This is a genomic window from Nonomuraea sp. B10E15, from assembly GCF_039871615.1.
Classification (GTDB): domain Bacteria; phylum Actinomycetota; class Actinomycetes; order Streptosporangiales; family Streptosporangiaceae; genus Nonomuraea.
The window spans coordinates 284611-341033 of record NZ_JBDPMB010000002.1 but is presented as its reverse complement, the minus strand read 5'-3'; the positions used below and the strand labels follow the sequence as shown (position 1 = coordinate 341033).

The following is a 56423-nucleotide window of genomic DNA, read 5'->3' as shown; positions in this document are numbered from 1 at the left end:
CTCCGGCTCGACGGACTCCCACTTCATCGCGTTCTCGGCGGTGACGTGGTTGAACTGGTGGTTGAGCACCTTGCGGTAGTCGGCCTCGTCGCGCAGGGCGGCGATGTCGACGGCGGTGCCGATCCTGATGCCGTGCTGGTGGGCCAGCTCCCGCAGGTCACGCGGCTGGCGCGGGCCGGCGTACGCGGGAGCGGGCAGGGCGAGCATGAGCGCCAGGGCGATGATGAGGGGCTTCACCGGCGACCTCCGATGCGAAGCGTGCGGGGGCGACCGCGTTTCCGAAATTTTCTGACATACGTCGATAATTTCTGCGGTCGCGGGAAACGTAAGCGCTCCGCAGCCCTTCGTCAACACCCTGGTCCACGCCGGGACACCGCACCTTTCACCCCATACGGCGAAATGTTGATCTTTGCGGTGATACTGATGAGGCGCGAGGTTAGAGCGTTGCTGTCTGTTCTTAATGGTGCACCGATGCTACGGTTTGTCCCCAGCTTGCTACGCGATCAGTCGCGAGGCGGCAACACAGCGTTCCCCCCGCGGGAACGCCTGGTTAGACACGCTCGCCTGGCCGTCACGGCCTTGAGGACCACCGATGTCAGCACTTGCCTCTTCCCCCGCTCCGCGAACGTTCACCCCGCGGCACCGCGCCGCCCTCGCGTTACTCGGGGGACTGGTCGTCACGGTGCCGGCCTGGCTCTGGGTGCTCTCGTTGGCCCCTTCCGGCGCCACCGGACTTGTGGCGGCCGTCGGCGGAGTGGCGGCGGCCCTGCTGTCCTGCGCCGCCGCCGCGCTCGCTCACCAGCAGGCGGCCACCCGCGCGCTCCGCGAGCAGGCGGACCGGGACGGCCGGCGGGTCGCCCTGCTGGAGCGGGAGGCCCTGCGGCTGGCCGAGAAGACCCTGCCGGAGCTCGGCGGCCAGGTACGCGAGGGCGTGCCCACGGTCGACGCGCTCGCCAAGGTGACGCAACCGTCCGACGACCTGCTCCAGCGGCTGGTCAAGGCCGCCGGCCACGAACTCGACCTGCTCGCCCGCGAGGCCGCCGCCGCCCGGGCGGCGGGCGCGTCGCTGGAGGCCGAGGTCGTCAGGCTGGCCGACGAGGCGCTGCCCGAGCTGGTCAAACGCGTCCAGTCGGGCCACCAGCCGGTGGACGACGCCCTGAAGGAGGTGCGCCAGCCGGTGCACGGCCCGCTGCGCGGGCTGCTGAGCGAGGCGGCGCGGCAGATCGGCGAGGGCGAGCGCAAGGGCACGGCGGCGATGCGTGCCTGCGCCGGCGCCGCCGCCCGCGTCCAGGCCCAGGCGACCAGCCTGCTGGCCCGGCTGCGCGAACTGGAGGAGCGGTACGGCGACCAGGAGGACGTCTTCGCCGACCTGCTCGACCTGGACCACCGGGTCTCCCAGACGGGCCGGCTGGCCGACAACATCGCCCTGCTGAGCGGCGGCCGTTCCGGACGCAGGTGGACCAGGCCGATCACGATGGAGAGCGTGCTGCGCGGCGCCATGGGCCGCATCGGCGCCTACCGGCGCGTCCGGCTCCACTCGACCAGCACGGTCGCGGTCGCCGGGTACGCCGCCGAGGGCGTGATGCACGCGCTGGCCGAGCTGATGGACAACGCGGCCGCCTTCTCCGCCCACGGCACCGAGGTCCACGTCTACGTCGAGGAAGAGGACAACGGCGTCGTGGTCACCATCGAGGACAGCGGCCTCGGCATGCGCTCCCGGGAGCGGCACCGCGCGGCCAAGCTGGTGTCCGAGCCGCTCGACCTGCGGATGTTGTCGGGCACCAGGCTGGGCCTGGCCGTGGTGGGCCGCCTGGTCGACAAGTATGGACTGATGGTCAGCTTCCGGCCCTCGGCCAGAGGCGGCACCGGCGTCGTGGTGCTGATCCCGCGCCGCCTGATCACCCGGCCGCGCCCGGACGACGAGCCGCCCGCCGTGGCCACCGCGCCCGCCGTGCCCGCCCCCGCGCCGCCGGCGCCCGATCCGGAGGAGGAGACCCAGGGGCCGCTGCCCAAGCGGCGCCGCGGCCAGACCCTCGCCGAGGCGACCAGGGACAGGCCCGCCCCGGCCGCCGAGCGCGTACGCGACGGCGGCGACCCGGCCGCCAGGTTCGCCGCGTTCCGCCAGGCCGGCGGGCGCGGGCCCGCCGCGTGCCCCGACTCCTGACCGGCTTTTCGATTCACAGATAGGAGGCAGGGGCCGACGTGCGGGACGCGCGCCCCATTCTTTCCCGATGAACTCTACGGACGCCTTGACGACCACGGACAGCAGTCTCGACTGGCTGCTGGAGAACCTCAGGGAGAAGACCCCGGGCATCGCCCACGTGCTGGTCCTGACCAGGGACGGGCTCAAGCTCTGCCACACCTCCGGGCTCGACCGGGACCGTGCCGACCAGCTCTCCGCGCTGGCCTCCGGGATCCAGAGCCTGTCCGTGAGCGCGTCGGCCGAGTTCGGCACCGCCATCGGGTCCGGGCAGGCGATGGTGGAGTTCCCCGGCGGCCTGCTGCTGATCGTGCCCGCGGGCGCGGGCGCCCATCTGGCCGTGATCGCCGCGGAGGACGCCGACGTCGGCCTGGTCGGCCACAACATGAACGAGCTGGTCGAGCAGATCGGCACCTACCTCAGCGCGGCGCCGCGGCCGGCGGCCGGCGGTTCCAGATGAGGCAGCGGCCCGTCGACGACGAGGCTCCGGACCGGCTCTACATGGTCACCGGGGGACGCACCCGCGCCGACGAGAGCACCTTCGACTCGGTGTCGCTCATCGTCAGCGAGTGCGAGCCCGCCCCCGGCATGCAGTCGGAGCACGCGAAGATCCTCCGGCTGACGCGGCGGCCCACGGCGGTGGTGGAGCTCTCCGCGCAACTGCGGCTGCCGGTCAGCGTGGTGAAGATCCTGCTGTGCGATCTGCTGGACACGGGCCGGATCACCGTACGCCATCCGTCCGCGCTGCGGTCGGCCCGGCCGAGTCCTGAGCTGCTGGAGGAGGTGCTGGTTGCCCTCCAGAACATCTGAGCGCGCACCGCTGCGCGCGACCGCGGCGGACGCGCTGAAGATCGTGATCGTGGGCGGCCTGGGAGTGGGCAAGACGACCATGGTCGGCGCGGTGAGCGAGATCCGCCCGCTCAGCACCGAGGAGGTCATGACCGAGGCGGGCGCCGGCATCGACGACACCCGCCGGGTGCGCGGCAAGACCACCACCACGGTGGCCTTCGACTTCGGCCGGATCACGCTGACGGAGAGCAAGGTGCTCTACCTGTTCGGGGCGCCCGGCCAGCAGCGCTTCTGGTACGTCTGGGACCAGCTCTTCTCGGGCAGCCTCGGCGCGGTCGTCCTGGTGGACACCCGCAGGCTGCAGGACTCGTGGTATTCCATCGACCGGCTCGAACACCACCGCATGCCCTTCGTCGTGGCCGTCAACCGGTTCACGGAAGGGCCGGGCGTGGACGCCGTACGCGATGCCCTGTCGCTGCCGCCCTCGGTGCCGCTCGTCGACTGCGACGCCCGGCTCCGGCACTCCTGCAAGGACGTGCTGGTCACGCTCCTGCGCCACCTCACCACCTGGTACGCCCCCGCCCAGGAGACCCTGTCATGACGGAGAAGGCCGCGCTGTCCGGCTATCCCGACCACGCCGACGCCGTGCCGCTCCACGGGCCGGCCCTCGACGAGGACCCGGACGAGCTCTACCGGCGGCTCCGGCGCGAGCACGGCACCGTGGTGCCGGTGCTGCTCGACGACGGCGTACCCGCGTGGTTCGTGATCGGCTACCGCGAGCTGCACCACGTGTTCGGCATGCCGCACCTGTTCGGCCGCGACTCCAGGCGCTGGAACGTGTGGGACCACGTGCCCCCTGACGGGCCCCTGACGGCGACCTTCCGCTGGCAGCCGACGGTGTTGTTCACCGAGGGCGCGGAGCGGCAGCGGCGTACGGGCGCGATCGGCGACGCCATGGACGGCGTCGACCGCACGGAGCTGGCCATGCTGGCGGAGCAGGTGTCCGACCAGCTGATCGACGGCTTCGCCGGCGACGGCAGGGCCGACCTGGTCACCCAGTACGCCAGACGGATCCCGGCCCAGGTCATCGCCCGGCTCATGGGGATGCCCGAGGCCGACATGGACGACGTGGTCACGAACGTCAATGTGGTGCTCGACGCCACCAGCGAGACCTACGCGGCCTACACCTGGCTCCGCGACAGGATGAGCACGCTCATGGCCGCCAAGCGGGAGGTTCCCGGCGACGACATCGCCTCGCGGCTGATCGCGCACCCGGCGGGGCTCGGCGACGAGGAGGCGGACATGGATCTCGGGGTGATGCTCGTCGTGGCCAACACCCCGACCGCGGGCTGGATCAGCAACACGCTCCGCCTCATGCTGGTCAACGACCGGTTCTCGATCACCTTGCAGGGCGGCCGCAGCAGCGTCGGGCAGGCCATGAACGAGGTGTTGTGGCGGGATCCGCCCCTGCGCAACGCGCCGGGACGCTGGGCGACCCAGGACTGCGAGCTGGGCGGGCGCCGCATCCGCAAGGGCGACCTGCTGGTGCTCGGCCTGGCCGCCGCCAACGCCGACCCGCAGGTGCAGCCGGCGGACGAGTCCGATCCCGGCGCGAACCGGGCCCACATGTCCTTCGGGCACGGCGAGTACAGCTGCCCCTATCCCGCGCCGGAGCTCGGCGAGGTCATCGCCGAGACCGCGGTCGAGGTGCTCCTCGACCGGCTGCCCGACGTGGATCTCGCGGTCCCGCCGGACGCGCTGCGCTGGCGGCGGTCGATGTGGATGCGGAACCTGGAGACGTTGCCGGTGCACTTCAGCCCGACCGCTCCCCGGCAGGGCTCCTGGGACGGGGTGTAACGCCGGAGGGGTCATACCGGGCGAATCCCGACTCAATTGGGATATTGACGAAAAATCCTTACATGGTACTCATAGATCGAGTCGGAAAGTTTCAGTACCTCCTCAAGGTTCGTCCGGAGCCCACCCCCTAGGAGGACGCGCATGGCGCGTAACCCGTCCACCGACCCTCCCGCCGACTTACTCGGCCCCGTCCAAGGCGAAGTCTCCTGGTTCTGCTGCGGAACCGCATGGGGACCGTGCAGCAGCACAGGAAAGGGCGCCTGCGGCACCTGCAACTCGGGAAGCCTGCAGCACGCCTGGCCGAACGCCTCCGACGCCTGCTGGTCGATCACCCGTCCCGACAGGTGCGGCGTCAGCCTCTCCCGCAGGACCTGCGGATTCCGGCACCGCACCACGTCCCTGTGCGGTGGCGCCAGCGTCGTCACCGCGATCGCCGACTGCGGCCCGCAGACCGACCTGTTCTGCGGCGAGCGCAGCTGCTGCGGCTCGACCTGCGCGAACAACCGGCTGATCGACCTCACCCCGGCGGCCTACAGCCGCATCGCCAGCCTGTCCACCGGCCTGCGGCCGTGCGAGATCGCGACCGGGTGAGGGGGCGACGATGAGAAGCAGAAGAGACCTGCTCAAGTCCGCCGTGCTCGGCGGCGGCGCCGGCGTGGTCGCCGCCACAGCGCTGGGCTCGCTCGGCCCCGAGGCCGCCTTCGCGACCACGTCAGGCCCCGACCTCGAACCCGGCGCCCCCGACCCCGACTTCGCCGAGGGCCGCATCCGTTCGATCAAGGACAACACGCTCCTCGTCCTGGGCTCGAACGCGGTGTTCCACCGCATCAGGGTCGTCGACGGCACGAGCCTGTGGAAGCTGGGCCCCGTACCGTTCGACCAGGCCAAGCCCGGTGACGGCCTTTACGCCCGCGGCGTGCGCATGCCGGACGGCGAGCTCGCCGCCGAATCGGTGTGGCTGAACATCGTCAACATCAAGGGCCACATCACGAACATCAAGGACCAGACCCTCCACCTCGACCACCACGGCAAGGAAGTGCTCTGCCACGTCGTGGCCGGGAAGTCGGTCGCCATCCGGTCCGACGCGCCGCCGTCCTCGGACCTGTCGATGCTGAAAGTGAGCCAGCACGTGCAGATCCTGGGCGCCTGGCGGCCGGACACGAACGAGGTCGACATCGCCACCGTCTTCTCCCCGCACTAGGAGCGTCCACATGCACGGGATCGCCGCGTCGCAGCCGTACGTGATCGCCCTCTTCCTGGTCTGGGCGGGCCTGATGAAACTGCTCAGCCGGCGGATGCGGGCAGGGGCGGGGCACACCGCCCTGGCCCGGCTGGTCGGCCCGGCGCGCGCGGTCCCCGCGTTCCGGCTCGTGGCGCTCGCAGAACTCGCGGTGGCCGCCGCGCTCCTGCTCCCACCCCTCCTTCCGCTGGAGGCCGCGGCCGCCGCGGCGCTCTGCGCCGGCTTCCTCGCGTACCTGACCTACGCGCACGTCGCCGCGCCCACCGCGTCGTGCGGGTGCCTCGGCACCCACTCCCGCCCCGTGGACCTGCGCGCCTTCGCCCGCGCGGCGTTCCTGCTCGTCGCGAGCCTGCTCGCGCTCCCCGCCGACCCCGGCCCGCCGCTCGCGGCGCTCGCCCTCGCGGAGGTCGCCGTCCTGCTGGCCCTCTCGGCGGAGCTGGACCGCCACTGGCTCGTCCCCTCGCGGCGCCTCCTGGTACGGCTGCGCCGCCCCCTCGCCGCTCCCCCTCCGGCACAGGTCCCGCTGGCGACCTCGCTGCACCTGCTCTACCGCAGCCCCGCGTACTGCTCGGCGTCCGCGCAGCTCACCACGGACGTCCAGGACACCTGGGACGAGGACGGCCTGCGCTTCGTCGTCTACGGGGCACGGGAGCGGACGGCGGTCTTCGCCGTCCCCCTCACCGGCGACGATCCCTCGGCCGTCCGGGTCAGCCTGGTCCGCGAGCCGACGGGCGTCTGACCGGGGGCCATCGGGCACGCATTGCCGGGGCAGGTGGTACAGAAGGGATGAATACCCCCACAATGGGGTGATGGGATTTCCTCCGCAGCCTCAGGAACCACAGCCCGGCTACGGTCCCCCGCCCGGCCAGGGCGGCTACGGGCCTCCTCCGAGCCAGGGCGGCTACGGATCTCCTCAGGGCGGCGGCTACGACCCGCCGACGGTCCCGGCCTCGCCGTACGGCCCGCCCGGCTACTCCGGCCCGATCCCGTACGGTTCCCCGCCCGAGCAGCCCAACAAGGTGCTGATCGTCAGCGTGGTCGCGGCCGTGGCGGTGATCCTGCTGGCCGGCGGCGCGTACAGCGTGTACGCGTACACGGGTGCCCCGGACCCGGTCCCCACCGTCGCCCTGCAGACCCCTTCCCCGTCGCAGTCGGACGCTCCGTCGAGTTCGGCGTCCGGCGAGCCCACGTCCAGCCCTCCATCCGAGCCCAGCGCCGATCCCACGTCGGAACCCTCAGCACAGCCGAGCACCAACCCCGGCGAGCCGAACCGCCCCGAGCCCGGGGCGCCGATCACGCACGACGAGTTCCCCCACTGGAAGTTCCGCCTGGACGGCGTGAGCTTCACCGCCGACAAGACGGGCGGCTGGACGTACGACAGCTGCGACACGCTGGACGGGCAGGGCGAGCTGGCCAGGAACCAGTGCGAGCGCGCCGTCGAGCTCGCCTACTCGGCCTACTCGGGGCACCTCAAGGCGGTCCAGGTCATCATGTCGTTCCCGAACGAGGCTGCCGCCAAGACCGCCGCGACGCGCCTGGCCAAGCTGCCCGCCAAGGCCGTGAAGTGGCGCCGCGACCAGGTGCTCGACGACTTCGTCTACGGAAAGATCCGCTCAGGAGCGGTCGAGAAGTACGTCGTCGTCACGGCCGTCACCGCCGACAGGACGGCCCGTGCCAAGGCCACGAAGTTCCACCACTACCTCCAGGCGGACCACAAGAACTACTTCCTCTTCCGCGACCTGTGAGCCCCCGGGCCGAGCCGGTGGACGGCGGCGCACGGCGGCCGTCCTGAGTCCCGAGACCGCGGGTCCCGAGTCCCCCGAACCTCGGGGACACACACGATGCCCCCCGGTCAGCAGCGGCGGCGCACGCCGATAGCGTCTGCATCATGTTCGACTCCCACCAGGCCTCGGGGCTTCGATGATCGGCGCCATCGCGGACGACTTCACCGGTGCGACCGACGTCGCGGTGGCCCTGCGCCGCCGTGGCATCCCCACCGTGCTGTTCTTCGGGCTTCCGCCGGAGGCGGCGGAACCACCCGGGCACGACGCGGTCGTGATCGCGCTGAAGACCCGGACCGCCCCCAGGGCGGACGCGGTCGCGCAGTCGCTCGCCGCGCTCGGCCGGCTGCGCTCGCGCGGCGTCCGCCAGGTCTACGTCAAATACTGCTCCACGTTCGACTCCACGGCCGAGGGGAACATCGGGCCGGTCCTCGACGCCCTGGCCGGCGCCATGGACGTGCCCCTGGTCGCCATGACGCCCAGCTCGCCCGAGCATGGGCGCACGCAGTACAACGGCTACCTCTTCGTCGGTGACGTGCTGCTCGCCGAGTCGCACATGCGGCACCATCCCCTGACCCCGATGACCGACTCGTACCTGCCGCGCCTGATGGAGGGCCAGAGCGCGCACCGGGCGGGCGTCGTGACGCTGGCGCAGGTCCGGGCCGGGGCGATGGGGCGGCGGCTGGCCGAGCTGCGGGCGGAGGGCGTGCGCTACGCCCTCGTCGACGCCGTGGACGACGCCGACCTCGTGACCGCGGGGCGGGCGCTGGCGGGCGCGCCGCTGGTCGCGGGCGCGGCCGGGCTCGCCGGCGGGCTCGCCGCGGCGCACGCGCGGTCCGGGCACGACGACCCGCCCGCCCCGGCGCCGCAGGGTGCCGCGGCGGTGCTGGCGGGCAGCTGCTCGGCCCGTACGCTGGAGCAGGTCGCCGCCATGATCGAGGCGGGCAGGCCGGCCTACCGGCTGGACGCGCTGGCCGACCAGGACCCCGGGTCGCTCGCCCGGGACGCGCTCGCCTGGTACGACACGCTGGACGTCGAGGCCGGAGCGCCCCTCGTCTACGCATCGGCCGAACCCTCGGTGTTGCGCCGCGTGCAGGAGATCGTGGGCGCGGAGCGGTCGGCCGCGATCCTGGAGTCGGCGCTGGGCCGCGTCGCGCAGGGGCTGGTCGAGCGGGGTGTCACCCGCGTGGTCTCGGCCGGCGGCGAGACCTCGGGGGCCATCGTGAGCGCGCTCGGCGTGCCGGGCGGGCTGATCGGCGTGGAGGCGGCGCGGGGCGTGCCCTGGATCCACACGGCCTCCGGTCTCGCGCTCCTGCTCAAGTCAGGCAACTTCGGCGACGCCGGCCTGCTGGTGGACGCCTCACGATAACCCGCAGGCCCGAACCGCCGGCCGAGCCCTCACAATGACCCCGGCGAGCCCGAGCGCCGACCGGACCCTCACAACGACTCCGCGAGCCCGAACCCGCCGACCGGGCCCTCACGAAGACCCGGTCGAGTGGGAGGGCCGGGCGGCGGCGCGGGGCGTATCCCTGGTCTGGCCACGCACTCAGTCGAGCAGCCCCCGGTGGCGGGCCGCCGCGGCGGCCTGGGTGCGGGTGGACACCTCCAGCTTGGCCAGGATGTTGGAGACGTGCACGCTCACGGTCTTCTGCGCGATGAACAGCCGCTCGGCGATCTCCCGGTTGGTGAGCCCCTCCGCGACCAGGCGGAGCACCTCGGACTCGCGGGCCGTGAGCCCTCCGCCGCCGGCCCCGTGGCCACCGCCGGAACGGCCCCCGCGCCCCGCACCGCCGGAACGGCCCCCGCGCTCCGCGTCTCCGAAGCGGGCCCTGCGGCCGAAGTCGTGCAGCGCGTTCTCCAGCGGCGCGGCACGCAGCTTGCCCGCCGTCTCCCTGGCGAGATCCCACTCCGCCTGGGCCTCCTCGCGGTCGCCGGCGGCGAGCAGCGCCTCGGCCAGCCGCCAGCGGGCACGGGCCGTCTCGTAGACGAACCCGTAGTCGAAGGTCTCCACCACCTGCCGCCACAGCTCCACGTCGAGCCGGCCGTGCGCGCGGTGCCACTCGGCCTCCACGCGCAGGCCCCAGGCCCGGCCCTCGGGACCGAGATGGTTGCCTTCGCCGGTGGGGCCGGCCTCGATGGCGTCGCGGGCGCGGCGGCGCAGGGCGTCGGCGCCGTCGGTGCTGCCGAGCTCCGCCAGCGCCCACAGCCCGATGGCGGCCAGCCGGATGTTGCCCGCTTCGCCGTCGGTCAGCCGGGCCATGACCGCGTGCACGTGGTCGAGCGCGGCCTGGGGGTCGCCGTTCCACAGGGCGTGCTCGGCGGCCAGCCCCCGGGACATGTAGGCGGCCAGGTCGTCGGACCAGAACGGCCGCAACCACCCCAGCCGGCTCTCCACCGCCGGCAGGCCGCGCCCCACCTCGACGAACAGCGCGAAGGACGACAGGATGGCCTCGGGCAGCGTGCCCACCCGGGCGGGGAAGCCGCCCGCGACCGTCTCCGCCTCGTCCCACTCGCCCGCGACGTAGTGGATGAGGAAGCGCAGGAAGCGCAGGTCGGTGCCGTAGGTGCTCCACTTGAGGCCGGTCTCGAACGCCATGCGGATGCCCTCGTCGGTCACCTCCGCCGCGTGGTCGAGCAGGCCGCCTTCGTAGTGGATGCGGGCGTGGTGAAAGCGGGCGCGCAGGTCCATCGCCAGGTCGCCGGAGCCTTCGGCGGCGGCGATGTTGACCAGCTCGTGGGCCCTGCCGGCGTCACCTCGGTATTCGACGTAGGTGGCCAGCGTGAGCAGCGCCCCGACCTCGGCGTCTCTGGCCCCGGACGCGCGGGCGACGTCGAGCGCGCGGGCGGTGAGTCCCTCGATCTCGTGGTGGCGCGGGCTCCAGAGCAGCGTGCGGGCCTGGGTGGCCAGGGCGCGGGCGAGCTCGGGCCGGTCGCGCGCCGTCTCGACCGCGCGCTCCGCCGCCGCGATCGCGGCCTGCTGGTCGTCGACCTCGTAGAGGTAGTAGGCGAGCCGCTCCAGCACCTCGGACGTCGGTGGCAGGGCCCTGAGCTGGATGATCGCCCGGTGGTTGTCGCCGCTGCCGGCCGCCGTGACGGCGCTGCGGAACGCCAGCCCTTCCCGGCTCTCCCCGGCGAGCCCGGCCGCCCCGTCGACCCGCTCCCACAGGCTGAGCGCCCGCTCGTAGTGCTCGTGGGCCTCGGCGGGCGCGCCGAGGAGCGCGGCCTGGCGGCCCGCCTCGACGGAGGCCGCCAGCGCCCCGGCCAGGTCGTGACCGGCGAGATGGTGGTGGGCCAGCTCGGCGGGAGAGGACAGCAGCCGGGCGAAGGCGGCGTGCAGCCTGGTGCGCTCGCCGGGCAGCAGGTCGGTGTAGACGGCCTCCTGCAGCAGCGCGTGGCGGAAGGCGTAGCCGTAGCCGTCGACCCTGAGCAGCCCGCGCGAGACGATCTCCCGCACCGCCTCCTCGAACTCCGCCAGCGGCAGCCCTGACACCTCCCGCAGCAGCTCGTCCTCCACCCTGCGCACCGCCACGGCGGCGGCCCGCAACACGCGCTGCCCGGCCTCCGACAGCACCTCGACCCTGGTCATCAGCAGGCTGGCGAGCTCGTCGGGCAGCTCGTCACCCTCGGCCATGGCCGCGAAGAGCTCCTCCGCGTAGAACGGGTTGCCGTCGGCCCTGGACACGATGAGCCCGAGCTCCCGGACGCCCACCTCACCCATCGTGGCGACATAGTCAGACATGTCGCCCTCGCTCAGCGGCCCCAGCTCGACGTGCGTCACCGTCGGGAGCCGCTTCAGCTCCGCCAGCACCGAGCGCAGCGGATGGCGGCGGTGGAGATCGTCGGTGCGATAGGTGCCGACGACGCAGACGCGCTCGGTCTGCACCATGCGGCTGAGGAAGACCAGCAGGTCACGGGTGGACCGGTCGGCCCAGTGCAGGTCCTCGATCACGAACAGCACCGGCTGCACGTCGGCCAGCAGCCCGAGCAGCGACCCGAACAACCGCTGCTGGGTGAGGCCCGCCGACTGCGCGCTCTCCGTGCCGGGGAGCAGCTGGCCCAGCATCGGATGGGCGGCGGCGGCCTCGCGCACCTTCGGCTCCGCGCCGCGCAGCGCGTCGGCCAGCGGCAGGTAGGGCAGCGCGTCGCCCAGCTCGGCGCACTGGCCGGCCAGCACGTGGAAACCCCATTCACGGGCCTCGGCGACCAGCTCGGTGACAAGCCGGGTCTTGCCGATGCCGGCGTCACCGCCGACGAGGGCGACGCCCGCCATGCCGTCGGCGGCCGACCGCACCACCCGCACGAGCCTGGCCAGCTCGGCAGAGCGCCCGACGAGGAGACCTTTCACGCCAGAAACGATGCCACGCCCCTCCGACACTTTATTGGTCCGGGGAAACGGCCTCCGATTGGCCCTGATCTCCCTACCAAAAGCGTTTACGCTGCTCTTTCGTGATTCCTCCAACAACGTACGCCCTCTTCGTGACCGCCTCGCTCGCCCTGATCCTCATCCCGGGGCCGAACCATCTCTACATCACCGCCAGAGGCCTCGCCCAGGGCCGGGCGGCCGGCCTGGCCAGCGCGCTCGGCGTGGAGATCGGCACACTCGTGCACATCGCGGCGGCCGCCGCGGGCCTGTCGTACGTGATCTCGCAGTCGGCGACGCTCTTCGCGATCGTCAAGTGGGCGGGCGTCGCCTACCTCGTATACCTGGGCATCCGCGCGTTCATGGGCAAGGACGCCGAGACCGGGACACCGCTTCGGCAGCCGCTGCGCAAGGTGTTCCTCGAAGGCGTGCTGGTCAACGTGCTCAACCCCAAGGTGGCGCTGTTCTTCCTGGCGTTCCTGCCGCAGTTCGTCGACCCGGGCGCGGGCTCCCCGACCGTGCAGGTGGTGGTGTTCGGGCTCACGGCGCTGCTCCTGGGGCTGGTGTCGGACGTCGTGTACGCGTTCGCCGCCGGCGCGCTGGGCCGCCGCCTGCGCCGCAGGGCCAGGGCGCTGCGGTACGTCAGCGGCGTCGTCTACCTCGGTCTGGGAGTGGCCACCGCGTTCGCCGGAAGAAGATGATCCGTGCCGGTGCCGAAGCCGCGCCGCGGGACGGGTACGGCGGTTCAGAGAGCCAGCGCGGCCGGGATGCGGTCGAGCACGGGGTGGGGCGCGAGCCCGTACGCGTAGAAGTCGACCGCGAGCGCCCCCGCCGCCTTGGCGCCGCGGGCCTTGGCCACCAGCCGGTCGGCCGAGTCGCTGTCGGGATGCCCCGGCCGCAGCACGGCACGCACCTCACGATCCTTGCCCACGGACCGCAGGTAGGCTGCCACGTCGTCGGCCACCCTGGCCGCGTCGCGCGCGTAGGCCAGCACCCCGAAGGCGGGCACCAGGTCGCCGAGCGCCACCAGGTCGACGCCGAGCTGCCAGGCGTCATGGGCGGCAAGCCCCGGCGTGGGCAGCCCGTCGGCGTAACCCTTGACCGCGCCCGTGGAGTCGATGAACACCAGCTTGGAGCCCTCGTCCGCGACGGCGGAGGCCACCTCGGACACGAGCGTGGTCACGGTCTCCGACCGGGCCCTGGCGTAGGCCACGACCTCCGGCCCCGCGTACGCGGTCAGCGCCGCCCTGGTCACCTCGCCCTGCGCGGCCGGGTCGCCGTCGAGCACGCCGCCCACGATCCGCGCGCACTCGTCGCGCGCCACGTCGGCGTTCACGCCCAGGTCGGTGGCCCTGCGCATGCAGTAGTCGCAGAAGCAGAGCCCGAACAGGTAGGTGTCCATCGGCCCGAGCGGCACGAACGAGCGCTGCGGTCTGAGCGGCCTGAAGTGCAGCGACTCGGCCACCACGCTGTCGACTCCGAGCCTGGCCACCGCCCTGGCCAGCGCGACCGCGTATTCGCGCACGTCGGGGTGGGCGGGGCACAGGTCGGCGAGCGAGCCACGGTCGCCGAAGCAGTCGCGGACGGTCACGTCCGGATGTCTCTCGCCGAGCGTGGCGTTGCGCAGGAAGACCGTCCATCCGTGGAGCTTCATGGAGCGCTGCGCACAGGCCTCCCGAAGCCCGTCGAAAGCATCCTGGTAGCCCGGCACGGGAGCGAGCCGGAGCCCGGCGAACAGGTCGGGTGGCGGGGTGAAGTGGGCGCCGTCGTGGCGGACGGTCAGCCGGGACAGTCCGTGCGGGGTGACGTCGCGTGAGGCGTGGTGCACGGCGCCGACGGTGACGCCGCGCACGCCGTACGCGCTGATGTTGTCGAGCACCCGCTCGACGCCCTCGCCGCGCAGGTCCTCGACGAAGGCGTATACCGAACTGTCCACAAACAGACCTTAAGCGCTCTTGTGCGCGACGAAGTCGATCTCCACCAGGATGTCCAGCAGCTCGGACCCCACGGTGGTGCGTACGGGGAAGGGCGGGTTGAAGTACGACTTGTACACCTCGTTGTACGCGGCGAAGTCGCGCTTGAGGTGCTGCAGGTGGACCGTGGCCTTGACCACGTCGTCGAAGCCGAGGCCGTGCGCGGCGAGGATGGCGCCGAGGTTGCGCATGACCCGGTGGGTCTGGGTGGCGACGCCGTCGCCGTCGACCTCGCCGGTCTGCGGGTCGATCGGCCCCATGCCGGAGGTGTAGACGAAGTCGCCCACCACGAGCCCCTGGGAGTAGGCGCCGATCGGGGCGGCGCCCTCGGTGGTCCTGAGCTCCTTCTTCACGATTTCTCCCTAGAAGTTGGTGTGTATCGTGCCCACGACACGGTAGTCCTGGTCCACCAGAGGCAGCTCGCGCCACTTGTCGAACGCGGTGCACGGGTGCGAGATGCCGAAGGCCAGCAGGTCGCCGACCTCCAGCCCGTCGCCGCGCACCAGGGCGTGCTGGTCCTGCATCCTGGTGACGGTGACGCCCGCGCGCCGCGGGACGGGCAGCCCCTCGTCGTACGGCGCGTCCCGCTTGCCCATGCCGACGACCGCCAGCCCCGGCTCGGGCGTGGAGAGCACGTGCGCCCACACCTCCAGCGCCGGCCGCAGCTCGCCCTGGATGCGGGTGAACGGCGTGCGCTCGCGGTAGTAGCCGTCGTCGTGGGTGACGTAGGCGCCGCTGCGCAGCAGGATGCGGGCCTGGGTGGCGACGAGCTCGCGCCCGATCACGTCGAACCACTGGCTGCCGCCCACGGTCAGGATCGGGTCGCGGACGCGGAGGTAGGCGAGCGCCTCCTGCAACGAGTCCAGATATTTCCGCACATCGTCGGCGGTCTTGAGCGCGCCCTCGTACCCCGCGATCCCCGCCGGCTCGACCCCGGGCGTCTCCTGCGCGCAGGCCACCACCGCCAGCAGGTCGTCCAGCGAACGGCACCCGGCACGCCCGCCCTCGTGCCCCAGCTCCACCAGCACCCGGAACGGCCGCGACCCCGCGTGGCGGGCCAGGATGCCGATGCCGGCCACGGAGTCGGCGAAGCTCAGGAACTCGAACGCGGGATCGCGCTCCAGCTCGCCGGCCGCCCAGGCCAGCCCCGCCGGGTCGACGACCTGGTTGGCGACCATGATCCGGCTCGCCCCGAACCCCCTGGCCGCCTCGGCCTGGCGCGGCGTGGCGACGGTCAGACCCCAGGCGCCCGCTCCGAGCTGGAGCGCGGCGATCTCTGCGGACATGTGCGTCTTGACGTGCGGCGCGAGCTCCATGCCGTGGTCGCGGGCGAAGGCCGCCATCGTCGCCACGTTGTGCTCGAGCGCGTCCTGGCGCACCACCATCAGCGGGAAACCGAGCACTCCGTCGAAGATCGACCGCCCGAGCGTCTCCTGCACAAGCTCCCTTTCCCTCAGCGTCCGACGCCATCCTGACATCCCTGACATCCCGGGCATCCCGGCATCACGGCTTGAGCGCCCGCCCAGATGTGGCGCCGGTCAGCTCTCCCCCGGCCAGCACGCGCACCCCCGACACGAGCACGTCGTCCACGCCGGACGCGAGCGTGCGCGGAGCGGCGTACGTCGCCAGGTCGGCCACCGTGTCAGGGTCGAACACCACCACGTCGGCCGCGAACCCGCCCCGCACCAGCCCTCGGTCGGCCAGCCCGAACCGCCGGGCCGGATGCGCAGCCAGATGCACCGCGGCCTGCTCCCACGTCCAGTCGCCGAGCTCCCTGACATGCCGGCCAAGGAACCGGGCGAAGGCGCCGAACCCACGCGGATGCGGATGACCACCCACATAGATCCCGTCGGAGCCGCCGGTCTGGGACGGATGGCGCAACATCCGGCGTACGGACTCCTCGCCCTCGGGGCCCTCGTCGGGGCGGGCGGACACCACGCCCGCCTCCAGCCGCGTCTCCGTCAGGAGGCGGCGGCAGAACGCGGCCGGGTCCAGCCCCGCCCGCTCGGCCGCCGCCACCATGGTCAGGCCCTCCGCCCACTCCAGCCCGGGCGCGTGCGAGACGGTCAGCCTCGGCCAGGTGCCGGCCAGCGTCGGCCACCAGTCGTCCAGCCCGTCCGAGGCGATCATCTCCAGGGCGCGGTCGGTCTCGGCGCCGGGCACGGACGGCGGCAGCACGACCATGGCCAGGATCGTGTTGCCGCGCAGGTAGGGGTAGGTGTCGAAGGTCAGGTCGACGCCCTCGCCGAGCGCCTGCTCGACCAGCGGCAGCAGCACGCCGGCGGGGCCGTGCAGATGGGAGACGTGCACGGCGGCGCCGGAGCGCCGGGCGATGTCCACGACCTCCGCCATGCCGACCCCGGCCTGCGGACCGTAGGCGCGCATGTGGGTGACGTAGGGGAGCCCGCCGAGCGGGGCGCACAGCGCGGCCAGCTCCTCGGCGGAGGCGTAGCGGCCCGGCAGGTATTCGAGCCCGCTCGACAGGCCCGCCGCGCCCTCGGAGAGCCCGCGCTCGACGTGCCGCACCATCGCCGCGAGGTCTCCCGCCGAAGCGGGAGCGGGCGACGGGCCCATGACGTCGTAGCGGATGGTGCCGTGCGGCAGGAGGTAGGCGGTGTTCAGCGCCACCGCCCGGTCGTAGCCGTCGAGCAGCTCTCCCACGGTCAGCGGCCCGTCCTGAGGAGCCCGGCCGGGCAGAGCCCCGCCCCGCGGCGCCCCGTCGGACAGCGCCCCGTCGGACAGCGGCCCGTTGACGGCGGCGAAATAGCGGGCGGCGTAGGCGACGGTCGCGGCCGAGCCGGGCGCGAAGGACAGGCCGTCCTGCCCGAGCACGAACGTGGTCACCCCCTGCCGGAGCGCCGCCCGCTGCACGACCGGGTCGAACACGGCCGCGTCACCGTGGGCGTGGCAGTCCACGAAGCCGGGCGCGACGAACCGGCCCGTCGCGTCGATCACGGTCTCGGCCTGCGCATCGCCCAACCTGCCGACCGCCGCGATCCTGTCGCCGGAGACCGCCACGTCCGCCCGGAACGGCGGGGCGCCCGTGCCGTCGAGCACCCTGCCGCCGCTGATGACTACGTCGAACCTCACCCAAGGATTCAATCAGAGCCGCGGTACGGCTTCTGGCCGCACTCCACGGACTCGTTGACCGGATGTTCGGCCAGCAGGTCGCGGGCCTGCGAGCGGGCGAGGTTCCAGCCGTTCCACGGATCGGGACGGTCCAGCCCGTTGGCCTCGACCACGTCGGCGAGCACGCAACTGCGCTGCGGCTCGGGCAGCCGGTCCAGGGCCGGCACCGCCTCCGCGCCGAGATCGCCCAGGTAGTCGGAGTCCAGCTGGGTGCCGCCGCGCACCTCCACCTGCGAGTACGCGACCCGCAGGTCGGGGTTCACCACCGCGAACGCGCCCAGGCCGAGCGCGGTGACCAGCACGACCGTACGCGGCAGCCAGCCGGAGCCGCGCCCCGCGAACCGTACCGCCCCGGCCAGCAGCACCAGCGCGAACAACGATCCCAGCCACCAGACCGCGGCCTGCACCGACAACCGCAGCCTGGACAGGCCGTAGGCGTCGGTGTAGAGGTTCATGCGGTGCAGCGCCGAGACCAGCACCACCATCGTCAGCCCGCACAACATCGCGAGCAGCCCCGCCAGCACCCAGCGCTCGCGCCGCTCCGCCTTCAGCAGCCCGCCCGCCACGGCCACGATGCCCAGCACGAACACGCTGACCACGACCAGCTGGAAGAAGCCCTGCCTGGCGTACTCGGCGTAGGTGAGCCCCGCCGTCCTCAGCACCCGGGCATCGCCCCCGAACAGCGCCGTGATCTGCACCGCCACGAACGACGCGAACAGCAGGTTCACCGCCGTGAGCGGCACCAGCCAGATGCTCCTGCTCACCTTGAACTTCTTCTGCGGCCCCACGGGATCGTTCACCGGCCGCAGCGCGACCAGCACCACGGCGGCCAGCAGCACGGCGAAGAGCACGAAAAGGAAGATCCGCAGCGGCGCGGACTCCACCCAGTCCGGCGTGGTGGTCAGCCGCTCCAGATAGCTGGCGAACACCGCGTCCGCCGAGGCGAACAGCAGGCCGAAAACCGCCAGCAGCACCGCCGTGATGGCCAGGGCGGCCAGCGTGGGCATCACGCGCCGCCTGGCCGTCAGCTTCTTCAGCGGCCCGGCCAGGAACCAGTGCACGGGACCCAGCGCGAGCACCACGGACACGCCGCCCCTGATCACGCCCAGCCAGCCCGCGCCCGCCCCGGAGACCGCCAGCGCGCCCAGCCCGGCCCCCGCCACGAGCAGGATCGCGACCAGCCAGTCGGCGTCGCGCACCGCCGCCATGGCGATCAGGAAGTACGCCAGCACCCCGAACGCCACCGTCCACGGCGTCATCCGGCGCGTCACAGCCGGGAACGCCGCCGCGCCCAGCACCAGCGCCACCAGCACGAACCCCAGGCCCACCTGGGCGTCCGGCAACGCCACCGCCGCGAACACCCCGGCCCCCACCGCGGCGGGCAACAACCAGCGGGGCGCGTCGGGCAGGTCGGGCTTGGGGAACAGCGGCGGCGGCACGTACGGCGGCGGCCCCACCGGCCCGCCCCCAGGCCCCACCTGAACGCCCGGGCCCGCGTAGGCGACCGGCCCCAAGGGGACCCCCGGTCCGGCCTGGCCGCCCGCGGGACGTGCCGGTCCGGACGCCGCGCCGCCGTGACCGGCCATCGCCCCCGCCTGCCAGCCCGCGCCTCCCGCCTGCCCGCGGTAGGGACCCACCTGGTACGCCACCGCAGCTGTGCGCCGCGCTGACCCCGCCCCCATGGCCACGCCCACGGCGCCCATGACGGCGACGCTCACGACGAGCGTGACCAGGGCGAATCCGGCTCCGACCGCGATACCGGCGAACGCGGCGGCGAACAGCCCCACCGCGAACCCGGCCAGCACCCCGATGACCCCGCCGCCGATCATCCTGGCGTAGCTCGCGCCGACGGGCGGCGACCCGCCGGGCACGGTCGCGTCCACGGCTCTCCCCCCAGCCGTCGCCACGACGCCACCGGCCGCATGACCCGCCGAGGCCGCCGCAACGGGACCGGCGTCCGCCGCGGGAGCGCCCTCGACACCACGGCCGGCCTCCGGTGCGCGCCGTGTCGTGGCGCCTTCGGCAGGCGCCGGATCCCCGCTGCCACCCGGGGACGAAGGTCCGGTCGCGACGCTCATCACGGCGCCGGCGGGAGCGGCCTGAGTACCCGGAGATGTCCCCGGAGATGTCCCCGGAGATGTCCCCGGAGATGTCCCCGGAGATCCCGGCTGTGAGCTTCCGCCGTCCGCCGTCGCGGCCGCGCCCTCCACACCGTCGGTCCCCCGTCCCGCGACAAGCCCCGCAACGGCCCCCGCCGCTGGAACGGCCTCCGATGCGGCTCCCGGTGCGGAAGCGGCAGCCGGCGCGGAACCGGCCTCAGGCGTCGGAGCGCCCGCCGGTGCGGGAGCGGCCTCAGGCGCCGATGCGGTGACCGCGCCGCGGCCGGCGGCGGGATCGGCGGCGGGATCAGCGGCGGGATCAGCGGCGGGATCGGCGGCGGGATCGGCGACGTCCCTTTCCAGCGCCTCGCTCCCGACGGCCGGCGACCGTTCGTCCCCCGTGCTTCGTTCGTGTTCCAATGGCGTGTCCGCCATCGTCGTCCTCCCTGGTAATTCGACGACCATCCGGCACCCCGGCCGGTCGTCGATGCGGATGGAACCCCCGTGCAGCTCGACGATCTCCTTCACGATGGCCAGCCCCAGTCCCGCGCCTCCCGCGTCGGCGGTGCGTCCCGCGTCCAGCCGGGAGAAGCGTTCGAAGACGCGTTCCCTGGCCGCCGCCGGGATGCCGGGCCCCGGGTCGGTGACGGCGAGCCGTACCGCGTCGCCCTCTTCGGCGCCGCTGACGGTGACCACGCCGCCCGGCGGGCTGTGGCGTACGGCGTTGTCGAGGAGGTTGGACAGGACCTGGGCGAGCAGGTCGGGGTCGGCGCGCACCCCCAGCCGGCCCGGGACCACCCACCGGATGGTGACGTCGTCGCGGGCCAGCGACGCCTCGCGGACCGCCTGCTCGACGTGCCGCGCCAGTTCGACGGGCTCGGGCTCGATGAGGCGGACCCCGGAGTCCAGCCGCGACAGGTCGAGCAGCTGGGCGACGAGCCGTCCGAGCCGCTCGGTCTGGGCGAGCGCCGTCGACATGGTGACGGGGTCGGGCGCGGAGACGCCGTCCACGACGTTCTCGAGGATGGCGCGGAGCCCGGTGATGGGCGTGCGGAGCTCGTGGCTGACGTTCGCGACGAGCTCGCGCCGCTGCCGGTCGACCTCGCCGAGGTCGGCCGCCATCGCGTTGAACGCCCTGGCCAGCTCCCCCACCTCGTCGCGCGAGGTGGCGCTGACGCGCAGCGTGTAGCTGCCCTTGGCGATCGTCTGGGCGGCGCTGGCCATCTGGCGCAGCGGCTTGGTCATGCCCATGGCCAGCACCTGCACCATGATCAACGCCAGGACGACGGCGACCGCGATGCGCACCTCGCCGGCCAGGCCGGAGGCGATGCCGACCTCGTTCACCACGAACGCCGTGCCCACGGCCAGCACGATGACGATGCCGAGCTTGACCTTGATCCGGCCGAGGAAGTCGAGCGGCCTCATTGGCGCACCAGCGCGTAGCCGACGCCGTGGACGGTGCGCACCACGTCGGAGCCGAGCTTGCGGCGCAGCGCCCGTACGTGGCTGTCGACGGTCCTGGTCGCGGCGGCTTCGGAGAAGCCCCACACGTCGGACAGCAGCCGGTCGCGCTCGAAGACCTGTCCCGGCCGCTCGGCCAGGCGCCGCAGCAGGTCGAACTCCGTCCTGGTGAGCTGCGCCTCCACGCCGCGCACGAACACCCTGCGCGCCGCGGTGTCGATCTCGACCTCGCCGACCCTGATCACGGTGTCCTCGACGGCGAGCTGGGAGGCGCGTTCGACCCGGCGCAGCAGCGCGTGGATCCGCGCGACCAGCTCGCGCATGCTGAACGGCTTGGCCAGGTAGTCGTCCGCGCCGACGCCGAGCCCGACGAGCACGTCGGTCTCGTCTCCGAGCGCGGTCAGCATGAGCACGGGCACCGGCCTGGCCGCCTGCATCCGGCGGCACACCTCCAGTCCGTCGAGACCGGGCAGCAGCCGGTCGAGGATCACCAGGTCGGGTTCGGCCCTGCCGTACTGGACGAGGGCGTCCTGCCCGTCGCCCGCCACCCTGACGTGGAAGCCCTCGGCCGCCAGCCTGTTCCTGACGGCCAGGGCGATCGTCACATCGTCCTCGACCACGAGGATGCGCCGCTGCTCTGCCACGTACGGAAGCCTAGAAGCGCCCTGTGCAGACGACACTGCTGAATCTGTGCACATCCGGTGCAGACTGGGCGGGTGAACACCGCCGCATATCTGCGCCGCCTCGGCCTGCCCGGTCTGCGAGGCGCTCCCGTCAGCGTCGAGAACCTGCGGGCGCTGCACGTCGCGCACGTCGAACGGGTCCCGTACGAGGTCCTGGAGATCTGGCTGGGCCGCCCCACCACCGTCGATCCCGTCGAGTCGGCCGAGCGGATCATCCGCGGCCGGGGCGGCTACTGCTACCACCTCAACGGCGCGTTCTCCGAGCTGATCGGGGCGCTCGGCTACGACGTGACCCGGCATGTCGGCGGCGTCCAGACTCGCGGCATCGGGCCGGGCGTCACCGGCAACCACCTGGTGCTCACCGTGCGCGGCCTGCCGGCTGACGGCAACCCTGGCGGCGAGTGGCTGGTCGACGTCGGGCTGGGCGACGGCCTCCACGAGCCGATCCCGCTGGTCGCCGGCTCCTCCCGGCAGGGCCCTTTCACGTACGGGCTGCGCCCCTCGGAGGTCGCGCCCGGCGGCTGGCGGTTCGACCACGATCCGAGTGGTTCGTTCGAAGGTATGGATTTTGATCCGGCGCCCACGGATATATCGGCCTTCGTCAGCATGCATGGCCATTTGACGACGTCTCCGACGTCCGGGTTCGTCCGGGTCGCCGTCGTGCAACGGCGCGACGGCTCGGGCGTCGACCTCCTGCGCGGGCTGGAGCTGCGCCGCGTGGGGACGGGCGCGCACACGATCATGCTGGACACGGCCCGCGACTATTTCGCGGCCCTGGCGGACGTGTTCGCGCTGCCGCTCGACGACGTGAGCCCCGAGGAGAAGGAGAAGCTCTGGCGCAAGATCGACGAGGCGCACAGGGCCTGGCTGGCAGGCGATCCCGCATGATGGCCACGCGTGCGCACGGGCGCTATCGTGCACCTCGAGATGGGTGAGACCAGCAAGCTGGCCGGCCGCTACCGGCTGCTCAACCCCCTGGGCGCGGGGTCCGTCCTCCTGGCCTTCGACGAGGTTCGCCATCGCGACGTCGCGGTCAGGCGGCTGCGCGTGCCCGCCGAGCTGCGTGACGCCGCGCTGCACGAGGCCCGCAGGGCCACCACGCTGCGGCACGCCTCGATCGTGCGGGTGCTGGACGTCGTGATCGAGGATCGCACGCCGTGGCTGGTGATGGAGTTCGTCTCGGGCGCCTCGCTGGAGCAGGCCGTGCGCTCGCGCCGGCCGCTGCCCGTCCCGCAGGCGGCGCGGGTCGGGGTGTGCGTCCTGTCGGCGCTGGCCACGGCGCACGAGGCGGGCGTCGTGCACGGGCGGGTCGATCCCGGCAACGTGCTGCTCACCACGACGGGGCGGGCGGTGCTCACGGGGTTCGGCTTCCCCAGCCTCAGCATGCTGCCGTCGGCCGACCTGTGGTCGATGGCCGCCACGCTGCACTTCGCGATCGAGGGCCGCCCGCCCGGCCAGATGCCCGCGGAGGGCGCCGACCCGCTCAGGTCCCTGGTCAGAGCGATGTTGCACCCGGCGGGGGCGCCGCCGATGGACGTGGTGCGCGAGACGCTCGACCGGCTGGCCGTGGACCGCCCGCTCGACGCGGTCATCGCGGCCTCGGGCCCGCTGCCGCCCGCGGGCGCGGCCGCGATCGGGCTGGCCGTGCTCGACGGGCTGCTGGCCGTCGGCGAGTTCCACGGCGGGGTGCAGCCGGGCAACGTCATGATCGACGGGAGCGGGCGGGCGCGGCTCCTGCCGCTGCTGCGCGCGGGCACGCTGCCCGCCTACACCGCCCCCGAGGCCACCCAGAGCCAGGAGGCCGACCTGTGGTCGCTGGGCGCGACGCTCTTCGCCGCGGTCGAAGGTGCTCCCCCCGCCCCTGGCGCGCGGCTGACGAGGGCGGGAGCGCTGGCGCCTGTCCTGTTACGGCTGCTCGCGGGGCATCCGCAGGACCGCCCGACGCCCGACGAGCTCCGCTCCGGCCTTCTCGCGATCATGGCTCGACAGGGTTGAAAGACTGCGCAACGATTGCGATACATCGCGAGCGGAACAACGGCGGCGGCCCCACTCGTTGGACAGGCGACGCACAATGTGGAAGAGGCGGGGCGCGCGCTCCGCGTTCGGAGGATGTTGAGGATGTCGCCAGTCCAGAAGTACGCCATTGGCGCAGGCGCCGCGGTCCTGCTGTCGCTGATGATCTTTGGCACCGGCTTTGTCACCCTGCTGGTTGTCCTCGGCGTGGTCGCCGCTCCGGTGATCGGTTACCTGATGCTCGACCCGTCACAGCGCGAGCGCCTCAAGAGGGCGCGCAAGCGCGGCATCGGCCGCTGAGCCCGCCCGGCGGAGGCCTCAGGCCTCCGCCGCGGTCAGCGCCGCCTGCACCCGCTGGGTCACCCTGCGCTCGACGTAGAACGACAGGAACGGCACCGTGCCGCCCAGCATGACACCGAGCATGTACGGCCACGTCCAGCGTGCCTTCATGCCCAGGTTCATGACGGTGACGAGATAGATCATGTAGAGCCCGCCGTGGATGGGGGCGATGATCTTCGACAGGGCCGGCTCGTCGAAGCCGTAACGCAGCACCATGCCGACGCACAACACCAGCAGCATGACGCCGACCACGTATGCCAGCACCCGGAAGGGCTTCAGAGCCGATTCCACGATTTAACCTTCCAGAGCCATCTCAGGGGACTTGCCACGTTCCCGATCCGCTCGTACGGCGTCGCGTACGAAGTGGAACCACATGAAAACGGCGAATCCGGCAAAGATCCACCAGTTGGCGGCGTAAGCGAGGTTACGCCAGGTGAGCGTGCCGCCGACCACGGGCGGGTCGACCTTGACCTGTGCCAGCGAGCCCGACGGCGGTTGCGCGACGACATAGCCGGCGCGCACCTTCTGCCCCGTCCACAGGTTGACCAGCTCGCCCGTGGACACCGTCTGCACCTGACCGGCCGGCAGGCCCTCGCCGCGGCGCTGCACGCTGTCGGTGCCCTGCTGCGGGCGCAGCCTCCCCGGCACCGCGATCCGGCCCTCGGGAACGGCCGCCACCGCGGGATCGTCCGGCGTCTTCACCCAGCCGCGCACCACCGGCATCAGCGTGCCGTCGTCGAGCCGGAGCGGCGTGAGCACCCAGTAGCCGTGGTCGCGGGAGACGTTGCCGCCGGGGGCGTCGACGTCGGGCCGCCGGTCGGCCACCAGGAGCTGGCGGCCGGCGTCATAGGAGCCCTCCGCCGTGACCCTGCGGCCGACGGCCTCACCGTTCAGCTGGGAGCTCACCTGGGCGAGCGTGGTGACCGCGACAGGCGCGGGGTCGGTGGAGGCGCGCGGCTTCCCCGAGTCGTTGAAGACGCCGAGCTGCCAGCGGCCGAGCAGGATGAATGCGATGAGGACCCCGATGGTCAGCAGGTGCAGCCCCAGCATGCGCGGGGAGAGCAGGGTCCTCAGCATGTTGTCAAAACTATCCGCCGGGTGGGGTGGTCCCCTAATCAGGCCGCCCCTGCGGCAGGGCGTGCCCCACCCCTACAGATCCCGCCAAACTCCGCAAATGTCACAGGCGCTCACGCTAAGCTGCTGCTCATGTCTGACCAGCATATCGACCCGGCGGGCAACACCCAGCAGTTCCGCGCGTTCGCGCAGCGGCGCGAGCAGGAAGCCTCGGTCCCGCCGAAGAAGTCGCCCATCGTTCCCATCATCGCCGTCGTCGTCGCGGTCGTGATCGTCGGCGTCGTCGCCTTCCTCCTGCTCCAGTAGGCATCCGGCCAGGACGACCCGCCGCGGAGGCCGTGGCGGGTTTTCGTCGTTCCTGCGATGGTTCTCACTCTGGACCCGGTCCGCGACCGCTCCGTACATTGGACATTACGTCCAATAGATGCGCCGCGGAGGTCACATGGCTGGGATAGTGATCGTCGGCGCCGGCCTCGCCGGCGTCTGCATGGCCATCAAGCTCAAAGAAGCCGGCCACCACGACTTCGTCATCCTGGAGAAGGCCGGCGACCTGGGCGGCACCTGGCGCGACAACACCTATCCCGGATGCGCGTGCGACGTGCCGTCGCACATGTACTCCTACTCGTTCGACCTCAATCCGGACTGGTCGCGGATGTTCGCGCCGCAGCGGGAGATCCACGACTATCTGCGGTCATGCGCGGACAGGCACGGGGTCACCCCGCACATCCGGTACGCCAAGCACGTCACCGCCCTCGAGTACGACGACGCCCGCCGCGACTGGACGGTCACCACGGACGACGGCGCCACGCTGCGGGCGAACGCCGTGGTCTCCGCGATCGGCGCCCTGCACATCCCCAGATACCCCGAAATTTCGGGACGCGAGTCGTTCGCCGGACCGGCCATGCACTCCGCCTCCTGGGACCGTACCGTCGACCTGACCGGCAAGCGGGTCGCCGTCATCGGCACCGGCGCCTCCGCCGTACAGTTCGTCCCCCAGATCGCCCCCGTCACCCGCCAGCTCACCGTCTTCCAGCGCACGGCGCCCTGGCTGCACCCGAAACCCGATTTCGCCATCCCGCCCCGCGCCCGCGACGCCCTGCGCCTGCCCGGCATGGCGAGGACGCTGCGCACCGCCCTCTACTGGGCCCTGGAGTCACGCGCGCTCGGATTCGCCGTCGACCCGCGGCTGATGAAGGCGCACGAGAAGCTGGCGCTCAGGCACCTGGCAGCCCAGGTCCCCGACCCCGACCTGCGCCGCAGGCTCACCCCCGGCTACCTCATCGGCTGCAAGCGCATCCTGATCTCCAACGACTACTACCCGGCCCTGATGAGGGACGACGTCAACCTGGTCACCGACGAGATCACGCAGATCAGGCCGCACTCGATCGTGGACGCCGCCGGCCGCGAGCACCCCGCCGACGCGATCATCTACGGCACCGGCTTCCGGGTGCTGGACTCGCTCGCCGAGCAGCACATCGTCGGCAGGGGCGGCGTGAAGATCCAGGAAGCCTGGCAGCACGGCATCCAGACCTACTACGGCATCACCACCTCCGGCTTCCCCAACCTGTTCTTCCTGCTCGGCCCCAACACCGGCCTCGGGCACAACTCCGTCGCCTTCATGATCGAGTCGCAGGTGCGGTACGTGATCGGCTGCCTGCGCCTGCTGTCCAGGACCCGGGCCAGAGCCCTCGACGTCAGGCCGCAGGCGCAACGGGCGTTCGACCGGAGGTTGCGCGAACGGCTCGACCCGCTCGTGTGGAACGCGGGCGGCTGCCGATCCTGGTATCTGGACGAGCACGGAGTGAACAGGACGATCTGGCCGGGCTTCACCTTCGAGTACTGGGCGCGTACGCGGAAGGTGAAACCCGGCGCCTACCAGCTCATCTTCTAGCCGGCTGCACGACCATCGCGCTGCCGCCGCCCCGGCGGCTCGGCTCGGCCACGGCCTGGATCCGGCCCCTGCCGACGAACTCCAGCGCCGTCGCGGCGCCGATCTCCGGGTTGAGCGCGAAGCCGTGCCCCCTGGCCTCCAGCTCGGCCCCGTGCTCGTCCAGGAACGCCTGCTCGGCCTGCGTCTGCTCGGTGTTGCGCTGGGTGGCGCGCGGCGCGGCCAGCGCGTCCGGCAGGCTCATGCCGAACTCGTACCGGTTGACCAGGATCTGCAGCACGGTCGTGATGATGGTCGAGCCGCCCGGCGAGCCGGCCGCCAGCACCGGCCTGCCGTGGTCGAACACCAGCGTCGGCGCCATCGACGAGCGCGGCCGCTTGCCGGGGCCCGGCAGGTTCGGGTCGCCGGGCGCAGGGCCGAACGTGAAGTCGGTCAGCTCGTTGTTGAGCAGCACACCCCGCCCCGGCACGACGATGCCGTTGCCGCCGGTGGACTCGATGGTCAGGTTGTAGGCCACCACGTTGCCCCAGCGGTCGGCGACGACCAGATGAGTGGTCTCGGGGCCTTCCGTCGCGATCGGCGCGGCGCTGCCCGTAGGGTGCGGGCACGGCTCGTACTGGCCGTCAGGGCTGCCGGGCGCGGCCGGGTGCGCCATCGCCGTGTCGCCGATCCGGCAGGCCCGCTCCTTGGCGAAACCGTCCGACAACAACTGCTCCAGCGGCACGCCGGGGACGTCGCCGACGTACGCGCCGCGGTCGGCGAAGGCCAGCCTGGACGCCTCCAGATACTCGTGCAGGCCGACCTCGGGCAGCGCCTCCAGGATGTTGAGCGCCTCCCCGACCGTGGAGCCGCCGGAGGACGGCGGGGCCATGCCGTACACGTCCATGCCCCTGTAGGAGATCTTTGTGGGCTCGCGCAGCAGCGCCCGGTAGGCGCGCAGGTCGGACAGCTCCATCAGGCCGGGCCGGACGTCACGGGTGCTGCCGGGGGTGACCGGGGGGCGCTTGACGGTGGCCACGATCTCCTTGCCGAGCTGACCGCCGTACAACCAGCTGGGGCCGCGCCTGGCCAGCTCGCGGTACGTGGCCGCGAGCTCCGGATTCCTGAAAACCGAGCCGACGGGCGGCGGGGCGCCGTTCGGGAGGTACAGCTTGGCGGTGGAGGTGAAGTCCTTGAAGCGGCCGGCGTTGGCGGCGGTCTGGTCGTGGAAGGTCTGATCGACGACGAAGCCCTTCGACGCCACCTCGATGGCGGGGCGCAGCGCCTTGCCGAGCGACATCGTGCCGAACCTCCGCAGGGCGAGGTCCCAGTTCGCGACCGTGCCAGGCACTCCGGCGGACAGGCCGCTGGTGACGCCCTCCTCGAACGGGATGCCCTCCAGCGTCGTCGCGGTCATCGCCCGGGGCGCGGTCTCGCGGCCGTCGATCGTGAAGACCTTCCGCTTCCCGGCGTCGTAGTAGACCATGAAGCCGCCGCCGGCCAGGCCCGACGAGTACGGCTCCGTGACGCCGAGCACCGCGCCGGCGGCGACGGCGGCGTCCATGGCGTTGCCGCCCTTCCTGAGCACGGAGACGGCGGCCTTGGAGGCGTCGAGGTCGACGGTGGCCACGGCGCCGCCGTACCCCTCCGCGACCGGTACCTTCTGCTGGGGCCGGGCCGGCGCGGGCGCCGCCGGCACGAGCAGGACGAGGACTGTTGCTGCGGGAACGATCACTCGGCGCATGGTGTCCACGATGACCCAGGTACGCCCGTCGTGGTAGGGCCCCCTCACACGCAGGGATGATGCGCTGGTCAAAGCCTTGATCTAGCGTTGTTGACGTGCGCAGGAAGTACGGATTCGATCCCTACCTCGCCCTCATCGTGACCGCCGCCCAGTTCGTCATCGCGAAGGGCGCCTCCTGGGGGCAGCGGCTCTTCAGGGAGCCGCTCGACCCCTATGCCTACGGGCTTCTGCTGGTCGGGCCGATGGCGATCCTGCTGCACCGGCGTTTCCCGCTGCTCACGACCGCCGTCGCGCTGGCCGCCAACGACCTGTTCCTGATCGCCGGGTACGCCTACGGCCCCAGCTTCATCAGCCCGGCCGTCCTGCTGTTCCTGCTCGTCACGCGGGGCAGGCGGCTGATGGCCTGGACCATGGCGGCGGCGACGCTGGTGTCGTTCATCGCCTACGCCTGGCTGATGGGCAACCGCGACGTCCTGCACAGCGTGTGGATCCTGACCTTCATCATGCTGCTCATGGTGCTGGCCGAGCTGGTAAGGATCATCAGGGAACGCCGGGCCGAGCGCGAGCGCACGGCGGAGGAGGAGGCCAGGCGGCAGGCCAGCGAGGAGCGCCTGACCATGGCGCAGGAGCTGCACGACGTGCTCGCGCACAACATCTCCCTCATCCACGTCCAGGCCTCCACCGCGCTGCACCTCATCGACGCCAACCCCGAGCAGGCGAGGACCGCCCTGTCCACCATCAAGACGGCGTCGAAGGAGGTGCTCGGCGAGATGCGCTCGGTGCTGAACGTCCTGCGCGAGGGCGCCCCCCGTGCCCCCACCTCCGGGCTCGACCGCCTCGACGACCTGGTGGAGCGCTCCGGGGTGAAGGTGACGCTCGAACGCGTCGGCTCCCGGCCGCTGCCGTCCCAGGTGGAGCGGGCCGCGTACCGGATCGTGCAGGAGTCGCTCACCAACGCCGCCCGGCACGCCCCCGGCTCCGAGGTCTCCGTGCGCCTGGAATACGGCGAGCGCGAGCTGGTCGTCGCGGTGGCCGACACGGGCGCGACGGACGTCCCCCTCCTGTCCGAGGCCGGCAGCGGCAACGGCATCCCCGGCATGCGCGAGCGGGCCTCCGCCCTGGGCGGCACGCTGGTCGCAGGCCCGTCAGGCACCGGCTTCCAGGTCGAGGCCCGGCTCCCCCTACCTGAGGAGACCCCATGATCAAGGTGCTGCTGGCCGACGACCAGGCACTGGTGCGCGCGGGCTTCAAGGCGCTGCTCGACGCCCAGCCCGACATGACCGTGGTGGCCGAGGCCTCCGACGGCGCGGAGGCGGTGCGGCTGGCGGGCGAGCACCAGCCCGACGTGGTGCTGATGGACATCCGCATGCCGGGCACCGACGGGCTGACCGCCACCCGCCAGATGCCGCCGGGGCCGCACATCATCATCCTGACGACGTTCGAGCTGGACGAGTACGTCTTCGAGGCCCTGCGCGGTGGCGCCAGCGGCTTCCTGGTCAAGGACACCGAGCCGGCCGAGCTGATCCAGGCCGTCCGGGTGGTCGCGGCCGGCGAGGCGCTGCTGTCGCCCAGCGTGACCCGCCGCCTGATCGCGGAGTACGCCACCCGCGCCAAGGCCCCGGTCGCCGTGGACGGGCTCGACCAGCTCACCGAGCGCGAGCGGGAGGTGCTCGCCCTGGTGGGCACCGGCATGACCAACGACGAGATCGCGGCCAAGCTGTTCATGTCGCCGGCCACGGCCAAGACGCACGTGAGCCGGGCCATGATGAAGCTGCACGCCCGCGACCGCGCCCAGCTCGTCGTCATCGCCTACGAGTCCGGCCTGGTGAAGCCGGGCTGGGCCTGACTCAACTAGCCGAAATCGAATTAGGCTAACTGAGTTTTGGCTAACATGACTTTCATGGAGGTCACCAAACCGAGCGCGGTGTTCGATCGGGTCGACGAATGGAAAGATCTAGCCCACTTCGCCACCGATCTCACACCAGGTCTGCGCATCGGCGTTGTACGCGGACGCCGCCGTCACGGCAAGTCGTTCCTCCTGGAGCACCTGTGTGAAGCGGCGAGCGGGGTCTACACCGTGGCTCTCAGGCAGAGCAGAGCCGCGGCTCTGACACGATTCTCCGATTCTCTGTCACAAGCCCTCGGTTATCGCCTCGGCGCCTTTCCTGACTGGGTGACAGCGCTCGACACCGCGGTGGACGCCCTGTCAAGCAGAACAACAGGCCGTCCGCCGCTGCTGGTCATGGACGAGTTTCCGTATCTGGCGGATCATTCACCGGAACTGCCCTCCGCCATCCAGGCTCTCTACGACAAACGCGGACCTCGCAAGGGCTATCCGCCTTTCAAGCTCGTCCTGTGCGGCTCGGCGATCTCTATCATGTCCTCCCTGCTCGCGGGCGATCAGGCGCTGCGGGGAAGAGCGGTCCTCGACCTGCGCATCGGCCAGTTCCGCTTCCGAGACGCCGCGAAATACTGGGAAACAGACCCGCGGACCGCCTTCCTCATCGACGCGGTGCTGGGAGGCGCGCCGGGCTATCGCGACATTGTGGGCGATCCGCCGGAACCTGGCGAGGAAGGGCTTTTCCACTGGCTGGAGCGGACCATACTCAACCCATCACACGTTCTGTTCACCGAACCCGACTACCTCCTCGCGGAGGACCCCCGCATCCGTGACCGCGCCATCTACAACGCGATCTGGTGGGCGGTCGCCATGGGAGCGACTTCCCCCACCCAGATCGGCGGCCTGGTCGGCATGGAAGCCAAGGCCCTGACGTACCACCTGAACGTTATGAAAGACGGCGGCTTCCTCCGGCACGAGCAGGACCTCCTACGGCAGCGCCGCCCCACGATCACCATCGCCGACCCGACCGTGAGATTCCACAACCTGATCGTCCAGCCGAACGTCAGCGCCCTGGAGATGCGCCAGGCCGGGGTGGTGTGGGACCGGTCGCGCAAGACCTTCTCCGACAAGATCCTCGGTCCGCACTTCGAGGAAGCAGCCCGCACATGGGTTCGATGGCACGGCGCTGAGACAGGGCTGGACGACATCGGCCACGTCGGCACGACGGAGGTCGCCTGCAGGGAACACCGTGGCCACGAGGTGGACATCATGGCCGTCAGCCGGACGGCGCTGCCCCGGTCGAAAAGCGCGCGCATCACCCTGATCGGTGAAGCCAAGTGCACCAACAAGGCCCGTACGATGGCCGACCTCCACAGATTGCGGCACCTACGCGAGCTGCTCTTGTCGCTCGGCTGGGACGCTGGAGACGCCTCATTTGTGCTCTTCTCGCAGGACGGATTCTCCTCCGACCTGGAGACGGCCGCTTCGGACGGGCAGGTGCACCTCCTGGACCTCGAAACCATGTACGCGCTCTAAAGGGGTGAACCAGTGCGCGGCCGCCTCGCGTGACGAAATATGGTTGAACGCCGGGCCCGGCCCCTGACAGGGTCGGAGGATGCGGCGCACGTACGACGACCTCGTCCAGGAGGCGGCCGTCGTCTCCGTCGACGGCTGGGACTTCTCCTGGCTCGACGGCCGGGCCACCGAGGAGCGCCCTTCATGGGGCTACGCCAGGCTGCTCGGCGAGCGCCTGGCCACGGTCGGGTCGGTGCTCGACATCCAGACGGGCGGCGGCGAGATCCTGGCCGGGGTGCCCACGCTGCCGCCGGTCACCGTGGCCACCGAGTCGTGGCCGCCCAACCTCAAGCTGGCCGCCTCCCGGCTGCGCCGGCGCGGCGCCTGGGTGGTGGCCGACGACGAGGAGCCGCGCCTGCCGTTCGCGAGCAACGTCTTCGACCTGGTGACCAGCCGCCACCCCGTGCAGACGTGGTGGAAGGAGATCGCCCGCGTGCTGCGCCCCGGCGGCTCCTACCTCTCCCAGCAGGTCGGGCCCAGGAGCGTGTTCGAGCTCGCGGAGTTCTTCCTCGGCCCGCTCGACGGCTCGGCCCGCGACCCCGAGCAGGTCGGGCAGGAGGCCGAGGCCGCCGGGCTGGAAGTGGTCGATCTGCGGTCGGAGCGGCTGCGCATGGAGTTCCGCGACATCGGGGCGGTCGTCTACTTCCTGCGCAAGGTCATCTGGATCGTGCCGGGCTTCTCCGTCGAGCACCACCAGGAGAGGTTGCGCGCGCTGCACGACCGGATCGAAAGCGAAGGACCGTTCGTGGCCCACTCCGCCAGGTTCCTGATCGAAGCGAGGAAACGTCATGGCCAGACTGCGTGACGTGGTGGTCGACTGCCGGCACCCGGCCTCACTGGCGAGGTTCTGGGCGGCGGTGCTCGACGGCTACGCGGTGGCCCCCTACGACGAGGCCGAGCTCGCGCGGCTGCGCGCCGACGGGATCGACGACCCGGAGGACGACCCGACGGTGCTGGTCGAGGGCGGGCCGCCGCGGTTGTGGTTCCAGCACGTGCCGGAGCACAAGGTGGTCAAGAACCGCCTCCACCTCGACGTCGACTCCGACGACCCCGGCGCGGAGATCGACCGCCTCACCGAGCTGGGCGCCAGGGTGGTGGCCACCCACGACGACTGGGTGGTCATGGCCGACCCGGAGGGCAACGAGTTCTGCGTGTTCTGACCCCGGGCTCGTGGACGGAGAAGGCGCCGCGTACGGACGAGTGGGCCAGGTGAAGAGCCGTGCCCACCTTCGCGGTTCGCGGGACGAGCGGACCGGGCCGAGCGCCGCGCCTACTTCCTCGGGCGTACACCGGCCCGCCCTGAGCACTCCCTCGGGCGCAGGGGAAACAGGACCCGGCGTGCGATTCGCCGGACGGCCCCTTGGCGGATTCTGAAAGCAGCAAACCGTCAAGGAGGAGACTTGACTTCTCCCCCTCGTGGACGAGGGGGTTCCCACGGTCGCCCGTGAGGGTTCCTGTTTCACCGCCGGTTGCCCCGTCCGAGAGGACTCTCGTTGAGGTCTTACACCAGCTCCACAGGCGTTTCAGCTCTCCGCCAGCCCGGCGGCGAGCACGTTCTTCGCGGCGTTGACGTCCCTGTCGTGGGTCGCGCCGCAGGCGCAGGCCCACTCGCGGACGTTCAGCGGCATGGACTGGTGCAGGGTGCCGCACGTCGAGCACAGTTTGGAGGAGGGGAACCAGCGGTCCACCGCCACCAGCGTGCGCCCGTACCAGGCCGCCTTGTACTCCAGCATCATCCGCAGGTCACGCCAGGCCGCATCCGAGATGGCGCGGGCCAACGGGTGGTTCTTGACCATGTTGCGGACGGTCAGGTCTTCCACGGCGATCACTTGGTTCTCGCGAACAAGCCGTGTGGTGACCTTGTGCAGGTGGTCGCGTCTGCAGTCGGCGATCCGGGCGTACACCCTGGCGACGCGCAGCCGGGCCTTGGCCCGGTTGTTCGAGCCCTTCTCCTTACGGGCCAGCGCCCGCTGAGCGCGGGCAAGCTTGCGCCGGTCTCGCCGTTCGTAACGCGCGTTGGCGATCTTCTCTCCGGTGGAGAGCGTGGCCAGGGCGGTGATGCCCGCGTCCACGCCCACCGACGCCGCGACCGGCGACAGCGGACGGATCGCCTCCTCCACCAGGACGGCCACGAACCAGCGGCCCGCCGCGTCCCTCGACACCGTGACCGTGGACGGCTCGGCATCCTCGGGAAGGGGGCGCGACCACACGATGTTCAGCGGCGCGTCCATCTTCGCCAGCGTTAAGGCGCCGTCCCGCCAGCGGAACGCGCTACGCGTGTACTCCGCCGACAAGCGCGCCTTCTTCTTGCTCTTGAAGGTCGGGTACTTGGCCCGCTTGGCGAAGAAGTTCGCGAACGCGGCCTGCAGGTGGCGCAGGGCCTGCTGAAGCGGCACGGACGACACCTCGGACAGGAAGTCGTAGTCACCGCTGCGCTTCCACGCCGTCAGCGCTGCGGACGACTCCACGTAGGAGACGCGGCGGCCGTCCAGGGCGTAGGCGCGGGTGCGCTCTTCCAGCGCCTTGTTGTAGACCAGGCGGACGCAGCCGAACGTCCGGGCAAGCTCTTCGGCTTGCCCGGACGTCGGGTAGAAGCGGTACTTGTAGGCCCGCTTCACGATCTGCGCCACGCCTCACATTCTACCGTACGATCAGCTGAGAATAGTGCGGTAGTTCGATACGGCGGTCCGCCCGGCGGCCAATCACCTACCCCTGCCCTGCTCCGCAGGAGTCCGATTCCTCCCCCGCCTGAAGCTGAAGGCGGGGGTTTCCTTGGAGGTATCTGATGAACACCATCGCACTGCTGGTGCCCCACTGGGGCGGTTCCGGCGCGTTCTGGCCGATCATCCCGCCGTTCTGGGGCCTGTTCTGGGTCGGCGTCGTGGCGCTCGCCATCACCGCCCGGCGCAAGGGCTGGTGGGGCCCTCGGCAGGCTCACCCGGCCGGGCCCGCCGGATCTGCCGGGACTGCCGGGACTGCTGGGTCGCCCACCGCGTCCGCGGAGCGGATCCTCGCCGAGCGGTACGCCCGCGGCGAGATGGGCGACGACGAATACTACGAGAAGCTCTCCGTTCTCAAGGGCGGGGCATCGTAACTTGCTCCCCGGCCTGACCTCCGCAACCCGGGCCTTGCGTCGCTTCCACCCAAACGTCACCGCCGGTGCGACAACTGTCACTCGCCGCAAGCGGGGCGCCGGGTTACGTTGCGTGTACGGGCTTCGTAGGAAGTGGGGACGACAATGCGGTCCAGCACCGATTTCCGCCGTACGTTCGCCGGCCGCGCCGCGCTCGCCCGCTAGGCGTGAGCGCCGCCGCCCTGTTCGCCGGTGGGGTCGCCGCCGGGCTCGTGGCCGGCACCGCCTCGTGCACCGCCGCACAGGGTGGGCTGCTCATGGGGCTCGCCGACGGCCGCCACGGGCGCGATCCCGCGCTCGTGGCCTGGTTCCTGGCCGGCCGGCTGGCCTCCCACACGATCGCCGGCGCGCTGCTGGGGCTGCTCGGCTCGGCCGTCACCCTGCCGCCGCGGGCGCGGGCCGTGCTGCTCGTCGTGGCCGGCCTCACGGTGATCGTGTTCGCGATCCGGCTCATGCGGCGCGGGCACGCCGGCTGCGCGGCGGCCCCGTCGGAAGCCCTGTCGGAAGCCCCGTCGGAATCCGCGTCCGAGGCTTCGCCGAGGGCTCCGTTCGGGGTTCTGTCCAGGTACAAGGCGCCGCTGCTGGGCGCGGCCACAATCCTGGTGCCCTGCGGCGTGACGCTCGGCGTGGAACTGGTCGCGGTCTCCAGCGGGTCGCCGGTGGCGGGGGCGGCGGCCATGGCGGGGTTCGTCGTCGGTACGGCTCCGGCGTTCGCGCTGCTCGGCTACGTGCTGCGGCGGGTCTCCCGCACCCGGCTTGCCAGGCTGGCCGGGGTCGTCGCGATCTCCGCCGGGCTCTGGACCGCCGCCTCCGGGGTCAGCCTCGGCGGCTGGCTGCCCGCCCCCGACCCCGCACAGGCGGTCACCGGGCCGGGAGGCCAGACCGTCACGGTGTGGGCCACCCGCGACGGCTACCGCCCGGCGATCGTGTCGGCCCGCGCGGGCGTGCCCGTCGAGGTCGTCTTCAAGGTGGCCGAGCACGGCTGCACGGACACCGTCGTGATCGGCGGCCGTGACGTCGCGCTGCCAGCCACCGTACGCCTGCCGCCGCATCCACCGGGAAGCCTGCGCTACGTCTGTGGCATGGGCATGTACTCCGGGATCCTCACCTTCTCCTGAACCCGGTTCGCCGGCCTGCCCCGAGCGGTGCTGCCGGTCGCACCGCTCGGGGCCGTTGTTCTGTCGCTGGTCAGCATCCGTGGTCGCCGCCCCTTCATACGGGCATGGAGGAGCGACGATCAGCGACGCTGCCTCAGTCCAGGATGCTGAGCCCCCAGGGGTAGTTCGGGGGACCCACCGCATCGCAAGCCCACGCCTTCGCGCCTTGGGCCCCCACGTACGCCGCCCCCGCGTCGCGGCACTCCTGCCAGGTCATGTAGTAGCCCTCGCACCACCACACGGATGGCGATGACAGCCCGGCCGGCGCCACTCCGTCGCAGGCTGCAGCGGCGGCGGTTCCGGGGAAGGCCAGGCACAGCCCGGTCGCAGCCACGACGGCCGCGAGGATGCCTGTGGCGGTCCTCTTACGCATCATCGTCTTTCTCCCTTCGGGTGCGCTCCCGCCTTGTACGGAGCCGCTGTCCAGCTCCAGGAGTGAGCGGCGTTACTCTGTGCGATCTTCATCGTCATGCGCCCGGACAGACCGGGCCAGGGCCTCATGAGGACTTTCAGCGGACACAACGGCGCGACGAGAGACCGCGCCCCGGCGTTCACCCTGGAGCACTTGTCGGCGATTACGGTTCGCGATCGCGTGATCACGTGCCACTCTGTCGCCATGGCCTGGCAAGGAGAGGTGACGGCGCCGGCCGTACCGGCGCCACGGATGGGAGACGAGCACGAGCTGCTGGCCGCTGCGCGGGCGGGCGACGCGCAGGCCGCGCACCGGCTCGGCAGGCTCTACGCCCAGCACGGTGACCGCACGGCCGCCAAGCACTGGTGGGAGCGGGCGGCCGCGGGCGGCAACGTCGACAGCGCCTACAACCTGGGCATCTGGCACGAGAAGCACGGCAGCCTGGAGGAGGCCGTCTCCTGGTACGAGCTGGCCGCGAGCACCGGCGACGCCGAGGCCGCGGCCAACCTGGCGACGCTGCTGCTCGAACAGCGCGGCGACGCGGAGGCCGCCAGGGGCTGGTTCGAGGCCGCGGCGCGCGACGGGTCGAGGGCGGCCGCCCGCAGGCTCGCTCTGCTGTGCGAGGACTCGGGTGAGCTGGCGGCCGCCCGCGAATGGCACCGCCAGGCAGCCGCCGACGGCGACGTGGCCTCGGCGCACGACCTGGGGTTCCTGGCCTATTCCGCGGGCGACGACGAGGAGACCGTGCACTGGTGGGAGCGCGGGGCCAGGGGCGGCCACGCCGAGTCGGCGCACTGCATGGGTCTTTACCTGCACGCCAGCCGCGACCCCGAGGGGGCGGAGGGCTACTACCGGCTGGCCGCCAAGCACGAGCACGCCGGCTCCTCGTCCCGGCTCGGCGGTCTCGCGCTGTCCCGGGGCGACCTGCGTACGGCCCGCGCCTGGTTCGAGCGGGCGGCGGGCGCCGGGCGGGTGGAGGACCAGCGGATGGCCGGGTTCGTCTGCGTGGAGCTGGGCGACAACGCGGCGGCCAGCCACTGGTTCGGCCGGGCGGCGGCGGGCGGCGACCCGGAGTCGGCCTACGACTACGCGCTGCTGCTCATCGCCGAGTTCGGCGATCTGTCGGGCGGGCAGCACTGGTTCAGGCAGGCGGCGCTGGCCGGGCACCACGCGGCCGCGGTCGAGCTGGGCGGGCTGCTGTCGGTGGCGGGGGAGCACGGCGAGGCGCGCGAGTGGCTGTCCGACCCGCCGCCGCCGGCCTGGGGCCGGTCCGCCGAGCCGGAGCTGACGGCTCGGGCGGAGCTGGCCTCGGCCGCCACCGGGCGCAGGGGCGGTGTGCCGCTGGACGTGGCGGACCTGGCGGAGGTGCTGGGCACGTGGGATCTGGTGACCCGGCCGCTGCACGACCATTCCGAGGTGGTCGGGTGGCTGGTGGAGCGGAGCGGGGTGCACGTGAGCGCGATCGAGCACCTGGCTTCGGTGCGCGGCACGCTGCTGCGTCCCGGCAGCGCCCCGTGGCCGAGCCCGGGCGAGCTCCGGCACGTCCTGGCCACCGCGCGCGACCTGCGCAGGCGGTTGGGAGTGCGCTGAGCGGCCGGGGCCGGAACCCGGGTGCGATGGTCAGCGCCGGCCGGGGTGGATTCCGGTGCGGTGGTCAGCGCTGGCCGAGGTGGAACTGGTGGCCTTCGTCGTCCTTGAAGACGGCCGACCAGCCCCACGGCTGGTGTTGCGGCTCGGTGACGAACTCGACGCCGCGCGCCACGAGCTCCTGGTGTGTCCTGACGATGTCGTCCGCCTGGAACAACACGTAGTGGGGCATGCCCGTGGCCGGCGCGGGCCAGGCGGGGTCGGCCTTGATGAGGACCAGCCGGGCGCCCCCGTCGGGCGGCTGGACCTCGATCCAGCGGTCGTCGCCGTAGGGCATGTCGGTGGTGACCGTGAAACCCATCTTGCCGGTCCAGAAGTCGACCGCTCGCTGCTGGTCACCGACGTAGAGGGTGACCTGGCTGATGGAGAGCGCCATTATACCTCCCTGGTTGTATCCACGACGGATATAACCAGAGTGGTGCTATGGTGTCAATCATGCTCACCGCCGCCGGCTTCCACGTGCTCCTGGCACTGGCCGGCGGCCGCGGGCACGGCTACGCGGTGATGCGGTTCGTCGAGGAGATCAGCGGTGGCGCGGTCAGGCTCGGGCCCGGCACGCTCTACCGCACCATCAACCGGCTGGTGGCCGACGGGCTGGTTGAGGAGGTCGACGCCGGAGACCCGGCCGCGCCCCACGACGCCAGAAGGCGCTACTACCAACTGACCCCGCAAGGTGTGCGGGCCGCACGGGACGAGGCAGAGCTGATGTCACGCCTGGTGACGGCCGCGAGAGAGGCAGGGCTGGTCACATGACGTCGCTACGGCCGCAAGGGCTGTGCCCGCACCTGTTCGTGCGCGACGCGGAGGCGGCGATCGGGTTCTACCGGGAGGGCCTCGGCGCGGTCGAGGTGTTCCGCAACACGCTGTCCGACGGGACGATCCTCTTCGTCGAGCTCCAGCTCGGCGCCGGACGGCTGCTGGTGAGCGAGGAGACCCCGGCCTTCGGCGCGCCGGCGCCGCCGACGCTGGGCGGCAGCCCCGTGTTGATCCTGCTGGAGGTCGACGACCCCGACGCGGTGGCCGAGCAGGCGATCGGCGCCGGGGCCGAGGTGGAGATGCCGGTGGGCGAGATGTTCTGGGGCGAGCGGTACGGCGTGCTCCGCGACCCCTTCGGCCACCGCTGGGCCGTGACGACCGCCAGGGAGCAGCTCACCCCCGAGGAGATCGTGCGCAGCACGACGTACCGCGTGGACGGCTAGACGACTTCGGTCACCGGCGTGTACGCCAGCCCGAGCGCCTCCGCCACCGGCTGGTTCGTCAGCCGGCCGCCCTGCGTGTTGAGCCCGCCCGCGAGCCCCGCGTCGGCCTTGACGGCCTCCCGCCAGCCCATGTTCGCCAGCTTGACCGCGTACGGGAGGGTCGCGTTGGTGAGGGCGTAGGTGGAGGTGTTGGCGACGGAGCCCGGCATGTTGGCCACGCAGTAGAAGACCGAGTCGTGCACCGGGTAGGTGGGCTCGGCGTGCGTGGTCGGGCGCGAGTCCTCGAAGCAGCCGCCCTGGTCGATGGCGATGTCGACGAGCACCGAGCCCGGTTTCATGCGGGACACGAGGTCGTTGGAGACGAGCGTCGGGGCCTTGGCGCCGGGGATCAGCACCGCGCCGATGACCAGGTCGGCCTGCAGGACCTCCCGCTCGATCGCGTACGACGTCGAGACCAGCGTCTTGAGCCGGCCCTGGTAGATGGCGTCGACGAAGCGGAGCCGGTCGACGTTGGTGTCGAGCACGGTCACGTCGGCGCCCATGCCGACGGCGATCTGGGCGGCGTTCAGCCCCGACACGCCGCCGCCGATCACGACCACCTTGGCCGGGGCCACGCCGGGCACTCCGCCCGGCAGGACGCCGCGGCCGCCGTTGAAGCGCATCAGGTTGTACGCGCCCACCTGCGGCGCGAGGCGGCCGGCGACCTCGGACATCGGGGCGAGCAGCGGCAGCGCCCCGCCGACCTGCACCGTCTCGTAGGCGATCCCCGTGGTCCTCGCCTTGAGCAGGGCGTCGGTGCAGGGGCGGGAGGCGGCCAGGTGCAGGTACGTGAACAGCACCAGCCCGTCGCGCAGCCGGTGGTACTCCTCGGCGACCGGCTCCTTCACCTTGAGCACCAGGCTCGCCTCGCCCCACACCGCGTCGGCGCTGTCGACGATCTTGGCGCCCGCCGCGAGATATTCCTCGTCCGTGATGGACGAGCCCAGACCCGCACCCTGCTGGACGGTGACGTCGTGGCCGTTGCGCACGAGTTCGTGAACGCCCGCGGGGGTCGCCGCGACCCGATATTCGTGGTTCTTGACCTCGGCGGGAACGCCGATCTTCATCCGTGGATCCTTTCGCGCGCCGGCACGTCGTACCGGATGGTGTGACGGCGAGCGGCCCCTAGAGGCGCGCCCATGCTTCGGTGAGCACGTTGCGGAGGATGGACCCGATCTCGGCGAACTCCTCGGGTCCGGCGATCAGCGGGGGCGCCAACTGGATGACGGGGTCGCCGCGGTCGTCGGCCCGGCAGTAGAGGCCGGCTTCGTACAGCGCCCTGGACAGGAAGCCGCGCAGCAGCCGCTCCGACTCCTCGGCGTCGAACGTCTCCTTGGTGGTCTTGTCCTTGACCAGTTCGATGCCCCAGAAGTAGCCGGAGCCGCGCACGTCGCCGACGATCGGGAGGTCGCGCAGCCCTTCGAGGGTCTCCTTGAACAGCGGCTCGTTCCTGGTGACGTGGCCGAGCAGGTCTTCGCGTTCGAAGATGTCGAGGTTGGCCAGCGCGACGGCGGCGGAGACGGGGTGGCCGCCGAAGGTGTAGCCGTGCGCGAACATGGTGTCGCCGCCCTTGAAGGGCTCGAACAGCCGCTCGTGCGCGATCATGGCACCGATGGGCGAGTAGCCGCTGGTCAGGCCCTTGGCACAGGTGATGATGTCCGGCACGTAGTCGAACTTCTGGCCGCCGAACATGGTGCCGAGCCGGCCGAACGCGCAGATGACCTCGTCGGAGACGAGCAGCACGTCGTACTCGTCGCAGATCTCGCGCAGGCGCTGGAAGTAGCCGGGGGCGGGAGGGAAGCAGCCGCCGGCGTTCTGCACGGGCTCGGCGAAGACGGCGGCCACCGTGTCGGGGCCCTCCATCTCGATGGCGCGGGCCACGCGCTCGGCGGCCCAGAAGCCGTACTCCTCGGGGGTCATGCCCTTGACGCCGGTGATCTCGTCGGCGCGGTAGTGGTTGGTGTTGGGCACCCTGATGGAGCCGGGCACGAGCGGCTCGAACATCTCCTTGAACGCCGGGATGCCGGTGATCGACAGGGCGCCCTGCGGGGTGCCGTGGTAGGCGATCTGGCGGCTGATGACCTTGTGCTTGAGCGGCTTGCCGACGAGCTTGAAGTACTGCTTGGCGAGCTTCCATGCGGATTCGACCGCTTCGCCGCCCCCGGTGGTGAAGAAGACGCGGTCGAGCTCGCCGGGGGTGTGGGAGGCCAGGCGCTGGGCCAGCTCCGCCGCCTTGGGGTGGGCGTAGGACCACAGCGGGAAGAACGCGAGCTCCTGGGCCTGCTTGGCGGCGGCCTCGGCGAGCTCCTGGCGCCCGTGCCCGGCCTGGACCACGAACAGCCCGGCCAGACCGTCGAGATAGCGCTTGCCGTGGATGTCGTAGATGTAGGAGCCCTCACCCCGGACGATGGTCGGGATCTCGGACTGCTGGTAGGAGCTGTGCCTGGTGAAGTGCAACCACAGATGGTCTTGCGCGGCCTTGAGGACGTCGTTTTCCGGCTGCGTCATGGCTATCTTCCCTCGTGTCTGACTTCCCACAGTTTGCCTGTTCACCTGATGCTTGCCAAGCGAATCGGTCGCGACACTCTGCAAGAAAATCGAGATCCGCAGAACCGCTCTGTAACAGCAACGAAATCCGTACACCTGCCGCAGTGGCTCAGCGCGGTCAGCGCGTCACGGAACCTCGTATCCTCGCTCCATGACGGCAAAGCGCCTGTCACCCTGTAGAACTGTTCGAGAAATCTCTGTGAGAACGACCCCCGAGGGAACCGTCCGTGACTCCTGACCAGATAGAAAGCGCTGTCGCCGCCGCGATGCCCCAAGGCGTCGAGGAGCTCAAGCGGCTCGCCGCCATCCCTTCCGTGGCCTTCCCCGGGCATCCGGAGGAGCCGGTGCGCGCCGCCGCCGCGCTGACGGAGGAACTGCTGCGTTCCGCCGGTCTGCCGCGCGTCCAGCAGGTGCAGGTGGAGGGAAGCTTCCCCGCGGTCTACGGCGAGGCGCCCGCACCGCCCGGCGCGCCCACCGTCCTGCTCTACGCCCACTACGACGTGCAGCCCGCCGGTGACCTGAAGGCGTGGCGCACCCCGCCGTTCGAGCCGACCCTGATCGACGGCCGCCTGTACGGGCGCGGCTGCGCCGACGACAAATCCGGCATCATCTCCCACGTCACCGCCCTGCGCGCCTTCCACGGCCGGTTCCCTGTGGGCATCAAGGTCATCATCGAGGGCCAGGAGGAATACGCGGGCGAGCGCCTGGAGGCGTTCGTCGAGCAGAATCCCGAGCTGCTGCGGGCCGACGCCATCGTGGTGGCCGACACCGGCAACCCGCGCGTGGGCGACGCCTCGGTCACGACGTCGCTGCGCGGCATGGCCGCCTTCACCGTCGAGGTCCGCACGCTGCGCGAGGCCCTGCACAGCGGATCGTTCGGCGGCGCCGCCCCCGACGCGCTGGCGGCCCTGATGCGCATGCTGACCGCGCTGCACGGCGACAACGGCGACGTCCGGGTGCCGGGCCTGCCCAGGGGCAACTTCTTCGGCCAGGGGCCGTCGGAGGAGGAGTTCCGGCAGACCGCAGGGGTGCTCGACGGGGTCTCCCTGGTGGGCTCAGGCTCGCTGGCCGACCGCCTGTGGTCGTCCTACTCGATCACCGTGACGGGCATGGACGTGCCGACGGTGTCGGGCGCGGTCAACGCCGTGCAGCCGGTCGCCAGGGCCAGGGTGACGCTCCGCATCCCGCCGGCCGGCGACCCGAGGACGACGGTCAGCGCGGTGACGGAGTTCCTGCGGCAGGTGGCGCCGTGGGGCGTGCAGGTGACGTTCGGCGACGTCGTCGTGGGCTCCGGCTTCCAGGCCGACTCCGGCGGCAAGGCCAGGTCGGCGCTCAACCGGGCGATGGAGCGCGCCTTCGGCCGCCCGCCGCGCGACGTGGGCGCGGGCGGGTCGATCCCGCTGGTCAACACGCTGCTGAAGCAGTACCCCGCGGCGGAGATCCTGCTGTTCGGCGCGGAGGACGAGGACGCCGCCATCCACGCGCCCAACGAGCGGGTCGACCTGGAGGAGCTCCGCCGCGTCGCCACCGCGGAGGCGCTGTTCCTGCACGAGCTGAGCCTCCCGTCGGCGCTCGGCGTCTAGGAGGGGCTCTCGCCGGTCGTTCCTAGGTCGGGGCGAACATGCGGGGGCGGGCGTGCAGGACCACGACGCTCGGCCCCGGCTCGGCCAGGGAGCCGGCGAGCTCCTTGGCCAGGGAACCGGGCGTCGCGTCGCGGGCCGCGACCCCGAACGACGCGGCCAGGCGGGCGAAGTCCGGCCTGGCCAGTTCGGTGCCGGTAGGCGTGCCGAACGCGCCGGTCATGTACTCCCGCAGGATGCCGTAGCCACCGTCGTCGACGATCAGCCAGGTGACGTCCAGGCCGTGCTGGCGCATGGTGGCGAGTTCCGCCAGGCCGTACATCGCGCCGCCGTCGCCCGAGATCGCCAGCGTGCGCTGTCCCGAGGCCGCCGCGCCGACCGCGGCGGGCAGCGCGTATCCGAGGCCGCCGGCGCCCTGCGCCGACCACATGTGGCCGGGGAAGGCCGACCACGCCCAGTAGGTGAGGATGGTCATGTCCCAGAACGCCGGCACGCCGGACGGGATCGCCTCCAGCAGCGCGAACTCCTGCTCGTGGCCGGCGAGCCGGTCGCGCACCCGCCGCAGCACGTCCGCCACGGCCGCTTCCGCGCGCCCGTCGCCCTCCCTGGGCCGCACCGCCGCGGCGAACGCGCCCAGCGTCGCCTTCGCATCTCCGTGCACGGCGAGCGAACCGCTCGTGTTGGCCTCCAGCTTTCCCGGATCGGCCTCGATGTGGACGACGCGCCCCCGCGGGCGCATCGTGTGGTAGTTGCTGGACAGCTCCCCCAGCCCCGAACCCGCGACCAGCAGCACGTCCGCCTCCTCAAGGAACTCGGTGACGAAGCGGTCCTCCAGCCACGACTGCAGCGACAGCGGGTGCTCGCGGGGGAAGACCGCTTTCGCGGCGAACGTGGTGGCCACCGGCGCGCGCAGCCGCTCGGCCAGGGCGAGGAGCTCCGGCCCCGCCCCTGACAGGTTGACCCCGCCGCCGGCCAGGATGACGGGGTTCGACGCGGAGTCGAGCGCCTGTACGGCCTGCCGTACCAGCTCGGCACGGGGCTGCGGCGTGCGCGGGCACACGCTCGGGCCGGCCACCACCGGGACGTCCGTGGGCGCGAGCAGGACGTCCTGCGGGATCTCCACCCACGCGGGGCCCTGCGGCACGCTGAGCGCCGCCTCCCAGGCCTGGGCCAGGGCGGACGGGATCTGCGAGGCCGCCCGCACGACCTGGACCGACGTGGCCACGCCGCGGAAGGAAGCCGCCTGGTCGGGGAGCTCGTGGAGGTATCCCTTCCTGCGGCCGCCCAGCCCGTCGGACGGGATCTGGCTGGAGATCCCGACCACCGGGGCGCAGGCCAGGCGCGACTCCATCAGGGCGGGCAGGGTCGCCAGCGCACCGGGGCCGGTGGAGACCAGGAACGGGGTCGCCGTCCCGGTGGCCCGGGCATGGCCGTCGGCCGCGAAGGCGACGCCCAGTTCGGTGCGGCATCCGACGTAGCGCAGCGGGGAGCGGCGCAGGGCGTCGAACATGGCGAGCGCGTGCTGGCCCGGCTCGCCGAACACGGTGGTGGCGCCGAGCGCGGCCAGGGTCTCGGCGACCAGGTCTCCCCCGGTTCTCATGTCCGTTTCCCCAGCGCGAACAGGCTGATCAGGTCGTAGGCGACGTGCGCGGCGGCGACCGAGGTGATCTCGGCGTGGTCGTAGGCGGGGGCCACCTCCACCACGTCGGCGCCGACCAGGTTGCAGCCCGACAGCCCGCGCAGGATCTCCAGCAGCTCGCGGCTGGTCAGGCCGCCCGCCTCCGGGGTGCCCGTGCCCGGGGCGTGGGCGGGGTCGAGCGCGTCGATGTCGACGGAGATGTAGAGCGGCCGGTCGCCGATCCGCTGGCGCAGGGCGTCGGCGATCTCGTCGGGGCCGCGCCGCATGACGTCGGCCGAGGTGACGATGCCGAAGCCGAGCCTGCGGTCCTCGGCCAGGTCGGCCTTGCCGTACAGCGGTCCTCTGGTGCCGACGTGGCTGAGTGCCTCGGTGTCGAGGATGCCCTCCTCCACCGCGCGGCGGAACGGCGTGCCGTGCGTGTACTCGGCCCCGAAGTAGGTGTCCCAGGTGTCCAGGTGGGCGTCGAAGTGCAGCAGCGCCGGCGGCCCGTGCTTGCGGTGCACGTCACGCAGGAGCGGCAGCGCGATGGTGTGGTCGCCCCCGATGGTGACCAGCTTGGCGTCGAACCCCCCGGCGGCCTGCTCGATCGTGTCGATGGCCTGGCCGATGTCGAACGGGTTGCAGGCGATGTCCCCGGCGTCGGCGACCTGCAGGTCGGCGAACGGAGAGACGTCCAGCGCGGGGTTGTAGGGCCTGATCAGCTTGCTGCCCTGGCGCACCGCGGCCGGGCCGAAGCGGGCGCCGGAACGGTAGGAGACCCCGCTGTCGAACGGCACGCCCACGATCGCGACATCCGCCCGCTCCACCTGGTCGAGGCGGGGCAACCGGGCATAGGTGTCGGGACCTGCGAAGCGTGGGACCTGCGAGGCGTCGACGGGTCCCTGAAACATGAAACTCCCTCGTTAACGGCATATTTCTGCTTAAGAGGTGCTATTGACACCCCTGGCAACGCAGACCACTATGTCGGAAAACTTCGTTTACCGGAAGGCAACCGCGTTGTCCGAACAGCTCTGGGGTGGACGCTTCCGCTCGCCCGCCGATCCGTCGCTGCTCGCTCTCTCCCGCGCGCCCGACAGCTACTTCCGCATGTCCGCCTACGACCTGGCGGGCTCGCGCTCCCATGTCCGTGAGCTGCTCAGAGCCGAGATCCTCGACGCGGCCGAGGCGGAGCGGCTGCTGGCGGAGATCGACACGCTGGACGAGGACGTACGCGCCGGACGGGTCGGCCCGAACGGCTCCGACGAGGACGTGCACACCTTCCTGGAGCGGGTCCTGGTCGAGCGGCTGGGCAAGGTGGGCGGCAAGGTGCGCGCCGGTCGCTCGCGCAACGACCAGACGGCCAACGACCTGCGGCTGTACCTGCGCGATCACGCGAGGAAGCTGGTGCTGGCCCTGGCCGAGCTGCAGGACGGCCTGGTGGAGCAGGCCCGCGCGCACGTCCGCACCGCGGCGCCCGGCTTCACCCACCTGCAGCCCGCCCAGCCGATCGTGTTCGGGCACCAGCTGCTGGCCCACGCGCAGGCGTTCGCCCGCGACGCCGACCGGCTCGAGGACTGGGACCGGCGCACCGCCCGCTCCCCGCTGGGCTCGGCGGCCCTGGCCGGCTCGGCGATAGCCGTGCACCCTGAGCTGTCGGCCGCGGAGCTGGGCTACGACGGGCCGTGCGAGAACTCCATCGACGCCGTCGCCGGTCGCGACCACGTGGCCGAGTTCCTGTTCGCCACCTCCATGCTGGGGGTGAACCTGTCGCGGCTGGCCGAGGAGATCTCCACCTGGGCCTCGCGCCAGTTCGGCTGGGTGGAGCTGCACGACTCCTTCGCCACCGGCAGCTCGATCATGCCGCAGAAGAAGAACCCCGACATCGCCGAGCTCACCAGGGGCAAGGCCGGCCGGCTGCTCGGCAACCTGGGCGGCCTGATGGCGACGCTGAAGGCGATGCCGCTGGCCTACAACAGGGACCTGTCCGAGGACAAGGCGGCCGTCTTCGACACCGTGGACACCCTCACGATCGTGCTGCCAGCCATGGCCGGGCTGGTGCGCACGCTGTCGGTGAACGTCGACGAGCTGCGCAGGCAGGCGACCGAGGGCTTCACGCTGGCCACCGAGGTGGCCGACTGGCTCTCGCGCCGCGGCGTGCCGTTCAGCGAGGCCCACGAGATCACCGGCGCGCTCGTGCGGATGTGCGAGGACAAAGGGCTGGACCTGCACGAACTGCCGGACGAGGACCTCGCCGCGGTGGACGCGCGGCTGACCCCGGACGTGCGCCAGCACCTCACCGTCGAGGCGGCACTCGCCGCGCGCACCGGCTACGGCGCCACCTCGCCGGACCGGGTCCTGGAGCAGATCGACCGCCTCACCGACCTGCTGGCGCGGCAGCGCGCCTGGGCCCGCGCCTACCGGGGACCCGCGACGTGATCTCGATCCCGGACTCCCCCAGTCTCGGACCGAGGGCCCGCGAACTGCGCCGCCGGAGCAGGCTGAGCCTGACCGAGACGGCCGAGCGGGCCGGGCTCACCAAGGGCTTCCTGTCCAGGTTCGAACGCGGCCAGGTGTCCATCTCGGTCGCCTCGCTGCTGCGCCTGTGCAAGGCGCTCGACCTCGACGTGGCCGACCTGTTCGACGGCTCCAGCGGGCGGCTGGTCAGGTCGGAGAGCCGGGCCAGGCTCGAGTTCGGCGGCAGCGGAATGACCGAGTACCAGCTGACGCCGAAGGACGAGCGCAGGCTGCTGGTCCTGCTCAGCGAGATCGAGCCGGGCGGCGGGTCGGGCCACGAGCCGTACGCGCTTCCCGTCGACATCGAGTTCGTGCACATCCTCAAAGGACTGTTCACGATCGAGGCCTCGGGCGAGCGGGTCGAGATGCGCGAGGGCGACTCGTTCCTGTTCCCCGGCGACACTCCCCACACCTTCACCAACCCCGGCGACGAGATCACCCGAGTTCTGTGGGTGTTGTCACCCGCACTGACCTCTCGCTCGTGAGGAGATCCACATGTCCACAGATGTCGCCCACCTGCCCCGGGTGGCGCGCAAGCACTACGGCCGCTACGTGGCGGCGATCGTCGTCGTGGCCGTCCTCGTGGCGATCGTCTCCTCGTTCGCCGGCGCGCAGATCGAGTGGAGCGTGGTCGGGCGGTATCTGACCGCGCAGGCCATCCTGACCGGCGTGGTCAACACGTTCGTCATGGCCGTGCTCGCCATGATCCTCGGAGTGGCCCTGGGCGTGTTGTTCGCGGTGATGCGGATGTCGCGGAACCCCGTCACCCGCGGCGTCTCGTACCTCTACACGTGGATCTTCCGCGGCACGCCGCAGCTGCTGCAGCTGTTCCTCTGGTTCAACCTGGCGCTGGTCTTCCCCTACGTCGTCATCCCCGGCATCGTCGAGGCGCGCATGGTCGACCTGATGACCCCGTTCGTGGCCGCGCTGCTCGGGCTGGGCATCTGCCAGGGCGCCTACACCTCCGAGGTGGTGCGCGGCGGCATCCTCTCGGTCGACCAGGGGCAGACGGAGGCCGCGCAGGCGGTCGGGATGACGCGCTTCCAGACGCTGCGCAGGATCGTGTTGCCGCAGGCCATGCGGGTCATCCTGCCTCCGATCGGCAACGAGTTCATCAGCATGGTGAAGCTCACGTCTCTGGCCAGCGCGATCCAGTACCAGGAGGTGCTGCACAGCTCCCAGAACATCTACTACGCCAACAACCGCGTCATGGAGCTGCTGTTCGTGGCGACGTTCTGGTACCTGATCGTGGTCACCATCCTCAGCCTGGGCCAGATGGTCATCGAGCGCCGCTTCTCCCGAGGGGTGAAGAAATGATCAAGGCAGTCGACGTCCACAAGCGCTTCGGCGCCCACCACGTCCTCAAGGGCATCTCGCTCGAGGTGGCGGCGGGTGAGGTGCTGTGCGTCATCGGGCCGTCCGGCTCGGGCAAGAGCACGTTCCTGCGCTGCGTCAACCAGCTGGAGACGATCGACGAGGGCGCCGTCTGGGTCGACGGCGAGCTGCTCGGCCACGTCGAGCGCGGCGGGAAGCTGCACCAGCTCAGCGACGCCCAGATCGCCCGGCAGCGGCGGCCGATCGGGATGGTGTTCCAGCGCTTCAACCTGTTCCCGCACATGACCGCGCTGGAGAACGTGATCGAGGGGCCGATCAGGGTGCTGCGCGAACCGCGCGACGCCGCCAGGACGCGGGCGCTGGAGCTGCTGGAGCGGGTGGGGTTGGAGGACAAGGCCGGCGCCTACCCCACGACCCTGTCCGGCGGGCAGCAGCAGCGGGTCGCGATCGCCCGCGCGCTGGCGATGCGGCCGCGGCTGATGTTGTTCGACGAACCCACCTCGGCGCTCGACCCGGAGCTCGTCGGCGACGTGCTCGCGGTCATGCGCGACCTGGCCGCGTCCGGCATGACCATGGTCGTCGTCACCCACGAACTGGGCTTCGCCAAGGAGGTGGCGAACCAGGTGGTGTTCATGGACGACGGCCGCGTCATCGAGACGGGACCCCCCGACCAGGTCCTGGTCAACCCCGCCCACGAGCGTACGAAGACCTTCCTCTCAGCAGTTCTCTAGGAGTTCCGTTGTCCCGTCCCATGCTTCTGCTCGCCTGCCTCGCCCTGACCGCCACCGCCTGCACCGCGCAGGCGCCGAAGAACCTCGCGACCGCGTCGGACGGCGGGCTTCCCCCGAAGATCGCCGAGTCCGGGACCATGGTGGTCGGCAACGTCCCCAACTACCCGCCGCTGGAGTTCAAGGACCCCTCGACCAACCAGCTCACCGGCTTCGACATCGATCTCGGCAACGCCATCGGCAAGCAGCTCGGAGTCACGGTCAAATGGCAGGAGACGTCCTTCGAGCAGTTGCAGAGCGCGGTCACCACCGGGCGGATCGACATGATCCTCTCAGGGATGAGCGACCTGCCGGAACGCCGCGAGACGCTCGACCTCGTCGGCTACCTGAGCTCGGGCGCGCAGTTCTTCTCCACGAGCGAGGTCGCCGATCCGAAGAGCCTGTGCGGCAAGGCCGTGGGGGCCAGCCGCCGCACCTCCTTCCCCGGAGAGATCAAGAAGTGGAGCAAGGAGAACTGCTCCGGCAAGCCGATCAAGGTCGTCGGCACGGAGGGCTCCGCGGACGCGCGTACCCAGCTCACCCAGGGCAGGGTCGACGCCGCGGTCCAGGGCAGCGAGACCCTCCCCTACATCTCCCAGCAGGACCCCGGCAAGTTCCACCTCATCGGCGAGCCGTTCACCGAGGTCAACCAGGCCATGGGATTCGCCAAGCAGGACCCGCGCCTGCGCGACGCGGTCGTCAAGGCACTGCGCGCCCTGCAGCAGGACGGCACCTACGCGAGCCTGCTCGACAAGTGGGGCCTCAAGGGCAACGCCATCAAGCAGGTCACCCTCAACGGGACCGCCGCCCCGTGAGGACGCCGGCCCATGAGGACGCCGCCCACGTGACACCCCTCCGGGCGCTCGCCGCCGTCGTCGCCGAGCCCCCGCCGCTGCCACGCGACGTGATCGAGCGGGCCAAGCGGCACCTCCTCGACACGCTGGGCGCCGCCATGGCCGGCGCTTCCTCCCCCGCTCCCGGCCTGGCCGCGCCCGGGAACGCACCCGTCTGGGGAACCGGCCTGGCCGTGGCGCCGCGCGACGCGGCACTGCTCAACGGCGTCGCGGCGCACGCGCTCGAACTCGACGACACCGGCGGCTGCGATCATTCCGGGGCCGTGGTGGTGCCCGCCGCGCTGGCCTGCCTGAGCCTCGCCGACCGCCCGGTCAGCGGCTCCGAGCTGCTGGAGGCGGTCGTCCTGGGGTATGACGTGGCCCGCCGGACGCTGGAGGCGTGCGGCGGGTACGCCGCGCACAACGAGACCGGATGGCACTCGACGGGCACCTGCGGCACGTTCGGCGCGGCGGCGGCGAGCGCGCGGCTGCTCGGGTTGGACAGCGCGCGAGCCGCCCACGCGCTGGGGCTGGCGGCCGGCTTCTCCGGTGGCCTGTGGGCGTTCGTGCATGACGGCGCGGCGAGCAAGCGGCTGCACGCGGGCCGCGCCGCCGAGGGCGGGCTGACCGCCGCACTGCTGGCCGCGTCCGGCACGAGCGGGCCCGGCCGGATCTTCGACGACGTGTGGGGCGGCTTCCTGCGGACCTACGCGGGCGCCGGCGCCGATCCCGGTGCCCTGACCCGCGACCTCGGCACGGCGTGGCGGATCTCGCGCTGCTCCATCAAGCCGTACGCGTCGTGCCGCAGCACCCATTCCTCCATCGACGCGATCGGCGGCCTTGACCTGCACGCCGGCGAGATCGACCGTATCCACGTGCGCCTGAGCCCGCTCGTTGCCGGCATGTGCGGCGGCCGTGACGCGACCACCCTTCCCCGCGCGCAGCTGAGCCTGCCGTACGCCATCGCCGCCAGGATCCTGTACGGCGACGCCGACCTGGCCGCCTACTCCCCCGAACGGCGCGGCGACCCCCGGGCCACCGAGCTCATGGACCGCATCGACCTGGAGGTGGACCCGACGATGGGCGGCATCGACGAGCCGGCCCTGACCGTCACCACGACCACGGGCGCCGTCCGGCGGGCCAGGGTGAGCGACCCGCTCGGCTCTCCCACCAACCCCCTCTCCGACGAGCGGCTGCTCGCCAAGTTCCACGGCCTCGCGCCGGGCCGGACACCTCTGGCGGATCAGGTCATGGCCCTCGACTCCCGCCCGGACGCACGCGGCCTTCTCCCGCTCCTGTGACGCCGTCTCGGAGCGGATGGCGCCCGCGGCGAGCGCCGGCCGCGCCGCCCTGGCTGCCGGGCCGCGCGTGCCGACGAGCCGACCGGCCGGAGAATGCCCGGCTGGAGCGCCTGGCCCTTGTACGTTGAGTACGTCACCTCAGCGTCCGGCGTGACCGGGACCACGTCCTCGATGCCGGGCACGCCCAAGAGGTCGGCGTCCGGTGCCTCCCCGGCCGGCCACGTCCGTTCGCAGTGATTGCCGCGCGGTCCACGCAGGGGTGTGGCGCCGAGTCCTTGGAGAGTCATGGAGAAGCCGGTGGTGCCGCGCGAGAAGGCGCCCGCGGTGCGGGTGCTGATCGCGCCCGCAGACGTCTGGCGCACCGGGCTCGGCATAGCGGCCGTCGTCGCCGTGGTGCTCTTCGTACGCTTCGTGATCATCGACGCGGGGTCGCTGATCACCATGCTGGTGATCGCGTGGTTCCTCTCGCTGGCCATGGAGCCCGCCGTGCGCCGCCTGTCGCGGCGAACCAGCCGCGGGAGGGCCACGCTGCTGGTGATGACGCTGTTCATCCTGGCCGTGGTGGTCTTCTTCCTCCTGTTCGGCAGCCTGTTCGTGCAGCAGGTCGCGGTACTGCTGGAGGCGCTGCCCGGGATCATCACCGGCGTCGTGGAATGGCTCAACACCCGTCTCGGAACGCGTTATGACATCTCCGACATCCTCGCCTCCGTCAACCTGACCCCGCAGCAGGCGGCCGAGTACGCCGAGGGTGCGCTCAGCGGCGTGCTCAGCCTGCTGGGGACGGTGGTGGGGGCGGTGTTCAACATGTTCACCCTGCTGTTGCTGACGTTCTACTTCTCGGCCGACGGGCCGCGGCTGCGCCGATGGATCGCGCAGTTGCTGCCTGGCCGGTTCCAGGAGGTCTTCGTCACCGTCTGGGACGTGTCCACGAGCAAGACCGGCGGGTACGTCTCTTCCCGGCTCGTCCTCGCCACCATCAACGGCACCGCCTCGGCTCTGGTGTTCCTGGCGCTCGGCATGCCGTCCTGGCTGGCGCTCGGGGCGTGGACGGGCCTGGTCGCTCAGCTCGTGCCCACCATCGGCACCTACATCTCCGTCGCCCTGCCGGTCGTGGTGGGGCTGGTCTCGCCCCGGCCCTGGATCGGCCTGGCGGCGCTGGGCTGGGGACTGTTGTACCAGCAGGTGGAGAACCTGACGCTGGAGCCGAAGATCAGCTCCCGGGCGGTGGACATCCATCCCGGGGTGTCGTTCGCGGCCGTGATCCTGGGGGCGTCGCTGTTCGGCGCGATCGGTGCGCTGCTGGCCGTGCCCATGGTGGCGATGCTGCTCTCGCTGGTCGACACGTTCGTCACGCGCCAGGAGGTGCTGGAGGCCGCGGCGAAGAAGCCGCCACCGCCGGCGGCGAAACCGGCGCCGCCGAAGTGACGCGGGGGCGCACCCGCGTCACTTCGGCGCTCGCGCCGCGGACCTCGCAGGCCCGGCGTGAAATCCCCTACAGGCCGCTTCTGTCGAAGGACTTCATCTCCCGGCCGTGGACCGCCAGCGCGTAGATGATGACGACGTCGAAGGCGATGACGATCAGCGACCAGAACGGGTAGGCGGGGAACCAGGCGAAGTTGACGAGCGCCTGGAGGGAGGCGAGGACGATCCCGACCACCCGTCCCCAGGTCTTGCCCGACATGACGGCGGCGCCGGCGAGGAGGACGACCACACCCATGATCAGGTGGAACCATCCCCAGGCCGTGTAGTTGACGGGAATCGCCAGGTTGTTGGCGGTGACGAGGTAGAAGTCCGTGTTGAAGATCCCTACCAGGCCCATCATCGCCTGGAAGCAGCCCAGGATGATCATCCCGATGCCGGCGAAGATCACCCAGCCCACCCAGCCGGTGGGCCGAGGCGCCTCTTCCGCGAGCGGCGTCTGCGTCCGGGCCGTCTCCGTGCGCGGCGGGGTCGCCTGCTCCGGGATCTGGTCCCGGGACGGCTGCTGCGTGCGCGCGTGGCGTGGGTCTACCATGCTCGGCTCCCTCCGCACGGCGGAGCTTGGGAGGTGGTCCGCGTTCGCGGCCGCGCCTGCACGCCGGCTTCGTCCGTGCAATCTCCGAGAATGCGACGGTCGAGCCGCTCAGAAGCACGCTCGGCGCCGCTCTTTCGCCACCCATCTACCCCGCCTCGTCAGCACTCTCCGCACCCTCTCCCAAAAGTGTGCAAATGAGACGTAACCTCGCTTTTGGGCCTCGGGACGCATCTTTCCCCCTTGGACTTTTTACCTCTTCGCGGCGCTCGCCCGACGAAAACAAGGGGACCACCAGGACATATGGAGAGGCATGGACAGCTTCGACAACTGCCCTGCCGCAGAAGAGAGCGGTCGCGGCTGCACCGATCCGGCACCGCCGCCCGGCCCGTCCTGGGCGGTTGCCTCATCGTGACACCACCGACCAGAGAGAAGACGTCCCATGAGCAACCTCGTCGCCATCTCCTGTCCCGATGCCGCCACCGCCGTGACGGTGCGGAACCGCCTGGCCGCCCGCTAGGCGGTGCTCCTTGTCCGATCCGCACGCGCCGGCTCATCCGCAGGCCGGCGCCGTCCACAGGAACTACACCGGCGCCGTCTACGGATCGCTTCTGGCCGCCTCCGTGGTGGTCGGTGCCGGGAGCCTCGGCAGGTTCCCCCGGCTGGAACTGATCATCCTGTTGTTGGGCACCGGGGTCGTGTTCTGGGCCGCCCACGTGTACGCCCGGGTGTTCGGTGCCCGTACGGTCTTCCGGGCCATGAGCATGGCCGACATCCGCAGGGCCTGTTCGGAAGAGCGGCCGATCGTCGAGGCGGCGGTCCTGCCGGCCGTCGCCGTGGCCGTCGGCCCGCTGCTGGGGCTCGGGGCGCAGGGCACCGCATGGCTGGCTCTCGCGGTCGCCGTCGCCTCGCAGGTCGGCTGGGCGGCCACGGCGGCGGTGAGGATCGGGGCCTCCCTCAGGATGGTGGCGGTCACGAGCGTGATCAACCTGCTGCTCGGACTGGTCATCGTGGCGCTCAAGGCCGTACTCCACCACTGACCAGGCTCGCCCGCCGGACCGGCGGGTCCGGCCGATCGATGTGAGGTGACTATGCGCAGGTGGAAGAGGGAGGTCCGTGCTCTGCACGCGCGCCGGCCGGCCGGCGGACGGAGTGCAGGGTGACCAGGACTCCCGCCGCCCACGGCCCGGCCGCCTCGTCGCGGAGGCTGCTGGCGCCCCTCGCCCTGGCCCAGTTCATCTGCAGCTTCGCCGGCTCGAACATGAACGTGATGATCAACGACATCGGCGAGGACCTGGACACGACGGTGCAGGGCGTGCAGGGCACGATCACGCTGTTCTTGCTGATCATGGCGGTGCTCATGATCCCCGCCAGCAAGCTGACCGACCGCTGGGGCCGCAAGCGGTGCTTTCTGGCGGGCCTCGCCCTGTACGGGGCCGGCGCCCTGATCAGCGCGTTCTCGCCCGGTCTCGGCGTGCTGATCCTCGGCAACTCGGTGCTCGAAGGGGTGGGTACGGCGTTGCTGATCCCACCGGTCTACATCTTCGCGACGATGGCGTACGACGATCTCCCGTCGCGGGCCCGGGCCTTCGGCGTGATCAGCGGCCTGGGTGGCGTCGGGGCGGCGGCGGGCCCGCTGATCGGAGGATTCATCGCGACGGCGATCGACTGGCGGGCCGCCTTCGTCTTCCAGGCGGTGGTCGTCGCGTTCATCCTCTTCCTCAGCCGGGGGCTCGTCGACCCCGTGGCGCCGGATCCGGAACGCCCCTTCGACGCCGCCGGGGCGGTTCTGTCGGCGGTCGGCATGTTCTTCGTGGTGTTCGGGATCCTCCAGGCCGACAACGACGCCGCGCTGATGGCGGCGTTCCTCGCGGTGGGGGCCGTCCTGCTGGCCTGGTTCTTCCTGCACATCCGATCCCGGGAGCGGGCGGGGCGGGAGCCGCTGCTGTCGACGGGGTTGTTCCGGAACCACACGTCCAATCTCGGCCTCGTCACCCAGAACATGCAGTGGCTGATCCTCATGGGAACGTCGTTCGTCGTCTCCGTCTTCCTCCAGACGGTCCGCGGGTACAACGCGATCCAGACCGGTGTCATCTTCACCGCGGCGACCGTGGGCGCCCTCGTCGCGTCGCTGGCAGCGGAGCGGCTGGCCAGGAAGTATTCGCAGAAGTCGCTGATCTCGGCGGGTTTCGCCATGACCGTGGCCGGGATCGGCATCCTGCTCGCCCTGGTCGGGGCGTCCTCGAGAGTCGTCGCCTTCGCGCCGGGACTGCTGCTGATCGGCCTCGGCGTGGGCGTGATGCTGA

54 protein-coding genes and 1 pseudogene (2 of these 55 only partly in view) are annotated in these 56423 nt (G+C 71.6%); 36 read left to right on the top strand and 19 right to left on the bottom strand.

Features of this window, described 5'->3' with window-relative positions; translation table 11 throughout:
* Window positions 1–237, bottom strand: the 5' portion of a protein-coding gene (locus ABGB14_RS10680; protein ID WP_347643425.1) for an endo-1,4-beta-xylanase. Its footprint begins 801 nt before the window's first position; only the first 237 of its 1038 coding nucleotides appear in the window; it begins with the start codon at window positions 235–237; the stop codon falls past the left edge of the window.
* Between the two features lie 355 nt (window positions 238–592).
* Here ABGB14_RS10680 and ABGB14_RS10675 point away from each other — a divergent pair, with 355 nt between their 5' ends.
* The 10 genes from ABGB14_RS10675 to otnK all read left to right on the top strand — a co-directional run bounded on the left by ABGB14_RS10675 (window position 593) and on the right by otnK (window position 9236).
* Complete coding sequence (locus ABGB14_RS10675; protein WP_347643424.1) at window positions 593–2164, top strand: ATP-binding protein; 1572 nt, start codon at window positions 593–595, stop codon at window positions 2162–2164.
* 67 nt (window positions 2165–2231) lie between these two features.
* Window positions 2232–2660, top strand: coding sequence for a roadblock/LC7 domain-containing protein (locus tag ABGB14_RS10670; protein WP_347643423.1), 429 nt, complete (start codon window positions 2232–2234; stop codon window positions 2658–2660).
* The gene (locus ABGB14_RS10665) at window positions 2657–3010 is read left to right on the top strand and encodes a DUF742 domain-containing protein (RefSeq protein WP_347643422.1); all 354 of its coding nucleotides are present in this window, start codon (window positions 2657–2659) and stop codon (window positions 3008–3010) included. Before ABGB14_RS10670 ends, ABGB14_RS10665 begins: the two co-directional genes overlap by 4 nt.
* Window positions 2991–3590, top strand: coding sequence for an ATP/GTP-binding protein (locus ABGB14_RS10660; protein WP_347643421.1), 600 nt, complete (start codon window positions 2991–2993; stop codon window positions 3588–3590). Before ABGB14_RS10665 ends, ABGB14_RS10660 begins: the two co-directional genes overlap by 20 nt.
* Complete coding sequence (locus tag ABGB14_RS10655; RefSeq protein ID WP_347643420.1) at window positions 3587–4846, top strand: cytochrome P450; 1260 nt, start codon at window positions 3587–3589, stop codon at window positions 4844–4846. The genes ABGB14_RS10660 and ABGB14_RS10655 overlap by 4 nt, the downstream gene beginning before the upstream one ends.
* A gap of 141 nt (window positions 4847–4987) precedes the next feature.
* Window positions 4988–5437 carry a hypothetical protein gene (locus ABGB14_RS10650; protein ID WP_347616316.1) on the top strand — a complete coding sequence of 150 codons (450 nt, stop codon included), beginning with the start codon at window positions 4988–4990 and terminating at the stop codon, window positions 5435–5437.
* Between the two features lie 10 nt (window positions 5438–5447).
* Window positions 5448–6047, top strand: coding sequence for a cell wall protein (locus tag ABGB14_RS10645; RefSeq protein WP_347643419.1), 600 nt, complete (start codon window positions 5448–5450; stop codon window positions 6045–6047).
* Window positions 6048–6057: 10 nt separating this feature from the next.
* Window positions 6058–6825 (top strand): MauE/DoxX family redox-associated membrane protein, encoded by a 768-nt coding sequence (locus ABGB14_RS10640; protein WP_347643418.1) that lies wholly within the window; start codon window positions 6058–6060, stop codon window positions 6823–6825.
* Window positions 6826–6895: 70 nt separating this feature from the next.
* On the top strand, window positions 6896–7831 hold the full coding sequence (locus ABGB14_RS10635; RefSeq protein WP_347643417.1) for a hypothetical protein: 936 nt from the start codon (window positions 6896–6898) through the stop codon (window positions 7829–7831).
* A 175-nt stretch (window positions 7832–8006) separates the two neighbouring features.
* A complete protein-coding gene (gene otnK, locus ABGB14_RS10630; RefSeq protein WP_347643416.1) occupies window positions 8007–9236 on the top strand; it encodes a 3-oxo-tetronate kinase in 1230 nt (409 codons plus the stop codon).
* A 177-nt stretch (window positions 9237–9413) separates the two neighbouring features.
* Here otnK and ABGB14_RS10625 read toward each other — a convergent pair whose 3' ends face one another.
* On the bottom strand, window positions 9414–12212 hold the full coding sequence (locus ABGB14_RS10625) for an AAA family ATPase (RefSeq protein ID WP_347643415.1): 2799 nt from the start codon (window positions 12210–12212) through the stop codon (window positions 9414–9416).
* A 101-nt stretch (window positions 12213–12313) separates the two neighbouring features.
* Between ABGB14_RS10625 and ABGB14_RS10620 the strand changes: the two genes are divergently transcribed.
* Window positions 12314–12928: a LysE family translocator gene (locus ABGB14_RS10620; RefSeq protein WP_347643414.1), complete on the top strand. Its 615-nt coding sequence runs from the start codon at window positions 12314–12316 to the stop codon at window positions 12926–12928.
* 44 nt (window positions 12929–12972) lie between these two features.
* Here ABGB14_RS10620 and ABGB14_RS10615 read toward each other — a convergent pair whose 3' ends face one another.
* The 6 genes from ABGB14_RS10615 to ABGB14_RS10590 all read right to left on the bottom strand — a co-directional run bounded on the left by ABGB14_RS10615 (window position 12973) and on the right by ABGB14_RS10590 (window position 21509).
* Entirely contained in the window at window positions 12973–14163 is a 1191-nt protein-coding gene (locus tag ABGB14_RS10615; protein WP_347643413.1) for a hypothetical protein, read from the bottom strand.
* A gap of 9 nt (window positions 14164–14172) precedes the next feature.
* The gene (locus ABGB14_RS10610; protein WP_347643828.1) at window positions 14173–14556 is read right to left on the bottom strand and encodes a Rid family detoxifying hydrolase; all 384 of its coding nucleotides are present in this window, start codon (window positions 14554–14556) and stop codon (window positions 14173–14175) included.
* 6 nt (window positions 14557–14562) lie between these two features.
* On the bottom strand, window positions 14563–15639 hold the full coding sequence (locus ABGB14_RS10605) for an alanine racemase (protein ID WP_347643412.1): 1077 nt from the start codon (window positions 15637–15639) through the stop codon (window positions 14563–14565).
* Between the two features lie 64 nt (window positions 15640–15703).
* Complete coding sequence (locus ABGB14_RS10600) at window positions 15704–17290, bottom strand: amidohydrolase family protein (RefSeq protein WP_347643411.1); 1587 nt, start codon at window positions 17288–17290, stop codon at window positions 15704–15706.
* An 8-nt stretch (window positions 17291–17298) separates the two neighbouring features.
* Window positions 17299–20853 (bottom strand): DUF4153 domain-containing protein, encoded by a 3555-nt coding sequence (locus tag ABGB14_RS10595; RefSeq protein WP_347643410.1) that lies wholly within the window; start codon window positions 20851–20853, stop codon window positions 17299–17301.
* Window positions 20850–21509, bottom strand: coding sequence for a response regulator transcription factor (locus ABGB14_RS10590; RefSeq protein ID WP_347643827.1), 660 nt, complete (start codon window positions 21507–21509; stop codon window positions 20850–20852). The genes ABGB14_RS10595 and ABGB14_RS10590 overlap by 4 nt, the downstream gene beginning before the upstream one ends.
* Before the next feature lie 96 nt (window positions 21510–21605).
* Here ABGB14_RS10590 and ABGB14_RS10585 point away from each other — a divergent pair, with 96 nt between their 5' ends.
* The 3 genes from ABGB14_RS10585 to ABGB14_RS10575 all read left to right on the top strand — a co-directional run bounded on the left by ABGB14_RS10585 (window position 21606) and on the right by ABGB14_RS10575 (window position 23885).
* The gene (locus tag ABGB14_RS10585; protein ID WP_347643409.1) at window positions 21606–22460 is read left to right on the top strand and encodes an arylamine N-acetyltransferase; all 855 of its coding nucleotides are present in this window, start codon (window positions 21606–21608) and stop codon (window positions 22458–22460) included.
* A 9-nt stretch (window positions 22461–22469) separates the two neighbouring features.
* Window positions 22470–23567 (top strand): protein kinase, encoded by a 1098-nt coding sequence (locus ABGB14_RS10580; protein ID WP_347643408.1) that lies wholly within the window; start codon window positions 22470–22472, stop codon window positions 23565–23567.
* Between the two features lie 123 nt (window positions 23568–23690).
* Window positions 23691–23885 carry a hypothetical protein gene (locus tag ABGB14_RS10575; RefSeq protein ID WP_132340063.1) on the top strand — a complete coding sequence of 65 codons (195 nt, stop codon included), beginning with the start codon at window positions 23691–23693 and terminating at the stop codon, window positions 23883–23885.
* A gap of 18 nt (window positions 23886–23903) precedes the next feature.
* Here the strand turns inward: ABGB14_RS10575 and ABGB14_RS10570 are convergent, their stop codons facing one another.
* Both ABGB14_RS10570 and ABGB14_RS10565 read right to left on the bottom strand, forming a co-directional pair.
* Entirely contained in the window at window positions 23904–24215 is a 312-nt protein-coding gene (locus ABGB14_RS10570) for a DUF3817 domain-containing protein (RefSeq protein ID WP_347643407.1), read from the bottom strand.
* Window positions 24216–24218: 3 nt separating this feature from the next.
* Window positions 24219–25001, bottom strand: coding sequence for an SURF1 family protein (locus ABGB14_RS10565; protein WP_347643406.1), 783 nt, complete (start codon window positions 24999–25001; stop codon window positions 24219–24221).
* Window positions 25002–25130: 129 nt separating this feature from the next.
* Between ABGB14_RS10565 and ABGB14_RS10560 the strand changes: the two genes are divergently transcribed.
* Both ABGB14_RS10560 and ABGB14_RS10555 read left to right on the top strand, forming a co-directional pair.
* The gene (locus ABGB14_RS10560; RefSeq protein ID WP_347643405.1) at window positions 25131–25304 is read left to right on the top strand and encodes a hypothetical protein; all 174 of its coding nucleotides are present in this window, start codon (window positions 25131–25133) and stop codon (window positions 25302–25304) included.
* 136 nt (window positions 25305–25440) lie between these two features.
* Window positions 25441–26889 (top strand): NAD(P)/FAD-dependent oxidoreductase, encoded by a 1449-nt coding sequence (locus ABGB14_RS10555; RefSeq protein ID WP_347643404.1) that lies wholly within the window; start codon window positions 25441–25443, stop codon window positions 26887–26889.
* Here ABGB14_RS10555 and ggt read toward each other — a convergent pair.
* Window positions 26879–28657 carry a gamma-glutamyltransferase gene (gene ggt, locus ABGB14_RS10550; RefSeq protein WP_347643403.1) on the bottom strand — a complete coding sequence of 593 codons (1779 nt, stop codon included), beginning with the start codon at window positions 28655–28657 and terminating at the stop codon, window positions 26879–26881. The two genes, ABGB14_RS10555 and ggt, sit on opposite strands and share 11 nt — an antisense overlap.
* A 47-nt stretch (window positions 28658–28704) precedes the next feature.
* On the opposite strand from ggt, the gene ABGB14_RS10545 reads away from it, so the two are divergent.
* From ABGB14_RS10545 to ABGB14_RS10525, 5 genes are all read left to right on the top strand, one after another.
* Window positions 28705–29811: a histidine kinase gene (locus tag ABGB14_RS10545; protein WP_347643402.1), complete on the top strand. Its 1107-nt coding sequence runs from the start codon at window positions 28705–28707 to the stop codon at window positions 29809–29811.
* Entirely contained in the window at window positions 29808–30455 is a 648-nt protein-coding gene (locus ABGB14_RS10540) for a response regulator transcription factor (protein WP_347616335.1), read from the top strand. Before ABGB14_RS10545 ends, ABGB14_RS10540 begins: the two co-directional genes overlap by 4 nt.
* Window positions 30456–30509: 54 nt before the next feature.
* On the top strand, window positions 30510–31985 hold the full coding sequence (locus ABGB14_RS10535; protein ID WP_347643401.1) for an ATP-binding protein: 1476 nt from the start codon (window positions 30510–30512) through the stop codon (window positions 31983–31985).
* A 79-nt stretch (window positions 31986–32064) separates the two neighbouring features.
* Window positions 32065–32829, top strand: a complete 765-nt coding sequence (locus tag ABGB14_RS10530; protein ID WP_347643400.1) for a class I SAM-dependent methyltransferase — start codon at window positions 32065–32067, stop codon at window positions 32827–32829.
* A complete protein-coding gene (locus tag ABGB14_RS10525) occupies window positions 32813–33184 on the top strand; it encodes a VOC family protein (protein ID WP_347643399.1) in 372 nt (123 codons plus the stop codon). Before ABGB14_RS10530 ends, ABGB14_RS10525 begins: the two co-directional genes overlap by 17 nt.
* 291 nt (window positions 33185–33475) lie before the next feature.
* Here ABGB14_RS10525 and ABGB14_RS10520 read toward each other — a convergent pair.
* Window positions 33476–34654: pseudogene (locus tag ABGB14_RS10520) on the bottom strand (RNA-guided endonuclease TnpB family protein); the annotation flags it as partial.
* 155 nt (window positions 34655–34809) lie between these two features.
* On the opposite strand from ABGB14_RS10520, the gene ABGB14_RS10515 reads away from it, so the two are divergent.
* Both ABGB14_RS10515 and ABGB14_RS10510 read left to right on the top strand, forming a co-directional pair.
* The gene (locus ABGB14_RS10515) at window positions 34810–35118 is read left to right on the top strand and encodes an SHOCT domain-containing protein (protein ID WP_347643398.1); all 309 of its coding nucleotides are present in this window, start codon (window positions 34810–34812) and stop codon (window positions 35116–35118) included.
* Window positions 35119–35324: 206 nt separating this feature from the next.
* Window positions 35325–36275 (top strand): sulfite exporter TauE/SafE family protein, encoded by a 951-nt coding sequence (locus ABGB14_RS10510; protein WP_347643397.1) that lies wholly within the window; start codon window positions 35325–35327, stop codon window positions 36273–36275.
* Between the two features lie 133 nt (window positions 36276–36408).
* Here ABGB14_RS10510 and ABGB14_RS10505 read toward each other — a convergent pair whose 3' ends face one another.
* Window positions 36409–36690, bottom strand: a complete 282-nt coding sequence (locus ABGB14_RS10505) for a hypothetical protein (RefSeq protein WP_347643396.1) — start codon at window positions 36688–36690, stop codon at window positions 36409–36411.
* Between the two features lie 240 nt (window positions 36691–36930).
* Between ABGB14_RS10505 and ABGB14_RS10500 the strand changes: the two genes are divergently transcribed.
* Window positions 36931–38316, top strand: a complete 1386-nt coding sequence (locus tag ABGB14_RS10500; protein WP_347643395.1) for a sel1 repeat family protein — start codon at window positions 36931–36933, stop codon at window positions 38314–38316.
* Window positions 38317–38380: 64 nt separating this feature from the next.
* On the opposite strand, the gene ABGB14_RS10495 is transcribed toward ABGB14_RS10500, so the two are convergent.
* The gene (locus tag ABGB14_RS10495; protein WP_347643394.1) at window positions 38381–38749 is read right to left on the bottom strand and encodes a VOC family protein; all 369 of its coding nucleotides are present in this window, start codon (window positions 38747–38749) and stop codon (window positions 38381–38383) included.
* Window positions 38750–38808: 59 nt separating this feature from the next.
* On the opposite strand from ABGB14_RS10495, the gene ABGB14_RS10490 reads away from it, so the two are divergent.
* Together ABGB14_RS10490 and ABGB14_RS10485 are read left to right on the top strand one after the other, a co-directional pair.
* A complete protein-coding gene (locus ABGB14_RS10490; protein WP_347643393.1) occupies window positions 38809–39126 on the top strand; it encodes a PadR family transcriptional regulator in 318 nt (105 codons plus the stop codon).
* Window positions 39123–39572 (top strand): VOC family protein, encoded by a 450-nt coding sequence (locus ABGB14_RS10485; RefSeq protein WP_347643392.1) that lies wholly within the window; start codon window positions 39123–39125, stop codon window positions 39570–39572. Before ABGB14_RS10490 ends, ABGB14_RS10485 begins: the two co-directional genes overlap by 4 nt.
* Here ABGB14_RS10485 and ald read toward each other — a convergent pair.
* Entirely contained in the window at window positions 39569–40678 is a 1110-nt protein-coding gene (gene ald / locus ABGB14_RS10480; protein ID WP_347643391.1) for an alanine dehydrogenase, read from the bottom strand. The two genes, ABGB14_RS10485 and ald, sit on opposite strands and share 4 nt — an antisense overlap.
* 58 nt (window positions 40679–40736) lie before the next feature.
* The gene (locus tag ABGB14_RS10475) at window positions 40737–42119 is read right to left on the bottom strand and encodes an aspartate aminotransferase family protein (RefSeq protein WP_347643390.1); all 1383 of its coding nucleotides are present in this window, start codon (window positions 42117–42119) and stop codon (window positions 40737–40739) included.
* Between the two features lie 266 nt (window positions 42120–42385).
* On the opposite strand from ABGB14_RS10475, the gene ABGB14_RS10470 reads away from it, so the two are divergent.
* Window positions 42386–43741 carry a dipeptidase gene (locus ABGB14_RS10470; RefSeq protein ID WP_347643389.1) on the top strand — a complete coding sequence of 452 codons (1356 nt, stop codon included), beginning with the start codon at window positions 42386–42388 and terminating at the stop codon, window positions 43739–43741.
* 22 nt (window positions 43742–43763) lie between these two features.
* On the opposite strand, the gene ABGB14_RS10465 is transcribed toward ABGB14_RS10470, so the two are convergent.
* On the bottom strand, window positions 43764–45338 hold the full coding sequence (locus ABGB14_RS10465; protein WP_347643388.1) for a thiamine pyrophosphate-binding protein: 1575 nt from the start codon (window positions 45336–45338) through the stop codon (window positions 43764–43766).
* Complete coding sequence (gene speB / locus ABGB14_RS10460; RefSeq protein ID WP_347643387.1) at window positions 45335–46267, bottom strand: agmatinase; 933 nt, start codon at window positions 46265–46267, stop codon at window positions 45335–45337. The genes ABGB14_RS10465 and speB overlap by 4 nt, the downstream gene beginning before the upstream one ends.
* A 106-nt stretch (window positions 46268–46373) precedes the next feature.
* Here speB and argH point away from each other — a divergent pair, with 106 nt between their 5' ends.
* The 7 genes from argH to ABGB14_RS10425 all read left to right on the top strand — a co-directional run bounded on the left by argH (window position 46374) and on the right by ABGB14_RS10425 (window position 53531).
* On the top strand, window positions 46374–47792 hold the full coding sequence (gene argH, locus ABGB14_RS10455) for an argininosuccinate lyase (protein ID WP_347643386.1): 1419 nt from the start codon (window positions 46374–46376) through the stop codon (window positions 47790–47792).
* Complete coding sequence (locus ABGB14_RS10450) at window positions 47789–48355, top strand: XRE family transcriptional regulator (RefSeq protein WP_347643385.1); 567 nt, start codon at window positions 47789–47791, stop codon at window positions 48353–48355. The genes argH and ABGB14_RS10450 overlap by 4 nt, the downstream gene beginning before the upstream one ends.
* A 10-nt stretch (window positions 48356–48365) precedes the next feature.
* Window positions 48366–49187 carry an amino acid ABC transporter permease gene (locus tag ABGB14_RS10445; protein ID WP_347643384.1) on the top strand — a complete coding sequence of 274 codons (822 nt, stop codon included), beginning with the start codon at window positions 48366–48368 and terminating at the stop codon, window positions 49185–49187.
* Window positions 49184–49936 carry an amino acid ABC transporter ATP-binding protein gene (locus tag ABGB14_RS10440; protein ID WP_347643383.1) on the top strand — a complete coding sequence of 251 codons (753 nt, stop codon included), beginning with the start codon at window positions 49184–49186 and terminating at the stop codon, window positions 49934–49936. Before ABGB14_RS10445 ends, ABGB14_RS10440 begins: the two co-directional genes overlap by 4 nt.
* A gap of 8 nt (window positions 49937–49944) precedes the next feature.
* The gene (locus ABGB14_RS10435) at window positions 49945–50787 is read left to right on the top strand and encodes an ABC transporter substrate-binding protein (protein ID WP_347643382.1); all 843 of its coding nucleotides are present in this window, start codon (window positions 49945–49947) and stop codon (window positions 50785–50787) included.
* A 29-nt stretch (window positions 50788–50816) separates the two neighbouring features.
* Entirely contained in the window at window positions 50817–52106 is a 1290-nt protein-coding gene (locus ABGB14_RS10430; RefSeq protein ID WP_347643381.1) for an MmgE/PrpD family protein, read from the top strand.
* A gap of 285 nt (window positions 52107–52391) precedes the next feature.
* A complete protein-coding gene (locus tag ABGB14_RS10425; protein ID WP_347643380.1) occupies window positions 52392–53531 on the top strand; it encodes an AI-2E family transporter in 1140 nt (379 codons plus the stop codon).
* Between the two features lie 67 nt (window positions 53532–53598).
* Here ABGB14_RS10425 and ABGB14_RS10420 read toward each other — a convergent pair whose 3' ends face one another.
* Window positions 53599–54120, bottom strand: coding sequence for a hypothetical protein (locus tag ABGB14_RS10420; protein ID WP_347643379.1), 522 nt, complete (start codon window positions 54118–54120; stop codon window positions 53599–53601).
* A 527-nt stretch (window positions 54121–54647) separates the two neighbouring features.
* On the opposite strand from ABGB14_RS10420, the gene ABGB14_RS10415 reads away from it, so the two are divergent.
* Both ABGB14_RS10415 and ABGB14_RS10410 read left to right on the top strand, forming a co-directional pair.
* The gene (locus ABGB14_RS10415) at window positions 54648–55157 is read left to right on the top strand and encodes a hypothetical protein (protein WP_347643378.1); all 510 of its coding nucleotides are present in this window, start codon (window positions 54648–54650) and stop codon (window positions 55155–55157) included.
* Between the two features lie 119 nt (window positions 55158–55276).
* Window positions 55277–56423, top strand: the 5' portion of a protein-coding gene (locus ABGB14_RS10410; RefSeq protein WP_347643377.1) for an MFS transporter. Its footprint extends 254 nt past the window's final position; 1147 of the gene's 1401 nt are visible here — the first part of the coding sequence; its start codon is at window positions 55277–55279; its stop codon lies off the right edge, out of view.

What these genes read in the sequence shown, in the direction of transcription:
- ABGB14_RS10490 (WP_347643393.1), top strand. Translation starts at nt 38,809, where the DNA reads ATGCTCACCGCCGCCGGCTTCCACGTGCTCCTGGCACTGGCCGGCGGC.
- otnK (WP_347643416.1), top strand. Translation starts at nt 8,007, where the DNA reads ATGATCGGCGCCATCGCGGACGACTTCACCGGTGCGACCGACGTCGCG.
- ABGB14_RS10560 (WP_347643405.1), top strand. Translation starts at nt 25,131, where the DNA reads ATGTCTGACCAGCATATCGACCCGGCGGGCAACACCCAGCAGTTCCGC.
- ABGB14_RS10575 (WP_132340063.1), top strand. Translation starts at nt 23,691, where the DNA reads ATGTCGCCAGTCCAGAAGTACGCCATTGGCGCAGGCGCCGCGGTCCTG.
- ABGB14_RS10655 (WP_347643420.1), top strand. Translation starts at nt 3,587, where the DNA reads ATGACGGAGAAGGCCGCGCTGTCCGGCTATCCCGACCACGCCGACGCC.
- ABGB14_RS10495 (WP_347643394.1), bottom strand. Translation starts at nt 38,749, where the DNA reads ATGGCGCTCTCCATCAGCCAGGTCACCCTCTACGTCGGTGACCAGCAG.
- ald (WP_347643391.1), bottom strand. Translation starts at nt 40,678, where the DNA reads ATGAAGATCGGCGTTCCCGCCGAGGTCAAGAACCACGAATATCGGGTC.
- ABGB14_RS10665 (WP_347643422.1), top strand. Translation starts at nt 2,657, where the DNA reads ATGAGGCAGCGGCCCGTCGACGACGAGGCTCCGGACCGGCTCTACATG.
- ABGB14_RS10420 (WP_347643379.1), bottom strand. Translation starts at nt 54,120, where the DNA reads ATGGTAGACCCACGCCACGCGCGCACGCAGCAGCCGTCCCGGGACCAG.
- ABGB14_RS10540 (WP_347616335.1), top strand. Translation starts at nt 29,808, where the DNA reads ATGATCAAGGTGCTGCTGGCCGACGACCAGGCACTGGTGCGCGCGGGC.
- ABGB14_RS10645 (WP_347643419.1), top strand. Translation starts at nt 5,448, where the DNA reads ATGAGAAGCAGAAGAGACCTGCTCAAGTCCGCCGTGCTCGGCGGCGGC.
- ABGB14_RS10500 (WP_347643395.1), top strand. Translation starts at nt 36,931, where the DNA reads ATGGCCTGGCAAGGAGAGGTGACGGCGCCGGCCGTACCGGCGCCACGG.
- ABGB14_RS10530 (WP_347643400.1), top strand. Translation starts at nt 32,065, where the DNA reads ATGCGGCGCACGTACGACGACCTCGTCCAGGAGGCGGCCGTCGTCTCC.
- ABGB14_RS10525 (WP_347643399.1), top strand. Translation starts at nt 32,813, where the DNA reads ATGGCCAGACTGCGTGACGTGGTGGTCGACTGCCGGCACCCGGCCTCA.
- ABGB14_RS10640 (WP_347643418.1), top strand. Translation starts at nt 6,058, where the DNA reads ATGCACGGGATCGCCGCGTCGCAGCCGTACGTGATCGCCCTCTTCCTG.
- ABGB14_RS10675 (WP_347643424.1), top strand. Translation starts at nt 593, where the DNA reads ATGTCAGCACTTGCCTCTTCCCCCGCTCCGCGAACGTTCACCCCGCGG.
- ABGB14_RS10485 (WP_347643392.1), top strand. Translation starts at nt 39,123, where the DNA reads ATGACGTCGCTACGGCCGCAAGGGCTGTGCCCGCACCTGTTCGTGCGC.
- ABGB14_RS10440 (WP_347643383.1), top strand. Translation starts at nt 49,184, where the DNA reads ATGATCAAGGCAGTCGACGTCCACAAGCGCTTCGGCGCCCACCACGTC.
- ABGB14_RS10650 (WP_347616316.1), top strand. Translation starts at nt 4,988, where the DNA reads ATGGCGCGTAACCCGTCCACCGACCCTCCCGCCGACTTACTCGGCCCC.
- ABGB14_RS10635 (WP_347643417.1), top strand. Translation starts at nt 6,896, where the DNA reads ATGGGATTTCCTCCGCAGCCTCAGGAACCACAGCCCGGCTACGGTCCC.
- speB (WP_347643387.1), bottom strand. Translation starts at nt 46,267, where the DNA reads ATGTTTCAGGGACCCGTCGACGCCTCGCAGGTCCCACGCTTCGCAGGT.
- ABGB14_RS10555 (WP_347643404.1), top strand. Translation starts at nt 25,441, where the DNA reads ATGGCTGGGATAGTGATCGTCGGCGCCGGCCTCGCCGGCGTCTGCATG.
- ABGB14_RS10535 (WP_347643401.1), top strand. Translation starts at nt 30,510, where the DNA reads ATGGAGGTCACCAAACCGAGCGCGGTGTTCGATCGGGTCGACGAATGG.
- ABGB14_RS10475 (WP_347643390.1), bottom strand. Translation starts at nt 42,119, where the DNA reads ATGACGCAGCCGGAAAACGACGTCCTCAAGGCCGCGCAAGACCATCTG.
- ABGB14_RS10565 (WP_347643406.1), bottom strand. Translation starts at nt 25,001, where the DNA reads ATGCTGAGGACCCTGCTCTCCCCGCGCATGCTGGGGCTGCACCTGCTG.
- ABGB14_RS10670 (WP_347643423.1), top strand. Translation starts at nt 2,232, where the DNA reads ATGAACTCTACGGACGCCTTGACGACCACGGACAGCAGTCTCGACTGG.
- ABGB14_RS10595 (WP_347643410.1), bottom strand. Translation starts at nt 20,853, where the DNA reads ATGAGGCCGCTCGACTTCCTCGGCCGGATCAAGGTCAAGCTCGGCATC.
- ABGB14_RS10505 (WP_347643396.1), bottom strand. Translation starts at nt 36,690, where the DNA reads ATGATGCGTAAGAGGACCGCCACAGGCATCCTCGCGGCCGTCGTGGCT.
- ABGB14_RS10445 (WP_347643384.1), top strand. Translation starts at nt 48,366, where the DNA reads ATGTCCACAGATGTCGCCCACCTGCCCCGGGTGGCGCGCAAGCACTAC.
- ABGB14_RS10465 (WP_347643388.1), bottom strand. Translation starts at nt 45,338, where the DNA reads ATGAGAACCGGGGGAGACCTGGTCGCCGAGACCCTGGCCGCGCTCGGC.
- ABGB14_RS10515 (WP_347643398.1), top strand. Translation starts at nt 34,810, where the DNA reads ATGAACACCATCGCACTGCTGGTGCCCCACTGGGGCGGTTCCGGCGCG.
- ABGB14_RS10425 (WP_347643380.1), top strand. Translation starts at nt 52,392, where the DNA reads ATGGAGAAGCCGGTGGTGCCGCGCGAGAAGGCGCCCGCGGTGCGGGTG.